Origin of the sequence: Thermocrispum municipale DSM 44069 (genome assembly GCF_000427825.1) — a bacterium.
Taxonomy (GTDB): Bacteria; Actinomycetota; Actinomycetes; order Mycobacteriales; family Pseudonocardiaceae; genus Thermocrispum; species Thermocrispum municipale.
Genome location: NZ_ATYT01000003.1, coordinates 346030 through 403528 on the forward strand (window position 1 = coordinate 346030; position 57499 = coordinate 403528).

At 69.4% G+C, this 57499-nt stretch carries 58 protein-coding genes (2 of these 58 running past the window's edge); 47 read left to right on the top strand and 11 right to left on the bottom strand.

Annotated features, from left to right (window positions below; translation table 11 throughout):
- Positions 1 to 846: the 3' portion of a replication-associated recombination protein A gene (locus tag YWM_RS0101585; RefSeq protein WP_028849228.1), read on the top strand. 501 nt of this gene lie to the left of the window's left edge; the window shows 846 of its 1347 coding nt (coding positions 502-1347); the start codon falls outside the window, past its left edge; it ends in the stop codon at positions 844 to 846.
- 57 nt (positions 847 to 903) lie between these two features.
- On the opposite strand, the gene YWM_RS0101590 is transcribed toward YWM_RS0101585, so the two are convergent.
- Positions 904 to 1620, bottom strand: coding sequence for a PE-PPE domain-containing protein (locus YWM_RS0101590; protein ID WP_028849229.1), 717 nt, complete (start codon positions 1618 to 1620; stop codon positions 904 to 906).
- A 150-nt stretch (positions 1621 to 1770) separates the two neighbouring features.
- Between YWM_RS0101590 and YWM_RS0101595 the strand changes: the two genes are divergently transcribed.
- From YWM_RS0101595 to YWM_RS0101635, 9 genes are all read left to right on the top strand, one after another.
- Complete coding sequence (locus YWM_RS0101595; protein WP_028849230.1) at positions 1771 to 2730, top strand: LLM class F420-dependent oxidoreductase; 960 nt, start codon at positions 1771 to 1773, stop codon at positions 2728 to 2730.
- Between the two features lie 81 nt (positions 2731 to 2811).
- Positions 2812 to 3225, top strand: coding sequence for a DUF948 domain-containing protein (locus YWM_RS0101600; protein WP_028849231.1), 414 nt, complete (start codon positions 2812 to 2814; stop codon positions 3223 to 3225).
- Positions 3222 to 3554: a hypothetical protein gene (locus YWM_RS0101605; protein ID WP_028849232.1), complete on the top strand. Its 333-nt coding sequence runs from the start codon at positions 3222 to 3224 to the stop codon at positions 3552 to 3554. The genes YWM_RS0101600 and YWM_RS0101605 overlap by 4 nt, the downstream gene beginning before the upstream one ends.
- A 74-nt stretch (positions 3555 to 3628) precedes the next feature.
- Complete coding sequence (alaS, locus tag YWM_RS0101610) at positions 3629 to 6298, top strand: alanine--tRNA ligase (protein ID WP_028849233.1); 2670 nt, start codon at positions 3629 to 3631, stop codon at positions 6296 to 6298.
- Complete coding sequence (gene ruvX, locus YWM_RS0101615) at positions 6295 to 6801, top strand: Holliday junction resolvase RuvX (protein WP_028849234.1); 507 nt, start codon at positions 6295 to 6297, stop codon at positions 6799 to 6801. Before alaS ends, ruvX begins: the two co-directional genes overlap by 4 nt.
- 956 nt (positions 6802 to 7757) lie before the next feature.
- Positions 7758 to 9128, top strand: a complete 1371-nt coding sequence (mltG, locus tag YWM_RS25020; RefSeq protein ID WP_084612125.1) for an endolytic transglycosylase MltG — start codon at positions 7758 to 7760, stop codon at positions 9126 to 9128.
- Complete coding sequence (locus YWM_RS0101625) at positions 9094 to 9978, top strand: shikimate dehydrogenase (RefSeq protein WP_052344442.1); 885 nt, start codon at positions 9094 to 9096, stop codon at positions 9976 to 9978. Before mltG ends, YWM_RS0101625 begins: the two co-directional genes overlap by 35 nt.
- Positions 9979 to 10184: 206 nt before the next feature.
- Positions 10185 to 11417, top strand: coding sequence for an endonuclease/exonuclease/phosphatase family protein (locus YWM_RS0101630; RefSeq protein WP_028849236.1), 1233 nt, complete (start codon positions 10185 to 10187; stop codon positions 11415 to 11417).
- A 10-nt stretch (positions 11418 to 11427) separates the two neighbouring features.
- A complete protein-coding gene (locus YWM_RS0101635; protein ID WP_028849237.1) occupies positions 11428 to 12369 on the top strand; it encodes a D-2-hydroxyacid dehydrogenase family protein in 942 nt (313 codons plus the stop codon).
- A gap of 119 nt (positions 12370 to 12488) precedes the next feature.
- Here the strand turns inward: YWM_RS0101635 and YWM_RS0101640 are convergent, their stop codons facing one another.
- From YWM_RS0101640 to YWM_RS25025, 4 genes are all read right to left on the bottom strand, one after another.
- Positions 12489 to 13277: a hypothetical protein gene (locus YWM_RS0101640; RefSeq protein WP_028849238.1), complete on the bottom strand. Its 789-nt coding sequence runs from the start codon at positions 13275 to 13277 to the stop codon at positions 12489 to 12491.
- A 209-nt stretch (positions 13278 to 13486) separates the two neighbouring features.
- Positions 13487 to 14311, bottom strand: coding sequence for a hypothetical protein (locus YWM_RS0101645; RefSeq protein WP_028849239.1), 825 nt, complete (start codon positions 14309 to 14311; stop codon positions 13487 to 13489).
- Positions 14312 to 14326: 15 nt separating this feature from the next.
- On the bottom strand, positions 14327 to 15145 hold the full coding sequence (locus YWM_RS0101650) for a serine hydrolase domain-containing protein (RefSeq protein ID WP_028849240.1): 819 nt from the start codon (positions 15143 to 15145) through the stop codon (positions 14327 to 14329).
- Positions 15142 to 15588 carry a Rieske (2Fe-2S) protein gene (locus YWM_RS25025; protein ID WP_052344443.1) on the bottom strand — a complete coding sequence of 149 codons (447 nt, stop codon included), beginning with the start codon at positions 15586 to 15588 and terminating at the stop codon, positions 15142 to 15144. The genes YWM_RS0101650 and YWM_RS25025 overlap by 4 nt, the downstream gene beginning before the upstream one ends.
- Before the next feature lie 152 nt (positions 15589 to 15740).
- Between YWM_RS25025 and YWM_RS21735 the strand changes: the two genes are divergently transcribed.
- From YWM_RS21735 to YWM_RS0101690, 7 genes are all read left to right on the top strand, one after another.
- Positions 15741 to 16151 (top strand): hypothetical protein, encoded by a 411-nt coding sequence (locus tag YWM_RS21735; protein WP_052344444.1) that lies wholly within the window; start codon positions 15741 to 15743, stop codon positions 16149 to 16151.
- A gap of 264 nt (positions 16152 to 16415) precedes the next feature.
- Positions 16416 to 16973 (top strand): prepilin peptidase, encoded by a 558-nt coding sequence (locus tag YWM_RS0101665; RefSeq protein ID WP_281168784.1) that lies wholly within the window; start codon positions 16416 to 16418, stop codon positions 16971 to 16973.
- A 35-nt stretch (positions 16974 to 17008) separates the two neighbouring features.
- On the top strand, positions 17009 to 18202 hold the full coding sequence (gene aroC / locus YWM_RS0101670; protein WP_028849242.1) for a chorismate synthase: 1194 nt from the start codon (positions 17009 to 17011) through the stop codon (positions 18200 to 18202).
- Positions 18199 to 18714 carry a shikimate kinase gene (locus YWM_RS0101675; protein ID WP_028849243.1) on the top strand — a complete coding sequence of 172 codons (516 nt, stop codon included), beginning with the start codon at positions 18199 to 18201 and terminating at the stop codon, positions 18712 to 18714. The genes aroC and YWM_RS0101675 overlap by 4 nt, the downstream gene beginning before the upstream one ends.
- On the top strand, positions 18711 to 19817 hold the full coding sequence (aroB, locus tag YWM_RS0101680; RefSeq protein WP_028849244.1) for a 3-dehydroquinate synthase: 1107 nt from the start codon (positions 18711 to 18713) through the stop codon (positions 19815 to 19817). The genes YWM_RS0101675 and aroB overlap by 4 nt, the downstream gene beginning before the upstream one ends.
- Positions 19814 to 20254, top strand: coding sequence for a type II 3-dehydroquinate dehydratase (aroQ, locus tag YWM_RS0101685; protein ID WP_028849245.1), 441 nt, complete (start codon positions 19814 to 19816; stop codon positions 20252 to 20254). The genes aroB and aroQ overlap by 4 nt, the downstream gene beginning before the upstream one ends.
- A gap of 47 nt (positions 20255 to 20301) precedes the next feature.
- Positions 20302 to 21846, top strand: coding sequence for a glycoside hydrolase family protein (locus tag YWM_RS0101690; RefSeq protein WP_052344446.1), 1545 nt, complete (start codon positions 20302 to 20304; stop codon positions 21844 to 21846).
- 175 nt (positions 21847 to 22021) lie between these two features.
- On the opposite strand, the gene YWM_RS26545 is transcribed toward YWM_RS0101690, so the two are convergent.
- The gene (locus tag YWM_RS26545) at positions 22022 to 22804 is read right to left on the bottom strand and encodes a hypothetical protein (RefSeq protein WP_211232403.1); all 783 of its coding nucleotides are present in this window, start codon (positions 22802 to 22804) and stop codon (positions 22022 to 22024) included.
- Positions 22805 to 22841: 37 nt separating this feature from the next.
- On the opposite strand from YWM_RS26545, the gene YWM_RS0101700 reads away from it, so the two are divergent.
- Genes YWM_RS0101700 through nusB form a run of 3 tightly spaced genes read left to right on the top strand, consistent with a single transcriptional unit; the run spans position 22842 to position 25021 of the window.
- On the top strand, positions 22842 to 23966 hold the full coding sequence (locus tag YWM_RS0101700; RefSeq protein ID WP_028849247.1) for a M24 family metallopeptidase: 1125 nt from the start codon (positions 22842 to 22844) through the stop codon (positions 23964 to 23966).
- Between the two features lie 51 nt (positions 23967 to 24017).
- Positions 24018 to 24581, top strand: coding sequence for an elongation factor P (gene efp, locus YWM_RS0101705; protein ID WP_028849248.1), 564 nt, complete (start codon positions 24018 to 24020; stop codon positions 24579 to 24581).
- Positions 24582 to 24601: 20 nt separating this feature from the next.
- Positions 24602 to 25021: a transcription antitermination factor NusB gene (gene nusB, locus YWM_RS0101710; protein ID WP_043659081.1), complete on the top strand. Its 420-nt coding sequence runs from the start codon at positions 24602 to 24604 to the stop codon at positions 25019 to 25021.
- A 99-nt stretch (positions 25022 to 25120) separates the two neighbouring features.
- Here the strand turns inward: nusB and bldD are convergent, their stop codons facing one another.
- Positions 25121 to 25612 (bottom strand): transcriptional regulator BldD, encoded by a 492-nt coding sequence (bldD, locus tag YWM_RS0101715; protein ID WP_028849250.1) that lies wholly within the window; start codon positions 25610 to 25612, stop codon positions 25121 to 25123.
- A 264-nt stretch (positions 25613 to 25876) separates the two neighbouring features.
- Between bldD and pyrR the strand changes: the two genes are divergently transcribed.
- The 12 genes from pyrR to metK all read left to right on the top strand — a co-directional run bounded on the left by pyrR (position 25877) and on the right by metK (position 38511).
- On the top strand, positions 25877 to 26473 hold the full coding sequence (pyrR, locus tag YWM_RS0101720; protein ID WP_028849251.1) for a bifunctional pyr operon transcriptional regulator/uracil phosphoribosyltransferase PyrR: 597 nt from the start codon (positions 25877 to 25879) through the stop codon (positions 26471 to 26473).
- Entirely contained in the window at positions 26470 to 27423 is a 954-nt protein-coding gene (locus YWM_RS0101725; RefSeq protein WP_028849252.1) for an aspartate carbamoyltransferase catalytic subunit, read from the top strand. The genes pyrR and YWM_RS0101725 overlap by 4 nt, the downstream gene beginning before the upstream one ends.
- Before the next feature lie 26 nt (positions 27424 to 27449).
- Complete coding sequence (locus YWM_RS0101730; protein WP_028849253.1) at positions 27450 to 28742, top strand: dihydroorotase; 1293 nt, start codon at positions 27450 to 27452, stop codon at positions 28740 to 28742.
- Positions 28742 to 29230, top strand: a complete 489-nt coding sequence (locus tag YWM_RS0101735) for a PH-like domain-containing protein (RefSeq protein ID WP_028849254.1) — start codon at positions 28742 to 28744, stop codon at positions 29228 to 29230. The genes YWM_RS0101730 and YWM_RS0101735 overlap by 1 nt, the downstream gene beginning before the upstream one ends.
- The gene (gene carA, locus YWM_RS0101740) at positions 29227 to 30357 is read left to right on the top strand and encodes a glutamine-hydrolyzing carbamoyl-phosphate synthase small subunit (RefSeq protein WP_028849255.1); all 1131 of its coding nucleotides are present in this window, start codon (positions 29227 to 29229) and stop codon (positions 30355 to 30357) included. Before YWM_RS0101735 ends, carA begins: the two co-directional genes overlap by 4 nt.
- Entirely contained in the window at positions 30350 to 33667 is a 3318-nt protein-coding gene (gene carB, locus YWM_RS0101745) for a carbamoyl-phosphate synthase large subunit (protein WP_028849256.1), read from the top strand. The genes carA and carB overlap by 8 nt, the downstream gene beginning before the upstream one ends.
- Positions 33664 to 34500, top strand: coding sequence for an orotidine-5'-phosphate decarboxylase (gene pyrF / locus YWM_RS0101750; RefSeq protein ID WP_028849257.1), 837 nt, complete (start codon positions 33664 to 33666; stop codon positions 34498 to 34500). The genes carB and pyrF overlap by 4 nt, the downstream gene beginning before the upstream one ends.
- A gap of 195 nt (positions 34501 to 34695) precedes the next feature.
- The gene (mihF, locus tag YWM_RS0101755) at positions 34696 to 35013 is read left to right on the top strand and encodes an integration host factor, actinobacterial type (protein ID WP_028849258.1); all 318 of its coding nucleotides are present in this window, start codon (positions 34696 to 34698) and stop codon (positions 35011 to 35013) included.
- Positions 35010 to 35630: a guanylate kinase gene (gmk, locus tag YWM_RS0101760; protein ID WP_028849259.1), complete on the top strand. Its 621-nt coding sequence runs from the start codon at positions 35010 to 35012 to the stop codon at positions 35628 to 35630. The genes mihF and gmk overlap by 4 nt, the downstream gene beginning before the upstream one ends.
- A 45-nt stretch (positions 35631 to 35675) precedes the next feature.
- A complete protein-coding gene (gene rpoZ, locus YWM_RS0101765; RefSeq protein ID WP_028849260.1) occupies positions 35676 to 35951 on the top strand; it encodes a DNA-directed RNA polymerase subunit omega in 276 nt (91 codons plus the stop codon).
- A 28-nt stretch (positions 35952 to 35979) separates the two neighbouring features.
- Entirely contained in the window at positions 35980 to 37203 is a 1224-nt protein-coding gene (gene coaBC, locus YWM_RS0101770) for a bifunctional phosphopantothenoylcysteine decarboxylase/phosphopantothenate--cysteine ligase CoaBC (RefSeq protein WP_028849261.1), read from the top strand.
- Positions 37204 to 37302: 99 nt separating this feature from the next.
- Entirely contained in the window at positions 37303 to 38511 is a 1209-nt protein-coding gene (gene metK, locus YWM_RS0101775) for a methionine adenosyltransferase (RefSeq protein WP_028849262.1), read from the top strand.
- A 143-nt stretch (positions 38512 to 38654) separates the two neighbouring features.
- Here metK and YWM_RS0101780 read toward each other — a convergent pair whose 3' ends face one another.
- A complete protein-coding gene (locus tag YWM_RS0101780; RefSeq protein WP_028849263.1) occupies positions 38655 to 39269 on the bottom strand; it encodes a PadR family transcriptional regulator in 615 nt (204 codons plus the stop codon).
- A gap of 54 nt (positions 39270 to 39323) precedes the next feature.
- Between YWM_RS0101780 and YWM_RS0101785 the strand changes: the two genes are divergently transcribed.
- The 9 genes from YWM_RS0101785 (at position 39324) to YWM_RS0101825 (ending at position 48717) form a co-directional block, all read left to right on the top strand.
- Positions 39324 to 40514: an FAD-dependent oxidoreductase gene (locus YWM_RS0101785; RefSeq protein WP_028849264.1), complete on the top strand. Its 1191-nt coding sequence runs from the start codon at positions 39324 to 39326 to the stop codon at positions 40512 to 40514.
- 47 nt (positions 40515 to 40561) lie between these two features.
- Positions 40562 to 42547, top strand: coding sequence for a primosomal protein N' (locus tag YWM_RS0101790; protein ID WP_245565880.1), 1986 nt, complete (start codon positions 40562 to 40564; stop codon positions 42545 to 42547).
- 52 nt (positions 42548 to 42599) lie between these two features.
- Positions 42600 to 43532, top strand: coding sequence for a methionyl-tRNA formyltransferase (fmt, locus tag YWM_RS0101795; RefSeq protein WP_028849266.1), 933 nt, complete (start codon positions 42600 to 42602; stop codon positions 43530 to 43532).
- Positions 43529 to 45001: an RsmB/NOP family class I SAM-dependent RNA methyltransferase gene (locus tag YWM_RS0101800; protein WP_084612128.1), complete on the top strand. Its 1473-nt coding sequence runs from the start codon at positions 43529 to 43531 to the stop codon at positions 44999 to 45001. The genes fmt and YWM_RS0101800 overlap by 4 nt, the downstream gene beginning before the upstream one ends.
- A 79-nt stretch (positions 45002 to 45080) precedes the next feature.
- A complete protein-coding gene (rpe, locus tag YWM_RS0101805) occupies positions 45081 to 45743 on the top strand; it encodes a ribulose-phosphate 3-epimerase (protein WP_028849268.1) in 663 nt (220 codons plus the stop codon).
- A gap of 34 nt (positions 45744 to 45777) precedes the next feature.
- Positions 45778 to 46389 carry a riboflavin synthase gene (locus YWM_RS0101810; RefSeq protein WP_028849269.1) on the top strand — a complete coding sequence of 204 codons (612 nt, stop codon included), beginning with the start codon at positions 45778 to 45780 and terminating at the stop codon, positions 46387 to 46389.
- 41 nt (positions 46390 to 46430) lie between these two features.
- Positions 46431 to 47738, top strand: a complete 1308-nt coding sequence (locus tag YWM_RS21745; RefSeq protein WP_043659374.1) for a bifunctional 3,4-dihydroxy-2-butanone-4-phosphate synthase/GTP cyclohydrolase II — start codon at positions 46431 to 46433, stop codon at positions 47736 to 47738.
- Positions 47735 to 48241: a 6,7-dimethyl-8-ribityllumazine synthase gene (gene ribH / locus YWM_RS0101820; protein WP_028849270.1), complete on the top strand. Its 507-nt coding sequence runs from the start codon at positions 47735 to 47737 to the stop codon at positions 48239 to 48241. Before YWM_RS21745 ends, ribH begins: the two co-directional genes overlap by 4 nt.
- Positions 48242 to 48246: 5 nt before the next feature.
- Positions 48247 to 48717 carry a PH domain-containing protein gene (locus tag YWM_RS0101825; RefSeq protein WP_425426457.1) on the top strand — a complete coding sequence of 157 codons (471 nt, stop codon included), beginning with the start codon at positions 48247 to 48249 and terminating at the stop codon, positions 48715 to 48717.
- Between the two features lie 3 nt (positions 48718 to 48720).
- On the opposite strand, the gene YWM_RS0101830 is transcribed toward YWM_RS0101825, so the two are convergent.
- The gene (locus YWM_RS0101830) at positions 48721 to 49530 is read right to left on the bottom strand and encodes an exodeoxyribonuclease III (protein ID WP_028849272.1); all 810 of its coding nucleotides are present in this window, start codon (positions 49528 to 49530) and stop codon (positions 48721 to 48723) included.
- Positions 49531 to 49537: 7 nt separating this feature from the next.
- On the bottom strand, positions 49538 to 50314 hold the full coding sequence (locus tag YWM_RS0101835; RefSeq protein WP_052344448.1) for a maleylpyruvate isomerase family mycothiol-dependent enzyme: 777 nt from the start codon (positions 50312 to 50314) through the stop codon (positions 49538 to 49540).
- Between the two features lie 84 nt (positions 50315 to 50398).
- On the opposite strand from YWM_RS0101835, the gene uvrC reads away from it, so the two are divergent.
- The 4 genes from uvrC (at position 50399) to whiA (ending at position 55268) form a co-directional block, all read left to right on the top strand.
- Positions 50399 to 52345 carry an excinuclease ABC subunit UvrC gene (uvrC, locus tag YWM_RS0101840; protein WP_084612130.1) on the top strand — a complete coding sequence of 649 codons (1947 nt, stop codon included), beginning with the start codon at positions 50399 to 50401 and terminating at the stop codon, positions 52343 to 52345.
- Positions 52346 to 52389: 44 nt separating this feature from the next.
- The gene (gene rapZ / locus YWM_RS0101845; RefSeq protein WP_028849275.1) at positions 52390 to 53250 is read left to right on the top strand and encodes an RNase adapter RapZ; all 861 of its coding nucleotides are present in this window, start codon (positions 52390 to 52392) and stop codon (positions 53248 to 53250) included.
- Positions 53237 to 54220 carry a gluconeogenesis factor YvcK family protein gene (locus YWM_RS0101850; RefSeq protein ID WP_052344449.1) on the top strand — a complete coding sequence of 328 codons (984 nt, stop codon included), beginning with the start codon at positions 53237 to 53239 and terminating at the stop codon, positions 54218 to 54220. Before rapZ ends, YWM_RS0101850 begins: the two co-directional genes overlap by 14 nt.
- Positions 54221 to 54281: 61 nt before the next feature.
- The gene (whiA, locus tag YWM_RS0101855; protein ID WP_028849277.1) at positions 54282 to 55268 is read left to right on the top strand and encodes a DNA-binding protein WhiA; all 987 of its coding nucleotides are present in this window, start codon (positions 54282 to 54284) and stop codon (positions 55266 to 55268) included.
- Between the two features lie 3 nt (positions 55269 to 55271).
- Here the strand turns inward: whiA and YWM_RS0101860 are convergent, their stop codons facing one another.
- A complete protein-coding gene (locus tag YWM_RS0101860) occupies positions 55272 to 55913 on the bottom strand; it encodes a LysE family translocator (protein WP_028849278.1) in 642 nt (213 codons plus the stop codon).
- Positions 55914 to 56000: 87 nt separating this feature from the next.
- Here YWM_RS0101860 and YWM_RS0101865 point away from each other — a divergent pair, with 87 nt between their 5' ends.
- On the top strand, positions 56001 to 57179 hold the full coding sequence (locus YWM_RS0101865; protein ID WP_028849279.1) for a winged helix DNA-binding domain-containing protein: 1179 nt from the start codon (positions 56001 to 56003) through the stop codon (positions 57177 to 57179).
- A gap of 50 nt (positions 57180 to 57229) precedes the next feature.
- Positions 57230 to 57499 carry the beginning of a type I glyceraldehyde-3-phosphate dehydrogenase gene (gap, locus tag YWM_RS0101870; RefSeq protein ID WP_028849280.1) on the top strand. 735 nt of this gene lie beyond the right edge of the window, so the window shows 270 of its 1005 coding nt (coding positions 1-270); it begins with the start codon at positions 57230 to 57232; its stop codon lies beyond the right edge, outside the window.

Consider the following 57499-nt stretch of genomic DNA (forward strand, 5'->3'; position numbering starts at 1 on the left):
CTGTCGCGGTCACTGGTGCTGCAGCTGCGTCCGCTGACCGACGACGACATCCGCGAGGTGCTGGCCCGCGCGCTGGCCGACGAACGTGGCTTGGCGGGCAAGTACGAACTCACCGAAGAAGCCGCCGCTCACCTGGTGCGGCTCGGCGGGGGAGACGCACGCCGCGTGCTGACCGCGCTCGAAGCCGCCGCGGACGCCGCCGAAGAGGGCACGATCGACCTGGCGACGGTGGAGGCCACGGTCGACAAGGCGGCGGTCCGCTACGACCGCGACGGGGACCAGCACTACGACGTCATCAGCGCGTTCATCAAGTCGATCCGCGGCTCGGACGTGGACGCCGCCCTGCACTACCTGGCGCGGATGATCGAAGCGGGTGAGGACCCCCGGTTCATCGCGCGCCGCCTCGTGGTGCACGCCAGTGAGGACATCGGGATGGCGGACCCGACGGCATTGCAGACCGCGGTTGCCGCCGCGCACGCCGTGCAGTTCATCGGGATGCCGGAAGGGCGGTTGGCGCTGGCCCAGGCGACGGTGCATCTGGCGACGGCGCCGAAGTCGAACGCGGTGATCAGCGCGATCGACGGTGCGTTGGCGGACGTCCGGGCGGGCAAAGCGGGCAGCGTGCCGCCGCACTTGCGCGACGGTCATTACGCCGGCGCCGCCAGGCTCGGCCACGCGCAGGGTTACCGGTACCCGCACAACGTTGCCGAAGGTGTGGTGGAGCAGCAGTATCCGCCGGACGGGCTGGTGGGCAAGGACTACTACCACCCGACCGAGCGCGGAGCGGAGCGGCCGATCGCGGAGCGGATTCAACGGCTCCGGAAGATCGTGCGCGGCGAACGCTGACCACGAAGATGCCCGCGGCCGGGTGGGTAGCCGCGGGCATCTCGGGGGCGGGGTCGGTCAGCAGGGGCCGACGCGGGGCCACCAGTGGTTGCCATGCACCACGTGGTCGGCCAGCGTTTCCGGCATGACCTTGGACGGGTAGCACGGGTGCTGGATCACGTAGCCGCCCGGCGCCTCGATGGTGTTGAAGTGGCAGACGCCGTCGGTCTCGATGCAGTAGCGCTCCACCGGGATGCCGCCGAAGTCGGTGCGCCCTGGTCCCGGCGAGGTGAAGCCGAACGCGCTCATCCCCTTGGGCACGATGGCGCCGATCCCGGTGCCCGGGTGCATGGGGTCGCCGTAGAGCGAGCCGGAGACCTGCGACTTCGGCACGCCGATCCGGCCGTCCGCGACGTCCTCGAGCACCAGGTTCGCCACATGCGCACCCTGCGAGAAGCCGACGACGACGAACTCGCCGCCGGGATCGTTGGCGTAGGCCTGCTCCAGCACCGCGCGGGCCGCCCGGTGACCTTCCGCCACGCTCGCGTCGTAGGAGATCCCGAGCTGGCTGCACGCGGGGTTGCCCGCCGCCGGGTAGTGCACCCGCAGCGGGACGCCGCCGCGGAGATCGATGTCGTTGTAGGCATCGGCGTTGGGGTCGCACGTGCCACCGATCAGCACGAAGTACCGCGCACCCTGCTGATTCGCGGGCTCGGCCACCGCCGACGCGCTCGTTCCGACCAACAACGCGACCGCGGCCGCAGCCGCCAGGCCTGCCAGGAGTTTTCTCTTCACCGCTCCATGCCCTTTCCCGTGGATGATCCACGGCGGACATTAGCGAACAATATTGTTCGTAGACATCCTACGATCGGGTAGGTATCGGCATCCGGGTCGACTCGGAGCTGTTGCGCGACTGGTCGCCCGCGGCGTGCAAGACTCGGTCCCATGAGCGTGCGCTTCGGAGTTTTCGTACCCCAGGGCTGGCGGTTGGATCTGACCGAGATCGCCGACCCGGTCGAGCAGTGGGAGGCGATGACCGCGGTGGCCAAGGCGGCCGACGCGGGCCCGTGGGATTCCATCTGGGTCTACGACCACTTCCACACCACGCCCGAGCCGACGCAGAACACCACGTTCGAGGCCTGGACCACCACGGCAGCGCTGACCAGGGACACCAGCAGGGTCAACGTCGGGCAGATGGTGGGCTGCAACGGTTATCGCAACCCCGCGTTGTTCGCGAAGATGGCCTCCACGGTGGACGTGATGAGCCACGGTCGGCTCTACGCGGGTCTCGGTGCGGGCTGGTACGAGCACGAATGGAAGGCCTACGGCTACGAGTGGACGTCGCTGAAGGACCGGATGGCGGCGTTCGCCGAGGCCACCGAGATCGTCTACCGCATGTGGACCGAGGACGAAGTGGTCTTCTCCGGCCGCTACCACTCGGTCGACAAGCCGATCAACGAGCCGAAGGGTGTGCGTAAGCCGCACCCGTCGCTGTGGCTCGGTGGCGGCGGTCCGAAGGTCACACTGCGGTTGGTCGCCCGGTTCGCTGACGCGGCCAACTTCGGCAACGGCGACCCGGAGAAGATCACCGAGAAGGCGGAAATCCTGCGCAGGCACTGCGACGAGGTGGGGCGGGACTACGACGAGATCATCAAGTCGACCAACATCAACATCCTGCCGATCGACCGTGGTGACGACCCGGAGGAAGCGATGGCGCGGGCACACGTGGGCGACCCGCCGAGGTGGCGCTCCGGCTGGGGCCTGATCGGCACGGACGACCAGATCGCCGCCAAGATCGAGTCGGTGCTGGAAGCGGGTGTCGACTACGTCAACTTCTACATTCCCGGTCTTGCCTACGACCTGGACCTGTTGGCCCGCGCGGAGGCGATCATCAAGCGGTTCTGACGCCCGGCCCGCTCCTGCCGGCGCCGATGGTCCACGGTAGCCTGACCTCCATTCTCGGCAGCTGACGTCTCTGGAGGAACCTTGTCCGCTGGCCAACTCGCGGCGTTGATCGCCGCAGGCGCTTTCGTGCTGCTGGTCATCCTGCTGGCGGTACCTCTGCTGAAGCTGGGCCGCACGCTGGACGAGGCGACGATCGCCATTCGCAAGGCCCACGAGAACACCGACCCGATCCTGCACGGCGCCAACGACACGCTGACGCACGTCAACACGCAGCTGGAGCGGGTCGACGGGGTCACGGCCAACATCCAGCAGGCCTCCAGCAACGTTTCCGCCCTGACCTCGGTGTTCACCGCGACGCTCGGTGGGCCGTTGGTGAAGACCGCGGCGCTCACCTACGGTGTGCGCAAGGCCATCAAGGCCCGCAGGGAGGCCAAGGCCGACACCGCGGGCCGTTCCCGGCGGGCCGCCAAGGGACGGAAGCGGGGCCGCCGATGAAGCGCACATTCTGGTTCGGCCTCGGCGTGGTCTCCGGCGTGGCACTGACTCGCAAGGCCAGCAAATCGGCTCGTCAGGTCACGCCCGCAGGGTTAGCCTCGAATGTGGGCGATGCGATCCGCGAACTCGCAGGCGCCCTCGGTTCGTTCGGGGCGGACGTCCGAGCCGGGATGTCCGAGCGTGAGCAGGAGTTGCAGGAGCAGGTGAAGCGCGACACCGGGATCGCCGTGCGGCCGGCCCAGGCGCGTCCGCGCGCGGGCAGGCACGCGTCGGCTGCCCGGGCGAACCCGCGTCCGGCGTCGCGTCGAGCGCCCAAGGCAGACGCCTGACGCCGCGCAGGCGTTTGCCGCCCGAACCCGCTCACCCTCAGCCGTAGCTCGCAGAACCCGTAGGACGAAAAGCCGTGCAGACACATGAGATCCGAGAACGCTTCCTGAAGCATTTCACCGAGCGTGGACACACCGAGGTCCCCAGCGCGTCGCTGATCCTGGACGACCCGAACCTGCTGTTCGTCAATGCAGGCATGGTGCAGTTCAAGCCCTACTTCCTGGGCGAGGCTCCGCCGCCGTACCCGCGCGCGACCAGCGTGCAGAAGTGCGTGCGTACCGGCGACATCGACGAGGTCGGCAAGACCACCCGGCACAACACGTTCTTCCAGATGGCGGGCAACTTCTCGTTCGGCGACTACTTCAAGGAAGGCGCCATCGAGTACGCGTGGGACCTGGTCACCAAGTCGCAGGCCGACGGTGGCTACGGGTTCGACGAGAGCCGGCTGTGGGTGACGGTCTACGAGCACGATGCCGAGGCAGCGGCGCTGTGGCGCAAGGTCACCGGCATCCCGCAGGACCGGATCCAGTACCGCTCCGCCGCGGACAACTACTGGGACATGGGTGTGCCCGGCCCGGGCGGCCCGTGCTCGGAGATCTACTACGACCGCGGCCCGGACTACGGCCGGGAGGGCGGTCCCGTAGTGGACGAGGACCGCTACCTGGAGATCTGGAACCTGGTCTTCATGCAGGAGCTGCGCGGTGAGGTCAGCCCGAAGCAGGGCGGCCCGGTGCTCGGCCCGCTGCCGAAGAAGAACATCGACACCGGGATGGGTATCGAGCGCGTCGCCTACCTGCTGCAAGGCGTCGCCAACGTCTACGAGACGGACCTGGTGCGCCCGGTGATCACCAAGGCGGAGGAGATCTCCGGCCGTCGCTACGGTCAGAACCACACCGATGACGTGCGGTTCCGGGTGATCGCCGACCATGCACGCTCCGGCGTCATGTTGATCGGTGACGGTGTCACGCCCGGCAACGAGGCCCGCGGCTACGTACTGCGTCGGCTGTTGCGGCGCATCGTCCGGTCGGTGCGGCTGCTGGGTGTGCACGAGCCGGTGCTCGGCGAGTTCGCCGCCGTGGTGCGCGACGCGATGGCTCCGTCGTATCCGGAGATCGCTCGCGACTTCGAGCGCATCAACGACGTCATGCGCAACGAGGAAGAGGCCTTCCTGGCCACGCTGACCAGCGGGTCGCGGATCTTCGATCTGGCCGCTGCGGAGACCAAGAAGAGCGGCGGCAACCTGCTGTCCGGCGAGAAGGCCTTCCAGCTGCACGACACGTACGGCTTCCCGATCGACCTGACCCTGGAGATGGCCGCCGAGCAGGGCCTGCAGGTCGACGAAGAAGGCTTCCGGTCGCTGATGGAGCAGCAGCGGCAGCGCGCCAAGGCCGACGCGGCCCGGCAGAAGGTGGGCGTGGCCGACCTGTCGGAGTACCGCAAGCTGCTCGAACAGCACGGCGAGACCGAGTTCCTCGGCTACACCGACCTGCAGGCCACCGCACGCGTGATCGGCCTGCTCAAGGACGGTCAGCCGGTCAAGTCGGTGCGGGCAGGGGACAAGGCCGAGCTGGTGCTGGACCGCACGCCGTTCTACGCCGAGTCCGGTGGTCAGATCGCCGACACCGGTGTGCTGGTCGGCGAGGGCGGCGAGGTCGAGGTCCTCGACGTGCAGAAGGCCGTGCCCGGGCTGTTCGTGCACAAGGTCAAGGTGACGCAGGGCGAGATCGGCCTGGACACCACGCTGACCGGCTCGGTGGACGAGGCCCGCCGGATGGCCATTCAGCGGTCGCACTCGGCCACCCACCTGGTGCACGCCGCCGTGCGCGGCGCCTACGGGCAGCGGGCCGCGCAGGCCGGTTCGCTGAACTCGCCCGGCAGGCTGCGGTTCGACTTCACCTCGCCGAAGTCGGTGTCCACCGACGTGCTGACCGAGGTCGAAGAGGAGGTCAACGACTACCTGCTCACCGACGTCGAGGTGCAGGCGTACGTGACCTCGAAGGACAAGGCGCTGGAGATGGGCGCTGTCGCGCTGTTCGGCGAGAAGTACGGCAACGAGGTCCGCGTCGTCGACATGGGCGACTACTCGCGCGAACTGTGCGGTGGCACCCACGTGGAGCGCATCGGGCAGCTCGGCCTGGTCAAGCTGGTGTCCGACTCGTCGATCGGTTCCGGCGTGCACCGGGTCGAGGCGCTGGTCGGAACCGACGCGCTGCGCTACGTGCGCAAGGAGCAGCTGCTCGTCTCGCACCTGGCAGGCACGTTCAAGGTGCCCGCCGACCAGCTGCCGTCGCGGATCGAGGACGTGCTGACCCGGCTGAAGAACGCCGAGCAGGAGGTCGAACGGCTGCGCACCGAGCAGGTCCTGTCGTCGGCCGGGAGCCTGGCGGAAGAGTCCCGGGACGTCGGCGGGGTCTCGCTGGTGGCCAAGCAGGTGGCCGACGGCGTGGACGCAGGCGGCCTGCGCAAGCTCACCTCCGAGGTGCGGAACCGTCTCGGGGCCCGGCCCGGTGTGGTCGCGCTGTTCTCGGCCAACGACGGCAAGGTCAGCTTCGCGGTGGCCACCACCGAGCAGGCGCGCGACAAGGGCATCGCGGCGGGCAAGCTGATCGGTCAGTTCGCCGAGCAGGTCGGCGGTCGGGGCGGCGGCAAGCCGGACCTGGCCCAAGGTGGCGGCGGCAACCCGGCAGGTGTCGACCAGGCGATCGCGGCGCTCGAGCACGCCGTCCGGTCGGGAGCTGCCGGTTGACGCGGCGGCCCGACACCCCCGGCGCGGACGACCCGGGGCCGGGGCGGCGGCTCGGAGTCGACGTCGGTTCGGTGCGGGTCGGTGTGGCGTTGAGCGATCCGACGCCGGTGTTGGCCACACCACTGGTTACCCTGGCTCGCGATGCCGACGACGACACCGACCTTGCTCAGCTCGCCGAGCTGGTGGCCGAGAACGACGTGGTGGAAGTAGTGGTTGGTCTGCCACGGACCTTGGCCGACCGGCACGGCGCTGCCGCCGATGCCGCTGTTGACTACGCGGAGCGGCTCGCCGAGCGCATCACCGGTGTCCCGGTGCGACTGGCCGACGAACGGCTGAGCACTGTCACGGCGTCGCGCATGCTGTCGCAGCGCGGGGTGAAGGGCCGCAAACAGCGGGCGGTCATCGACCAGGTTGCTGCGGTGGAGATCTTGCAAGGGTGGCTCGATGCCCGCGCGTCGTATCGGGCCCGCCACGTCGACCCACAAGGCGGGATGCCGAGGTGACTGGACGCTTCCCGGACGACGAGCAGAACGGCAGGCCGCGCAGGCAGCCGCCGCGCAGAGTGCCGCCACCGGGTGCTCGTCGCTCCGGACGCCCGCAGCCACCGGACGAGCCGCGCGGGGAGCGGCCGCGGCGGGCATCTGCCGATCCACGGACCCAGGGGAGGCGCCGACCGCCGAGTCAGGCTCCCCGGCCTCAGCAGGACGCCCCACCTCGCCGCCCGCGCGGGCCGCGCGTGGTGGATCCGCGGTCGTTGCCGCCGGGCGGGGTTCCACCGGTCGACGCACGGGAGCCGTTCTCGCCGGGCGACGAGCGGGAGTGGTCCCCGGCGGGCGACGAACGACAGTCGTTGCCGGCGAGCGAGGGACGCGAGTCGTACCCGCGGCGAGGCGCCGGACCGGATTCGCTGCCACCCGGCGGCGTTCCACGACGCCCGGGGGCGGACCCGGGGCCCCCGCGAGCGGTCAGCCCCGATTCCGTGCCGACGCACGTGGTGCGTAGGGGTCGTGGCCCGGGGGCGCGGCGCGGCGCGGATTCGCCGCCGCATGGCGTGCCGGGACCGGATGCTTACGAATCCTTGCCGCCTGGTGGTGTTCGCCCACCCGGTGGTCCGGACTCCCACCGCCCAGGCGGGCCGCCGCACGCCGGTCCGAATTCGCTGCCTCCTGGTGGGGTTCCGCCTGCGGCAGGTCCGGACTCGTTGCCTCGTGGTGGGGTTCCGCCGGCCGCGGGCCCGGACTCGCTGCCTCCCGGTGGGGTTCCGCCGGCGGACGCAGGTTCACTCCCCCCTGGCGGGGTGCGGCCACCCGGTCGAGGGCTGTCGCCGCGACCAGGCGGGCCACCCAGGCCCTACGCCGGCAGGCCGCCGGGCGGACCGAGGCCCACGCCACCGGGGCCACGGTCACCGCAGCACGACCATGTTCGGCAGTATGAGCACGTTCCGTTCGACGGTTCGGACATGGGCAGGAACCCAGCCATGCGTTACGAGGAAGAAGCACGTCACGACGCCGGCTTGGAGGCCGACGATCGCTATGACGAGCGCGCCGATTTCCCAGACGGCGAGGAAGAACGCTACGCGGACGAGTACGACGAGCACTACGACGAGTACGAGGATGCCTACGACGACCATCCCGTCGGTGCTCTGCTCGGTGACGAACCGCCCGACGATCCTCCGCGCAGTCGGCGCGGACGGCGGCCCACGCGGCGTTCCTGGCCTCGTCGCCTCGGTGGATGGGTGCTCGCCGTCGCACTGATCGGTGCCCTGGCCGGCGGCGCATGGTACGGCGCGAAGGAGTTGCTCGGCTTCGGGTACGAGGACTTCGAGGGCGCGGGCAAGGGCGACGTGGTGGTGCAGGTCGTCAACGGGGATTCGACCGCGGCGATCGCCGAGCGGCTGGCCAAGGCCGGGGTGGTCGCCAGTAGCGACGCGTTCCTGGAGGCGGCGGAGAACAACGAGGCGATCCGCGCCATCCAGCCGGGCTACTACCAGCTGAAGAAGCAGATGTCCGGCGCTGCGGCGGTGAAGGCGATCGTGGCCGACGGCGCTCGTGTCGGCCATGTGCAGATTCGCAGCGGAACGCAGCTGGACGACTTGAAGCACCCGAACGGCAAGAAGATCCCGGGCATCTACACGCTGTTGTCCCGGGCGACGTGCGCCAAGATCGACGGCAAGAGCACGTGCGTGTCGACCAAGGAACTACGCAAGGCCGCCGAGACGGTGAACCTGACCGAGATCGGCGTGCCCTCGTGGTTGGCCGAAGGCGCCGAGAAGGCACCGAAGGAGCGTCGCCTGGAGGGCATGGTGCTGCCCGGCGTGTACGACGTCAAGCCGGGCTGGAGCGCTGAGGAAGTGTTGAAGGAAGTGCTGTCGAGCTCGGCGGCGCAGTTCGAAGCGGCCGGATTGCCGGACGCGGCGAAGGCGACCAAGCGCAAGCCCTACGAGATCGTGGTCATCGCGTCCATCGTGGAGCGCGAGGCGGTCACCCACGACTTCGGCAAGGTCTCCCGGGTGATCTACAACCGGCTGGACGAGAACATGCGGCTGGAGATGGACTCCACCATCAACTACGTGCTCGACCGGCCGCACATCCGCACGTCGCCCGAGGACAGGGCCAGGCCGGGGCCGTACAACAGCTACCGCAACACAACGCTGCCGCCGACTCCGATCTCGTCCCCGAGTCCGGAGGCGATCACCGCCGCGTTGAAGCCCCCACAGGGGTCGTGGCTCTACTTCGTCAAGTGCGAGAAGAACGGGCTGTCCTGTTTCGCCTCCGACTTCGACCAACACGAGAAGCATGTCAAGGACGCCAAGAAGCGCGGTGTCTGGTAGCGGAGCCCGGCGGGCGGCGGTGCTGGGCAAGCCGGTGGCGCACTCGCTGTCCCCGGTGCTGCACCTGGCCGCCTACCGGGCGCTGGGCCTGAACGACTGGACCTACGAGCGACTGGAAGCCGACGCGGAGCAGCTGCGCGAGCTGGTAGGCGGCTTCGGCGCGGAGTGGGTAGGCGTGTCGGTCACCATGCCGGGCAAGCACGCCGCCCTGGAGTTCGCTACGGAGTCCACGGCGCGGGCGCAGGCCGTCGGCGCGGCCAACACGCTGGTCAACCTGGGCGAAGGCCGGTGGCGCGCGGATTGCACCGACGTGGACGGTGTTGCGGGCGCCGTGCTCGCGGTGTGCGGGAAACCGCCGACGGATCGGCCCGCCGTGGTGCTGGGCGCCGGTGGAACAGCTTCCGCCGCGGCCGTGGCGTGCGCGGAGCTCGGGTTGTCGGCGGTACGGTTCGTGGTGCGCGAGCCCGCGCGGGCCGCTTCCGCCGTCGCCGCCGCACAGCGCGTGAACCTGTCGGTGGAGGTCGCGCGGTGGGCCGAGGTCGACTGGGGTGAGGTGGCCGCCGAGGCAAGCGTGCTGGTCAACACCACACCGCCGGACGCCGTCCGCCCGCACGCGCGACAGCTGGCCGACGCGGCGAGGGTTCTCGACGTGATCTACCACCCGTGGCCGACGCCGTTGGCCGAAGCGGTGCTGACGGCCGGTGGGCAGCTGGCGACGGGGTTGGACATGCTGCTGCACCAGGCGTTCGGGCAAGTGGAACAGTTCACCGGGCGCCCTGCGCCCCGGGAGGAGATGCGGGCGGCCTTGCGTGAGGCAACGGGGGGAGTGCACGAGCTACCGCTGGGCTGACGCCGCTGGAGGCGAGTGCGCTGGGCTGAGCAGGCTGGAGCCGTGAAAGCCGGCCGTGAGAGGCTGGACGGTCGGCCGCTGGCCGAAGCGCGCCCACCCCACGGTCGCTCACCCCAGGCAAACTCCGCCGCGTATTCCGTTCATTTCTCGTCCACCACGAGCCGGCAGCCACCCGTTAGGGTGGCTGGCGACATGTGGGAGGCGGAATGAAGCGGGGCAATCTGGTGTGGGCCGCCCTGGCAGCGGCGGCCGTCGTGGCGACTGCGGTCGCGGTCCCGGCGGGGGCGGACAAGTCGGCAGGGGAGACCGTCGATCGCGCGGACGCAGCCGCACCGACGGTTCGGTTCGCGACGTTCAACGCGTCGCTCAACCGCGAGGCACCCGGTCAGCTGGTGCGTGACCTGTCCACGACGGACAACCCGCAGGCGCGCAAGGCCGCCGAGGTGCTGCAGCGCGTGCGGCCGGACGTGGTGTTGATCAACGAGTTCGACTACGTGCTGAAGAACAAGGCGGCCGATCTGTTCCGGAAGAACTACCTCGAGGTGGGGCAGGAGGGCGCGAAGCCGATCCGGTACCGCTATGCCTACACCGCGCCGGTCAACACGGGCGTGCCAACGGGGTTCGACCTCGATCGTGACGGCAGCACGACCGGACCTGGGGATGCGCACGGCTTCGGGGACTTCAAGGGCCAGTACGGAATGCTCGTGCTGTCGCGCTACCCGATCGACGCGGCCAAGGCCCGCACGTTCCAGAAGTTCCTCTGGAAGGACATGCCCGGTGCGGTGCTGCCGGACGACCCGGAGACGGATGCGCCCGCCGACTGGTACTCGGCCGAGCAACTGGACGTGCTGCGGTTGTCGTCGAAGTCGCATTGGGACTTGCCGATCAAGGTCGGCAAGTCGACGGTGCATTTCCTGGTGTCGCATCCGACACCGCCGGTGTTCGACGGGCCCGAGGACCGCAACGGCACCAGGAACCACGACGAGATCCGCTTCTGGGCTGACTACTTGACGCCGGGCAAGGACGGCTACATCTACGACGACAAGGGCCGGCGCGGCGGGCTCAAGCCGGGCTCGTGGTTCGTGGTCGCCGGGGACCTGAATGCCGACCCGCTCGACGGGGACAGCGTGGAGGCCGCCGTCCGTCAGGTGCTGGACGCTCCGCGGGTGCAGGATCCGAAGCCGACCAGCGAGGGCGGTGTCGTGGCGGCCGAGGAGCAAGGCGGGATCAACGCCGAGCATCGCGGCGACCCGGCACTCGACACGGGTGACTTCGACGACACCTCGCCGGGGAACTTGCGCTCCGACTACGTGCTGCCGTCGCGTGGGCTGCCGGTGCGTGGGGCAGGGGTTTTCTGGCCGACGCCGCAGGAGGAGCTGTCGCGGCTCAACGACACGAGCGACCATCACCTCGTTTGGGTTGACGTCAAACGACGCTAGCCTGCCGGGTGTGCGTATCGCGATCCTGGACGACTATCAGAACGCCGCTCGTCGCTTCGCCGACTGGGACAGCCTCGATGCCGAGGTCACTGTCTTCGGTTGGCCGATCGGTGACCGTTCGGAGATAGCGCGAGCCTTGGCGGGCTACGACGTGGTCGTGGCGATGCGGGAACGGACCAAGTTCGACGCCGAACAGCTACGCCTCCTACCCGATCTTCGGCTGCTGGTCAGTACCGGGACGCGGAACGCAGCCATCGATCTTGCCGCGGCCCAGGCTCAGGGCGTGATCGTGACGCACACCCGGTACGTCTCGCACCCGACGAGTGAGCTCACGTGGGCGTTGATCCTGGCTGCCGCGCGGAACCTTCCCGCGGAGGAGCGGGCGGTACGTACCGGTGGCTGGCAGCAAAGCGTCGGGATGAGTCTGCACGGAAAGACGCTCGGCGTCATCGGCCTCGGCAGGCTCGGGAGCGCGGTGGCCAAGATCGGGCAGGCGTTCGGCATGAACGTCGTCGCCTGGAGCCAGAACCTGACGGCCGAGCGGGCCGGCGAACACGGTGTGACGGCAGTGTCGAAGGAGGAGCTGCTGAGCACGTCCGACGTGGTGACGATCCACGTGCTGTTGTCCAAGCGCACCCGCGGTCTCCTCGGCGCGGAGGAACTGGCGTTGATGAAGCCCGGCGCGCTGCTGGTCAACACGTCTCGTGGCCCGATCGTCGACGAAAAGGCGCTGCTGGAAGCGCTCCACGCAGGGGCGATCCGCGCGGCGCTGGATGTGTACGACATCGAACCGCTACCGGCCGATCACCCGCTCAGGGCCGCACCGAACACGGTCCTGACCCCGCACATCGGCTTCGTCACCGACGACGAGTACCGGATCTTCTACGGCGATGCTGTCGAGAACATCGCGGCGTATGCGGCCGGGGCGCCGATTCGCGTCATGACACCGTAGGCCGCGGCTCCGGCCGACGGCATAGGGGAGCGCCTGGTTTCCGTCGCGGCAGCAAGGACGCTGCCGGTCCCGCTCCCTCCCGACACGCCGTCACGCTGGGCCACCACCGCGGCCGGGAATCACGCCGGGGGTGGTCCCCAGAGCTGGTCGGCGGGCAGTTGGTCCAGCAGGTCGTTGAGGTAGTTGGCTTTGACCTTGCCGATTGCGGTGTCGGTGCCGGTACCCCAGGTGACGATCTCGTCGCCGGTACAACGCACGGTGTATTTCTTCGCCTTGTCCGATTTCAGCAGCCACGTCCGTACAGTTGGCGTGAGCAACTCACGTATCCGCTCTGGGTTGGGCGACCAGATCTCGAACGCTTTGTCGAATACTTCATCACCGGTTTCCACCGTGGCGGTGTGGACGCTGTCGTTCACCATTCCGCCCACCGCGCCGATCACGTTCCTGAGCAACCGTTGCGGCCGAGAAGGTTTCGCGGATGCTTTTTTCGCCTGGAGGTCGAAATCCGGCAGCGGTGCCGGAAGACCGACCGCGACGACACCGTAGCGGTGCTTGACCCGGTGGGTGTCCCGGTTGCCGTCGTTGTCGAGGTCGTCATCGCCGGACCGTCCGCGATCGACGTACTCCTCTGTGCTGAATTGCAGGGTGAACATCGTGAGGGGACGTCCGCGGTATTCGCCGCGCATGACGTGTGTCGCCCTCAGTGAACCACCGTCGACGAACGGCAGATAGCGGTACTTGCGGTGCAGCTTCCTGTCGAATCGCCGGTAGGTCCAGCCGTTCTTCGCGGCTTCGCGCTTCTTCTTGTCGTAGGTCTTTTTCTCTTTGGCCCACGTGGCCCACAGCCCGAGCACCACCAGCAACGGCAAGGCGACGTAGGAGAAGATCGCTTGCAGGTCCACCGTCACCCCCTGCTTCCGGCCACCTGGCTATCTTCGATCGCGCCAGAGTGGCGCAACGGATCCTGCTGACAGCGCGCCATGAGAGTAGTCCACTTGCCGACTACTAGCGCGGACTTCGCGTTGTTTGGCTTACGTGGGAAAACCAGGCGTCCTCCCCGCCGGTCCGCGGTGGTTCTGCGCGCGTGTGTTGACCCAGCAATCTCGCATCGGGCTTCTCACGCAGGCGGAGGACCCCAGAGTTGACCCGCAGGCAGCTTGTCCAGCAGGTCGTTGAGGTAGTTGGCCTTGACCTTGCCGATCGCGGTGTCGGTGCCGGTGCCCCAGGTAATGATCTCCTCGCCGTCGCACCACACGACGTACTTCTTGGCGTTGTCCGATTTCAACATCCACGACCGCGCCTCGGGCGTCAGCAGTGCACGCATCTGATCGGGTTCGGTCGAGCGGACGGTGAAGACCTCGTCGAACGCCTGGTCCCCGGTCTCCACCTTCGAGCCCGTGTAATCCTTGCCGAACAGCATCCGTCCGGCCGAGCCCACCACGTCGCCCACCAGATCGCCGGCGACCGTGTCGAGTCGTGTCCTCTCCTCGATGGCGCGCTTGCGCCGCCGCGCGGTGGCACTGATCTCGAACTTCGGCAACGTGGTCGGCAGGCCCACGACGACGACCCCGTAAAGGCGCTTGACCTCACGCTTGTCTGCTCGGCCGTCGTTGTTGCTGTCCCGGGTTCGGCCGGTCAACCGCGACCGGACGTACTCCTCCTCCCGGAACTGGAACGTGAACATGGTGATCGGCCGTCCGCGGAACTCGCCGCGCATGACGTGCTTGGCCGACGCCTGTTTGCCGTCGTAGAAGGGAAGATGGCGGTACTTGCGATGCAAGTTCCCGCCGCGAGGCGTGTAGGTCCAGCCGTTCGCCTCGGCTTCGCGCTTCTTCTTGTCCCTGGTCTTCTTCTCCTGCTGCCACCAGAGCCAGAGTCCGGCACCGACGAGCAGCGCCCCACCGACGGCTGCGAGGATTTGCCCGACGTCGATCTCGATCACCTCCCCGTTGCCCGGTCAGCGCCGGGAGAATTCGGCCAGCACCGCGTCGGTGAACCGCGGCCAGACTTCTTTCGCCCACGGCCCGAAATCACGGTCGGTCAAGGCTACACATCCCAGCCCGGCATCCGGGTCCACCCACAAAAACGTTCCGGATTGCCCGAAATGACCGAACGTCCGGGGTGAACTGTTGCTTCCGGTCCAATGCGGATCCTTGTGATCACGCAATTCGAAACCGAGGCCCCAATCATTGGGGCGCTGGTGTCCGAACCCGGGCAGCACACCGTTGAGACCGGGGAATTGCACCGTGGTCGCCTCAGCCATGGTTTGCGGGTTCACCAGCGTCGGCCGTTGCAGCTCCTTGGTGAAGCGGACGAGATCGGCGGCGGTGGAGTAGCCATCGGCACCGGGCGAGCCGGCCAGCTTCGTGCTGGTCATGCCCAGGGGTGTCAGGAGCGCCTCCTGGTGATAGCGCTCGTAATCGATGTCCGCGTGCTCCGCCAGCGCCTCGGCGAGCATGTCGAAGCCCGCGCTGGAGTACAACCGCCGCGTCCGCGGCTGTGCCATCACCTTGCGCTGGCTGAACGCTACGCCCGCGGTGTGCGCCAGCAGGTCACGCACCGTCGCGCCCTCGGGGCCCGCGGGCGTGTCCAGCTCGAACACGCCCTCCTCGACCGCGATGAGCACCGTGTAGGCGGTGAGCAGCTTGGTCACCGACGCGAGGTGATACTCCCGCTGGTCGTCACCGACAGTCGCCAGCACCTGACCGTCCTCGGCCACCACGGCAGCAGCGGCATTGGCCACCGGCCACTGTGCGACCTGGTCCAGCGCGCTCACGCGGTCCCCGTCATGACCCAGCCGTCGGCGATGTGCACGTCGACCTTGGCCAGCGGCTTCGGCGGTGGGCCGGTGATGACCTCGCCCGTCGTCGGCTCGTAGTCGGCCTCGTGGCACGGACAGTGCAGCGTCTTGCCCTTCGGCTTGACCAGGCAGTCGGCGTGCGTGCACAAGTTGCTGTACGCCTTGATGGTCTTGTCGTCGACCCGCACCAGGATGATCTGCTCGAACTCCCTGCCCGGCAGCATCCTTCCGTGCGGGCGTTTGACCAGCTTGGGCTTACCGACTTGCACCTCGTCGGCCTTGATCAACCGCTCGGGCTTCTCCTTCGGCTGTTGCGGTTCGTCCTCACCGCAACCGGCGATCGTCGCGGCGCCGACGGCGCCCACGGCGGCTGCGCCGAGGGACAAGGCATCGCGGCGGGTGTGACGTTCGGGGCTCATGGGTCGTCATGCTAGGAGCAGATGACCCACGTGGCCCGACGGGGGCGCGCAGCAGAGCGGAACGCCGCGGCCACGCCACGCGATCAACCGGGTGAACCAGCCACGTGTGCCATGTCGTTGTGGTGGTATGGGTCGGTAGGAAGGGACACGTGATGGCCAGAGTTCTGATGCTCGTACTTCTGGTGTTCGGCCTCCTCGGGTCTGCTGTGGTGCATTTGCTCGAGTGGGACAACTGGGCGTACACGAACGAGGTGATCGGCCCGCTGTTCCTCGTCAATGTGGGCGCGGGGATCGTCATCACTGCCGCGGTCCTGCTCTGGCGTTACTGGCTGCCGTTGCTCGCCGCGGTGGGTTACGGTGCCGCCACATTGGGTGCTTACCTCCTTTCCCTCACGGTCGGGTTGTTCGGTGTCGAGCAGCAGTTGAGCAGCTCGGCCGAGGTGTGGGGCTTGGTGACTGACATCGCGTGCATCGTCTTCGGTGGACTGCTGCTGCTGCGCAGGGACTGGCGCTCCGCGGAATCCGACCGAACGGCTACCCCGGGAGCTACCACCGCCGGCTAGCCGCGCTCCCGATCGCTTGCGACCTTACGCGGCTGCGATCAGGGAGTCACCCGGTTGCGGTGCGAGTGGATCCATTGGTGCGCAGGACAGCCGGAATGGCGCGCGAGTGGCGCCAGACGTGCCTGACGATGTTGCCGGTCCCGCCTTGACGCGATCAGGATTGGCGGCATGTCCTGGGGATTTGTCGTGATGTTCGCCGCTGCCGGTGCCGCACTAGGCGCCGCGGGTCGGCGTGTACTTGCCGTGTTGCCACGGGGGACGTGCATGCGAGCTGGGCCGCTCGAGGCGGTGTCGGCCGCACTGTTCGCTGTTATCGCCGTGCGCGCAGGTCATGCTTGGCCGTTGCTGTGGCTACCGGTTCCGGCGCTGCTGACGTTGTTCGCCGTGCCGTTGGCCGCGGTGGATCTCAAACACCGGCGACTGCCGGATGCGCTGACGCTGTCCGCGGCGGCGACACTCGGATTGGCTGTTGCCGTGATCGGCATGACGACGCGGAACTTGTGGCTGGTCGGCTCGGCCGGGCTGGGAGCGATCGCGTTCTTCTCCTGTCACTGGTGCGTTCACCGCGTGCGGCCGGGGTCGCTGGGGGCTGGAGACGTGAAGCTCGCCGTCGGGCTCGGCGGTGTGCTCGGATCGGTCGGGTGGCCAGCGGTGATTGTCGGCTCAGTGTTGGCAGGGGTCACGACTGCCGCGTTGGCAATGCTCGGGCGAATCGCCGGCATTCGTGCGTGGCGCGCCGGCGTGCCGCACGGACCAGGCCTCCTGGCCGGCACATGGCTGCTCGCGGTGTTTCCCGGCGAAGGATTGGGGGTGGGCCCGTAAGAACCCTTGAGTACGCGACATGAAACGATTCATGGGTGTTGCGCTGGATCACCGCTGGAGAATCCCACGGCCCGAGCTTGACGGCCGTGCTGGAAGGCATGATCGCCGGAGTGCGGATCACCACGACCGAGATCAGCGAGCAGCTCGCCCGCCGCAGGCTCGGTTTCGGTCGCAGTCCGCGCATGGGCTTCGAGAAGGACACCGTCGAGATCACCGGAGGCGTACGCCACGGGGTGACGCAGGGCGGGCCGATCGCCATCCAGATCGCCAACACCGAGTGGCCGAAGTGGGAGAAGGTGATGGCGGCCGACCCGGTGGACCCCGACGAGCTGGAAGGCCTGGCGCGGAATGCGCCGCTGACCCGGCCGCGACCCGGTCACGCCGATCTTCCCGGCATGCTCAAGTACGGGTTCGACGAGGCGCGGCCGGTTCTCGAGCGGGCCAGTGCGCGCGAGACCGCCTCTCGGACGGCGTTGGGAACCGTGGCGCGGGCTTATCTGCGTCAGCTGCTCGGTGTGGAGATCATCAGCCACGTGGTGTCGATCGGTGGGGCGTCGGCACCCGAGGGGCCGCTGCCGCGACCGGAGGACCTGCCCGCGATCGACGAGAGCCCGGTCCGCGCCTTCGACCCGGCGGCCACCGAGGCCATGGTGGCCGAGGTCGATGCCGTGCGGAAAGCAGGCGACACGGTCGGTGGGGTGATCGAGGTGATCGCCTACGGAGTCCCGCCGGGGCTCGGATCCCACGTGCACTGGGATCGTCGGTTGGACGCGCGACTCGCCGGGGCGCTCATGGGTGTGCAGGCGATGAAAGGCGTCGAGGTAGGCGATGGCTTCACCACGGCCCGCCGGTGGGGATCGCAGGCGCACGACGAGATCGACCTCGGCTCCGGCCCGGCCGGCGTCACGCGGCGCTCGAACCGGGCCGGTGGCCTGGAGGGCGGCATGACCAACGGTGAACCGCTGCGGGTGCGTGTGGCGATGAAGCCGATCTCCACCGTCCCGCGTGCACTCGCCACGGTGGACACCGCGACGAAGGAGCCTGCTGTCGCGATCCACCAGCGTTCCGACGTCTGCGCGGTTCCGCGCGCGGGCGTGGTACTCGAATCGGTCGTCGCCCTCGTCCTGGCCGATGCAGCGTCCGAGAAATTCGGGGGTGACTCGTTGGCGGAGAGCAAGCGCAACGCCGAGTCGTACCTGGCCGAGTTGGAGAAGTGGTGGGCACAGTGAGCCCGAGTGCCGTGATCATCGGCCCGCCTGGGTCGGGCAAGAGCACCGTCGGACCCCTGCTGGCCGAGCGCCTGGGGGTGGAGTTCGTCGACGCCGACGCCGAAGTGGAAGAGCTGGCGGGCAAGACGATCTCGGATATCTTCGCCGAGGACGGTGAGCCCCGCTTCCGCGAGCTGGAGGAGCAGGTGATCGCCGACGGCCTGACGAAGCACACCGGGGTCTACTCCCTCGGCGGCGGAGCAGTGCTGTCGGAAGCGACGCGCAAGCGGCTGACCGACCACCCGGTGGTGTTCCTCAACGTGGGAATGGCCGTCGGGGTTCAGCGAGTCGGTCTGTCGTCGGCACGGCCGCTGCTGGTCGGGGTCAATCCGCGCGCGACCTTCAAGCAGCTACTCGACGCGCGGCTGCCGCTCTACCAGCAGGTGGCGAAAGTGCAGGTCGACACCGATCGACTGACCCCGGACGAAGTGGTCGACGCGGTGGTGACCGAACTGGAGAAGGTGTCGCACTGATGGAGCCGACGCGCATCGAAGTGAAAACGGCGCACCCCTACCACGTCATCATCGGGCGGGGACTGCTCGGCGAACTGGCCGAGTCCGTGGCAGGGGCGTCCAAGGTCGCCATCATCCACCCGCCGACGCTGGCGACGACCGCCGAGGCGGTGCGTGACGATCTCACCAAGGCGGGACTCGACGCGCACCGGATCGAAATCCCCGATGCCGAGGACGGCAAGGCTCTCGCGGTGGCGGACTTCTGCTGGAGCGTGCTGGGCACCATCGGCCTCGATCGACAAGGTGTCGTGGTGGGCCTCGGTGGGGGAGCGGTCACCGACCTCGCCGGGTTCGTGGCGGCGACGTGGATGCGCGGAGTGCGCCTGGTCAACGTGCCGACCACGCTGCTGGGCATGGTCGACGCGGCGATCGGCGGTAAGACCGGAATCAACACCGATGCGGGCAAGAACCTGGTCGGCGCGTTCCACGAGCCGAGCGCCGTGCTGGTCGACCTGGCGACGCTGGAAACGCTACCGCGCAACGAACTCGTCGCCGGCATGGCCGAGGTCGTCAAAGGCGGGTTCATCGCCGACCCGGTGATCCTGGACCGCATCGAAGCGGATCCGCAGGCGGCCCTGGATCCCACGGGAGAGGTCCTGCCCGAGCTGATCCAGCGCAAGATCCAGGTCAAAGCGGACGTGGTCGCGGCGGACCTGACCGAGTCCAACCTGCGCGAGGTGCTCAACTACGGCCACACGCTGGGGCACGCCATCGAACGTCGCGAGCGGTACCGCTGGCGGCACGGAGCAGCCGTGAGCGTGGGGCTGGTGTTCGCCGCCGAGCTGGCCCGCCTGGCAGGGCGACTGGATGACGAGACGGCAGCCCGCCACGCTCGCGTACTGACCGCGCTCGGGTTGCCGGTCAGCTACGACCCGGCAGCCCTGCCGGACCTGATCGAGTCGATGACCCGGGACAAGAAGACCCGATCCGGCGTTCTTCGCTTCGTCGTGCTGGACGCGCTCGGCAAACCGGGCAGGCTGGAAGGTCCGGACCCGGCGCTGCTCGCGGCCGCGTACTCGGCGGTGTCGGGTGAGCCCGGCGACACGGGGAAGGTGCTGCTGTGAACGTGCTGATCCTCAACGGGCCGAACCTCAACCGTCTCGGCACCCGTGAACCGCACATCTACGGTGAGACGACCTACGACGACCTGGTCGACTACTGCCGGTCGACCGCGGCCGAGGTCGGGCTCGAGGTCGAGGTGCGCCAGACCAACCACGAAGGCGACATGGTCGAGTGGTTGCACGAAGCCGCCGAGGAGCACCGGCCCGTGATCCTCAACGGAGCCGCATGGACGCACTACTCGATCGCCCTGCGTGACGCGTGCGCTCAGCTGACCGCGCCGCTGGTGGAGGTGCACATCTCCAACATTCACGCGCGGGAGGAGTTCCGGCGGCACAGCCTCACCGCTCCTGTGGCGGACGGGGTCATCACGGGCTTGGGCATCACCGGGTACGGTCTGGCGCTGCGATGGTTAGCCGAACGGGTGAAGGCGGCCGACTAAACTGCACCCAGCAGGGTGACGGAGGCAGGGGTGGGAGGCTCGGAGCGATGCGTGCCGCGCAGCGTCGACGGGTACCTGCCGTCCTCCACGTGATCCTGTTGCTGGGCCTGGCCGTACTAGCTGGTTGTGACGGCGACGTCTCCGAAGCACAGACGTCGCAGACGAACCCCGTCAAGGTGCCGGGTCAGCAGCCGCGACAGCACCCGACACAGCGTCAGGTCGAGCCCAAGATCAAGCTGCGCGCGACGAACCACCGGCAAAGCCGCGACGTCGTCGCGGCAGGGTGGGCGGACGCGCCGTACAACTACGGCCCGACCGTGATGATCGAGGGCGACCGCAAGCGGATGTGGTGGTGCAGCCAGTACGGCGCGGCGAAACCGGCGGGCGACGACATCCTTTACGGTGCAGCGAAGACCCTCGACGGCCCGTTCCGCAATGCGCAGGGCAGGAGCGGTCCACGGGCGGTCTTCAGCGGCAGCCGCAAGGGGTTCGACGCCAAACACACCTGCGATCCGTCGGTGATCAAGGTCAAGGGGATCTACTACCTGTATTACACCGGCGCGCGCAGTGACAATCACAACTTCGGCAACGCGATCGGTGTCGCCACCAGCCGCGACGGGCTGACCTGGCGGCGCGCCAACCAAGGCAAGCCGATCGTGACGCCCTCGCACAGCCGTAAGCGAGCCAATGCCTACGGCGTCGGGCAGCCCGCAGCGGTCTACCTCGACGGCTGGTTCTACCTGATGTTCACCGACACCACGGCCGATGCGGCCGGGTGGAACGGGGCCGGTCAGTTCCTGCTCCGTTCACGCGATCCCCGGTTCAACTCCGGTGTCGAGGCGCTCACCCCGGACGGCTTCAAAAGCGTGCCGCACACCGCGGCGCCGCGCGAGAGCTCGCTGGTCGACGCGTTCAGCGCCGACTTGATGTGGGTGGACGTGCTGGACGCCTTCGCCATCGCGCACCAGACGAAAGCCGGTACGACGTTGACCTTCTGGGACCGTGACTTCACCGTGAACCCGTTCCCGCCGGTGTCCATTCGCGGACCGTGGCGAGAGGGGCCGGGCCTGGTGCGCACGCAGCACGGTCACGCCCCGCTGTCCGAGCATGATCCGTGCGGCACCGTGCCGCTGGACGTCATCAGGGCAACCGAGAACTCCGACGCTCCGACGGACATGCGTCACTTCGGCATGGACCTGCAGGGTGCGCAAGGGTGTGTGGACCCGGAGCGAGCCCTGCGGGTGCTGGACGGTTACACGTTCCCGTCTCCCGAGCGGACCATGGATTTGATCACCGATGGCAAGGTGATCAGGGTCGACCGGCGGTCGGTCGCCGAAGTGCTGGCCAAGCGCGTGCTGGAACAGCGGCCCGAGCAGCTACCCGAGTTGCCGGTGGCGGCACGGCTGCGCGCGGCCGCGCCGATCTTCCATTCACCCAACAACTCGGCGGGCGTGGTGCTCGACGACAAGCGACTGTGGTTGCTCGGCAACCCCGGGATGGCTGCGGCGCTCAAGCGCTTGAACAACTCCAAGTCCCGCACGGTCAGCGACAGTTCCTGGGATTCGATACCGCGCGGCGGATCGTTGGGCTGACCGCAGGTCTCGTGCCCGGACTGCTAGTAGTGCCCGGTCAGCGCGCGATGGCCCCCCTCACCGTTCGAGCCGCGGCAGGCACGCTCCAGGTCGCGGTGAACAGGGAAGGGGAGGCTGGGCGTGAACAGTCGAGGGCCGGACCAGAAAAGGACAGGCCGGCAACGGCTCGGGCGAACTAGTCCTCCTCCAGACCCTGGCGGCGCGGCCGAGGTGACGGCTTCCGGTCGCGGGAGCCGGAAGGCCGGATTCCGGCGGCACTCCGAGAGCCGTGGGCCTGAGGGCTCGACCCCTTCGTGGAGTCCGCCGATGCCCCGGCCGAGCTTCCAGAGCGCTGTGCGGCTCGTCTCGGCGCGCGGCGCGAGCGGGCTTCCGCCGATGACTGCGCTCGGGTTTCCGCCGACGACCGCGAGCGGGTTTCCGCCGACGACGGCGAGCGAGCTTCTGCCGACGACCGCGAGCGAATGGACCGGGACGCACGCGCCGATCCGCCGCGCACAGCCGAGTCGTTGCGGCCGGTCGTGCCTGCGCGCGGTCGCGTTTCCTCAGTAGCCGCCGCCTGCTCGGCCTCCGGCGCCTCCAGCCGCGACCCCACAGCGAACCCGATCCACGCGGGCACCATGATCAACAGCGCGGTGAAGGCAGCCCCGCTTGTCAGCTGCGACGGCAGCTGCGACACCCCGGTCTGGTCGACGAACAATGCGCGCCCTGCCACGTTGAGCACGCCGCCGAGCAGGCCGCCCACCACACCGGCGATCAGCCACGTGATCACCGCGCCGTCCAGCCTGCGCCAGCCGTCGATCGAACCCCACAGCAACGCCACACCGATCAGCAGCGCGATCGTGATCCACGTCAGCATCGTCGGGGGTAGCACCGCGGCGAGCTTGACCTTGACCAGCACGAGTGCCCCCGCGGCGTGCACCACCGCCATCATCAGGCCTCGAACCGCCCAAGCAGCCATGCATGCACCCTAGCCGGTGCCACTAGGCTTGGGCCCCGTGCCGGGAACACAGACCGAGAACGTTCATCCCCGCCGCAGGGCAGCACTACGTCAACTGCTGGCTGAGCGGGACGTCGACGCCATCCTGATCACCGATCTGCGCAACATCAGATACCTGACCGGATTCACCGGGTCGAACGCCGCGCTACTCGTGCACGCAGGCGACGAGCCGGACAGCGAACAGCACACCGTCTTCTGCACCGACGGGCGCTACACCACGCAGGCCAAAGTCGAGGTGCCCGACCTGCAAACCGTGCTGGAGCGCGCCAGCGCCGCCGCCTTGATGCGTCATGCGGCCGAGACGGCGGAGGTCTACCGCCGCCTCGGGTTCGAAAGCCAGCACGTCAGCGTGGAATCCTTCGACGCGTTCACCGACATTGCCGAAGGTGTCGACCTGGTGCGCACACCCGGGCTGGTCGAGAAGCTCCGCATGGTCAAGGACCCCGGCGAGATCGACGCGCTCCGCATGGCGTGCGCCGCCGCCGACCGTGCCCTGGCCGATCTGATCGAGCACGGCGGCGTGCGCGCCGGCTGGACCGAGCGGCAGGTTGCGCGTGAGCTGGAGAACCTCATGCTCGACCACGGCGCGGACGGCATCGCGTTCGCCACCATCGTGGCCGCCGGACCGAACTCCGCGATTCCGCACCACCGGCCGACCGACGCCGTGCTCGCCGACGGTGACTTCGTCAAACTCGACTTCGGCGCCCAGGTGGGCGGCTACCACTCCGACATGACCAGGACGCTGGTCATCGGGCAGCCTGCCGCGTGGCAGCGGGACCTCTACAACTTGGTCAGCAGTGCCCAGGCAACCGGGCGCGAAGCCGCCGTCGCGGGCGCTGACGTGGCGGAGGTCGACGCCGCGGCCCGCGGAGTCATCGACCGCGCAGGCTACGGCGACGAGTTCCCGCACGGCCTCGGGCACGGCGTGGGGCTCGAGGTGCACGAGGCGCCGAGTCTGTCCAAGACCGGCGTCGGTAAACTTTCCGCCGGTATGACGGTCACCGTCGAGCCCGGCGTCTATCTCGCCGGCCGCGGAGGCGTACGGATCGAGGACACCATCGTCGTCACCGAGGGCGGCAGCGAGGTTCTCACCCTGTCGACCAAGGAATTGGTGACCGTATAGCACGGCATGGCGCGCCAGACGCGCACGACAAACACGGGAGAACGGCAACCAGTGGCCACCACCAACGACCTGAAGAACGGCATGGTGCTCGACCTGGACGGGGAGCTGTGGTCCGTCCAGTCATTCCAGCACGTCAAGCCCGGCAAGGGTGGCGCGTTCGTGCGCACCACGCTCAAGCACGTGCTCAGCGGCAAGGTGCTGGACAAGACCTTCAACGCCGGCGTGAAGGTGGACACCGCCACAGTCGACCGGCGTGCCATGACCTACCTGTACAAGGACGGCGACGACTACGTCTTCATGGACGCCCAGACCTACGACCAGGTCCCGGTCTCCGCGGAGATCGTCGGTGACGCCGCCCAGTTCATGCTGGAGAACACCGAGGCGACGGTGTCCTTCCACGAGGACACCCCGCTGTTCGTCGAGCTGCCCACCTCGGTGGAGCTGGTCGTCGAGCACACCGACCCGGGCCTGCAGGGCGACCGTTCGACCGGTGGCACCAAGCCGGCCAAGCTGGAGACCGGCGCGGAGATCCAGGTGCCGCTGTTCATCAACACCGGCGACAAGGTCAAGGTCGACACCCGTGACGGCCGCTACCTCGGCCGTGCATCCAGTTGACCGGGAAATCGGCCCGGCCGATGACCGGGCGTCGCGCGGCCCGGCAGCGGGCCGTGGAACTGCTCTATGAGGCGCACCTACGCGCCGAGGAGCCGACCGAGGTCCTGTCCGCGCGGGTGGGGTCGCCGGACGCCGACCCGGTCCCGGACTATGCGATCACGCTGGTCGAAGGCGTGGCGGCGCACCGCAAGCACATCGACGAACTGCTGGCGGAGTACGCCAGAGGCTGGACCGTCGAGCGCATGCCGCCGGTCGATCTCGCGGTGCTGAGGGTCGGCGTCTACGAGCTGCTCTGGGCGTCGGACGTGCCGGACCCGGTGGCGATCGACGAGGCGGTGGGGATCGCGAAGAAGCTGTCCACCGACGACTCGCCGCGGTTCGTCAACGGGGTGCTCGGGCGCATGGCCACGGTCGCGGACCGGTTGCGCTCCGTGCTCTGACGCACCCCTTCCCGGCGACATCTCACCGGTTCTGGTGGCCGTCCGCGTCGGGCAGGCGTGCGCCTGCCCGCGGACGAGCCGGAGAGCCGTCAGGGGCTCTCAGTTGTCGTCCTTGGCCGGCCTGGCCTCCGGAGGCAGCACGCCCCACTCGATCAACTGCTCGGTGAGCTCGCCCGGGGTCATGTCGTAGATGATCGCCAGCGAGCGCAGGTCCTCGGTACGGATGGACAGCACCTTGCCGTTGTAGTCGCCGCGCTGGCTCTGGATGGTCGCCGCGTAGCGGGCCAGGGGACCGACCTTCTCGGCGGGAAGCTGCTGCAAGCGCTCCAAGTTGATCACGATCTTGGTGGCTGGCTCCGCCCCGGACGGCACACGACCCTCCGGCAGCAGCTCGACCACCGGCACCCCGTAGAAGTCGGCGAGTTCGGCGAGCTTCTGGACGGTTACTGCCCGGTCGCCCCGCTCGTAGGAGCCGACCACGACCGCTTTCCACCGGCCACCGGACTTCTGCTCGACGCCGTGCAGCGACAGCCCCTGCTGCTGCCGGATGCCGCGGAGCTTGGCGCCCAGCGCCTTGGCGTAATCGCCCATGTGCTCATCTCTCCGTTCCCTGTGCCCCGCCACTGTTGTCGGACGGGCGAGCTTCGTGAGGTGAATACTCAGCGTAATGGTTACCGCTCGTGGTCACCAGGTCAACCCGATCATCCGGGGGAATCGCACCAAAACGGCTACACCACCCGGTTGGTTGAGAACAAGTCCCTGCTACTGTCGGTGCGAACGCTGCCGCGCGTACGCGGGGTAGTCGAACCGAAATCCTTTAACGACCCGTCCCGTGAGGCGGGGAAGGAGCTGCACGTGGCGCCGCGCACCCGCGGCGCGACGGGCCCGGCCGAGCGCGAATTGCTCTCCGCCGGTGACGTCGCGCGCACCGTTGCCCGCATCGCGCATCAGATCATCGAGAAGACCGCAGTCGGGTCCAGCGAACCGACCCCGGTGCTGCTGGGCATTCCGACCCGCGGAGCACCGCTGGCGGCGCGCCTTGCCGAGCGCATCACCGAATTCTCCGGCACCCAGGTTCCCTACGGCAGTATCGACGTCACCCTTTACCGCGACGACCTGCGGCGTCGTCCGCCTCGGCCGCTGGAGCTGACCCAGCTGCCCGAAGGCGGGATCGAGGACCGCATCGTGATCCTGGTCGACGACGTGCTGTTCTCCGGCCGCACCATCAGATCCGCGCTCGACGCGCTGCGGGACATCGGCAGACCGCGCGCGGTGCAGCTGGCCGTGCTGGTCGACCGCGGCCACCGTGAGCTGCCCATCCGGGCCGACTACGTGGGCAAGAACGTGCCGACCTCGCGGCGCGAGGAGGTCGCGGTGCTGCTGTCCGAGGTCGACGACCGGGACGCCGTGCTGCTGCGCGCCGCGGCCGACGAAAGCGGGGGAGAGCGGTGAAACACCTGCTGAGCACCGAAGGTCTGGACCGGGACACCGCGACGGCGCTGCTGGACACCGCGGACGAGCTCAAACGCACCCTGCTCGGCCGGGAGGTGCGCAAACTGCCGACGCTGCGCGGCCGCACCGTGATCACCATGTTCTACGAGAACTCCACTCGGACCAGGGTGTCGTTCGAGCTGGCGGGCAAGTGGATGAGCGCCGACGTGGTCAACGTCTCCGCGGGCGGCTCGTCGGTCGGCAAGGGCGAGAGCCTGCGCGACACGGTGCTGACGCTGTCGGCGGCGGGCGCGGACTGCGTCATCGTGCGGCACCCCGCGTCCGGGGCGGCTCAGCGCCTCGCCGCGTGGCTGGCGGACACACCCACTTCGGTGGTCAACGCCGGTGACGGAATGCACGAACACCCGACGCAGGCGTTGCTCGACGCCGCCACTCTCCGCGAGCGCCTTGGGCCGTTGGAGGGACGGCGAGTGGTCATCGTGGGTGATGTGCTGCACAGCCGGGTCGCCCGTTCGAATGTCCACCTGTTGACCACGCTCGGTGCCGAGGTGGTGCTGGTCGGCCCGCCGACTCTGGTGCCGACCGCGCTGACCAGCTGGCTGGAGTCGAACCGGGTCCGGGTGAGCTTCGACCTGGACGCCGAACTGCCGACCGCGGACGCGGTGATGATGCTCCGGGTGCAGGCCGAGCGGATGCACGGAGCGTTCTTCCCGTCCGCTCGCGAGTACTCGATCAGCTACGGCCTCAACGCCGCGCGGGCCGCGTTGCTCCCCGAACACGCCGTGGTGATGCACCCCGGACCGATGCTGCGCGGTATGGAGATCGCCGACAGCGTGGCGGACGCGGCGAACTCGGCGATCGTCGAGCAGGTGCGCAACGGCGTGCACGTCCGCATGGCAGTCCTCTACCACTTGCTGGCCGCGCAGTCCCCGGCAGGCGAAGTCGCATGACCAGCACTCCTACGAGCGGAGACGCGATGACCGATGTTCTGATCAGCGGCGCCAAGCTCTACGGCGAGGGCGACCCGGTCGACGTGCTGCTCTCCGGCGGGGTGATCGCCGCGATCGAGCCGCGCATCACGCCCCCGGACGGCGCCGAGGTGATCGAGGCGGACGGCCAGGTGTTGCTGCCCGGTTTCGTCGACCTGCACACCCACCTGCGGGAGCCGGGCAGGGAGGACGCCGAGACCGTGGCCACCGGAAGCGAAGCGGCCGCGCTCGGCGGGTACACCGCCGTGTTCGCCATGGCCAACACCGATCCGGTGGCCGACAACGCCGTCGTGGTCGAACACGTCCGGCGGGCGGGCGAGGCGGTGGGCCTGGTGGACGTCCACCCGGTGGGCGCGGTGACCGTCGGGCTGAAAGGTGAGCAGCTCGCCGAGCTCGGCACGATGGCCAACTCGCGCGCCCAGGTGCGGATGTTCTCCGACGACGGGCATTGCGTGCACGACCCGTTGATCATGCGCCGCGCACTCGAGTACACCCGTGCGCTGGACGCGGTGGTGGCTCAGCACGCGGAGGAGCCGCGGCTGACCGTCGGAGCCCAGGCGCACGAGGGAGAACTGGCCGCGCGGCTCGGGCTCGCCGGATGGCCTGCCGCGGCGGAAGAAGCCATCGTCGCCCGCGACTGCATCCTCGCCCGGCACGTCGACGCCAAGCTGCACGTCTGCCATGTCTCCACGAAGGGCACGGTGGACGTACTGCGCTGGGCCAAGGAACGCGGAACGCAGGTCTCCGCCGAGGTGACCCCGCACCACCTGATGCTCACCGACGAGCGGTTGACCAGCTACGACCCGGTGAACAAGGTCAATCCGCCGCTGCGCACCGATGCAGACACCGAAGCGTTGCGCGCGGCGTTGGCCGAGGGGGTGGTCGACTGCGTGGCCACCGACCATGCGCCACACGCTCCGCAGGACAAGGACGTCGAGTGGCAAGCCGCCCGCCCCGGGATGCTCGGCCTGCAGACGGCGCTGTCGGTGGTCGTGGCGACCATGGTGCGTCCGGGCCTGCTGACGTGGCGCGACGTCGCCCGCGTGATGAGTGAACGCCCGGCGGAGATCGGGCGGCTGGCCGACCACGGCAGGCCGCTGGAGGTCGGCGAGCCGGCGACGTTGGCACTGGTCGACCCGGACCGCGAGTGGACGGTGCGCGGCGAGGAGCTGGCCAGCATCGCGGCGAACACGCCGTACGAAGGGATGACGCTGCCCGGCACCGTGACGGCGACCATGTTGCGTGGGCGGATCACCCAGCTTGATGGGAAGGTTCGTTAGTGGAACGTCTTGCGCTGACGCTGCTGGTCCTCGCGGTCTTCCTGCTCGGGGTCTGGGGGATGTGGCTGGGCTGGCGACGCAAAGCTCGCGAACAGAGCGCCCGGTACGCGCCGTTCCCCCAGGTCCCGGAGGCCGACGACCTCGGGCAGGAGCTGGCGGCGACCGACGGCGTCTACGTGGCGACCACGCCGCACGGCCGCTGGCAGGACCGCATCGTCACCCGAGGTGTGGGGATGCGCGGGCCGGCCACCCTGCGGCGGTACGACAGCGGTGTCGTGGTCGAGCGGCACGGCGCGCGCAGCTTCTTCATCCCCGCGTCGGCCATCACCGAGGTCACCACGGCACGCAAGATGGCCGGGAAGGTGATGGGCACCGACGGCCTGCTGGTGATCACCTGGCGGCTGGGCGACGAGCTGCTGGACACCGGCTTCCGTGGTGACGACATGGACGTGTATCCCGAATGGACGAGCAGGAAAGGTGCGGCATGAACAGCACCATGACCCCCTCGGCCGCGCTGGTGTTGGAGGACGGCCGCATCTTCCGCGGTGAACCGTTCGGCGCCCGCGGGACGACGTTGGGGGAGGCGGTGTTCTGCACCGGCATGACCGGTTATCAGGAGACACTGACCGACCCGTCGTACTACCGCCAGATCGTGGTGCAGACCGCGCCGCACATCGGCAACACCGGGTGGAACGACGAGGACGACGAGTCGGCGCGGATCTGGGTGGCCGGCTATGTGGTGCGTGATCCCGCGCGGATCCCGTCGAACTGGCGCTCCAGGCGCAGCTTGGCGGAGGAGTTCGAGCGCCAGGGCGTCATCGGTATCGCGGGTGTCGACACCCGGACCCTGACCCGGCACATCCGGGAGCGCGGCGCGATGCGCGCCGGGGTGTTCTCCGGCGAGAAGTTGCCGACCGAGCAGGAGATGGTCCAGCAGGTGCTGGACTCGCCGCCGATGGCGGGCGCCGACCTGGCCAAGCACGTCACCACACCGCAGCCGTACGTGGTGCCCGCGCAAGGGGAGAAGCGCTTCCGGGTGGCCGCGCTGGACCTGGGCATCAAGTCGAACACCCCGCGGATGATGTCCGAGCGCGGGATCGAGGTGCACGTGCTTCCCGCGTCCAGCTCGTTCGACGAGGTCATGAATGTCGAGCCGGACGGCGTCTTCCTGTCCAACGGGCCGGGTGACCCGGCGACGATGGACCACGCGACCGAACTGACGCGCGAGGTCATGCGCCGCGAAGTGCCGTTGTTCGGCATCTGCTTCGGCAACCAGATCCTCGGCCGCGCGCTGGGCATGTCCACCTACAAGCTGCGCTACGGCCACCGCGGCATCAACATCCCGGTGGTCGACGTGCGCACCCGGTCGGTGGCGATCACCGCGCAGAACCACGGGTTCGCTCTCGAGGGTGAGCCGGGTCAGCGGTTCGAGACCGAGTTCGGTGCGGCGGAAGTCAGCCACTACTGCCCGAACGACGGGTGTGTGGAAGGTGTGCGGGCGCTCGACGTGCCCGCCTTCAGCGTGCAGTACCACCCGGAAGCGGCGGCCGGACCCCATGACGCCGCACCGTTGTTCGACCAGTTCGTTGGTCTGATGGAGGCCCACGGTGCCTAAGCGCGACGACATCGAGCATGTCCTGGTGGTCGGGTCCGGCCCGATCGTCATCGGCCAGGCCGCCGAGTTCGACTACTCGGGTACCCAGGCCTGCCGGGTGCTGCGCGAGGAGGGCCTGCGGGTCAGCCTGGTCAACTCCAACCCGGCGACGATCATGACCGACCCGGAGTTCGCCGACGCGACCTACATCGAGCCGGTCACCCCGGAGTACCTGGAGAAGGTCATCGAGCGTGAGCGCCCGGACGCGCTGCTGGCCACGCTGGGCGGGCAGACCGCGCTGAACGCCGCCGTCGCGCTGCACGAACGCGGAGTGTTGGACGCCTACGGTGTCGAGCTGATCGGCGCGAACATCGACGCGATCCAGCGCGGCGAGGACCGGCAGAAGTTCAAGGACATCGTCCGCGCGATCGGCTCCGACGTGCCGCGTAGCCGGGTGTGCCACTCGATGGAGGAGGTCCGCGAGACGGTCGCCGAGCTCGGCCTGCCGGTGGTCATCCGGCCGTCGTTCACCATGGGCGGGCTGGGCTCCGGCATGGCGCACACGCACGAGGATCTGGAGCGGATGGCCGCCGTCGGCCTCGAGGAGTCCCCGGTCACCGAGGTGCTGATCGAGGAGAGCGTCCTCGGCTGGAAGGAATACGAGCTCGAGCTGATGCGCGACAAGCACGACAACGTGGTCGTGGTCTGCTCGATCGAGAACGTCGACGCGATGGGCGTGCACACCGGCGACTCGGTGACCGTGGCCCCGGCGATGACGCTGACCGACCGGGAATTCCAGCAGATGCGCGACGTCGGCATCAAGGTGATCCGTGCGGTCGGGGTGGACACCGGCGGCTGCAACATCCAGTTCGCCTTCCACCCGGAGACCGGCCGCATGGTGGTCATCGAGATGAACCCGCGGGTGTCCCGGTCCTCCGCGCTGGCGTCGAAGGCCACCGGGTTCCCGATCGCCAAGATCGCCGCGAAGCTGGCCATCGGCTACACGCTGGACGAGATCCGCAACGACATCACCGGCGAGACGCCGGCGTCGTTCGAGCCGACCCTGGACTACGTCGTGGTCAAGGTGCCGCGGTTCGCGTTCGAGAAGTTCCCGGGCGCCGACCCGACGCTGACCACCACGATGAAGTCCGTCGGCGAAGCCATGGCGCTGGGCCGCAGCTTCCCCGAGGCGCTGGGCAAGGCCCTGCGGTCGATGGAGACCAAGGCCGCCGGTTTCTGGACCCGGCCGGATCCGGAAGGCGCGACGCTCGAGTCGACGCTCGAGGAGTTGCGCACGCCGCGGGACGGCAGGCTCTACGCGGTGGAGCGGGCGTTGCGGCTCGGCGGGACCGTGCACCAGGTGTCGGAAGCCTCCGGGATCGACCCGTGGTTCGTCGATCAGATCCTGGCGCTGGTGGAGCTGCGCAAGCAGATCGTGGACGCGCCGGTGCTGGACGAGTCGCTGCTGCGCAAGGCCAAGCGGTACGGCATCTCCGACCGGCAGATCGCCGCGCTGCGGCCCGAACTGGCCGGCGAGGACGGCGTGCGGGCGCTGCGGCACAGGCTGGGTGTCCGGCCGGTGTTCAAGACGGTCGACACCTGTGCCGCCGAGTTCGCCGCGCGGACGCCGTACCACTACAGCGCCTACGAGCTCGACCCCGCCGCGGAGTCCGAGGTCGCCGAACAGCGCGAACGGCCCAAGGTGCTCATCCTGGGCAGCGGGCCGAACCGGATCGGCCAGGGCATCGAGTTCGACTACTCGTGCGTGCACGCCGCACTGGCGTTGCGCGACGCCGGCTACGAGTCGGTGATGATCAACTGCAACCCGGAGACGGTCTCCACCGACTACGACACCTCGGACCGGTTGTACTTCGAGCCGCTGACGTTCGAGGACGTGCTCGAGGTGGTGCACGCCGAGCAGGAGAGTGGCACCGTCGCGGGCGTCATCGTGCAGCTCGGTGGTCAGACGCCGCTCGGGCTCGCGCAGCGGCTGGCGGACGCCGGAGTGCCGATCGTCGGCACCTCGCCCGAGGCGATCCACCTGGCCGAGGACCGCGGTTCGTTCGGTGAGGTGCTGCGCGCCGCCGGGCTGCCCGCGCCGAAGTACGGCACCGCCACGTCGTTCGAAGGGGCCAAGCGGATCGCCGACGAGATCGGCTACCCGGTGCTGGTGCGCCCGTCCTACGTGCTGGGCGGCCGCGGCATGGAGATCGTCTACGACGAGCAGCACCTGGCCGGCTACATCGAGCGGGCCACCGAGGTCACACCGGAACACCCGGTGCTGGTGGACAACTTCCTCGACGACGCCATCGAGATCGACGTGGACGCGTTGTTCGACGGCGAGGAGCTCTACCTCGGCGGCGTGATGGAGCACATCGAGGAAGCCGGCGTGCACAGCGGTGACTCGTCGTGCGCGTTGCCGCCGATCACCATCGGCGTGACGGACCTGGAGGCCGTGCGAGCGTCCACCGAGGCCATCGCCCGCGGCGTCGGCGTGCGCGGGCTGCTCAACGTGCAGTACGCGTTGAAGGACGACGTGCTCTATGTGCTGGAGGCGAATCCTCGGGCCTCGCGCACCGCGCCGTTCGTGTCCAAGGCGACCGGTGTGCCGCTGGCCAAGGCGTGCGCGTTGCTGATGATGGGGCAGTCGATCAAACAGCTGCGCGCCAGCGGCGTGCTCCCGGCCTCCGGCGACGGTGGCACGCTCCCGCCGGAGGCCCCGGTTGCGGTGAAGGAGGCCGTCCTGCCGTTCCACCGGTTCCGCACGCCGGAGGGCCAGGGCGTCGACTCGCTGCTCGGGCCGGAGATGAAGTCCACCGGCGAGGTCATGGGTGTGGACTCCTCGTTCGGCATGGCCTTCGCCAAGTCCCAGGCGGGCGCCTACGGGTCGCTGCCGACGTCGGGCCGGGTGTTCGTCTCGGTGGCCAACCGGGACAAGCGCTCGATGATCTTCCCGGTCAAGCGGCTGGCCGACCTCGGCTTCGAGGTGCTGGCCACCGCGGGCACGGCGGCGGTCCTGCGGCGCAACGGCGTCCCGTGCACAGTGGTGCGCAAGCACTACGAGAGCACCGACGACGGCGAGCCGAACATCGTCGAGATGATCCTGGACGGCAGGGTGGACATGGTGATCAACACCCCGTACGGCAACAGCGGGCCCCGCATCGACGGCTACGAGATCCGTACTGCGGCGGTGTCCCGGGACATCCCGTGCGTCACCACCATCCAGGGCCTGTCGGCGGCCGTGCACGGCATCGAGGCGGCGATCCGCGGCGACATCGGCGTGCGCTCGCTGCAAGAGCTGCAGGCGGCGTTGCGGGCGAGGCAGTCATGACCTTCGGCGCGCGGTTGCTGACCGCGATCCGGCAACGCGGCCCGCTGTGTGTCGGTGTCGACCCGCACCCGGAGCTGCTGGCGGCCTGGGGGCTGCCGGACGACCCGTTCGGCCTGGCCAGGTTCGCGCAGACCTGTGTCGACGCGTTCGGCAAGGAAGCAGCGGTGGTCAAGCCGCAGTCGGCGTTCTTCGAAAGCTACGGAGCCGCGGGGATCGCGGTCCTGGAGCGCCTGATCGAAGGACTGCGCGCGGCCGGCGCACTGGTGCTGCTGGACGTCAAACGCGGCGACATCGGCTCGACCATGGCTGCGTACGCGCGCGCCTACCTGTCGGACAAGGCGCCCCTGGCCGCCGACGCCATCACGGTGTCGCCGTATCTGGGGTTCGGCTCGCTGCGGCCCGCCGTGGAGATGGCGACCGAGACCGGGCGTGGCTTGTTCGTGCTCGCCAGGACCTCCAACCCCGACGGCCACGAGCTGCAGCGGCGCGTGGCGCAGGACATCGTCGACGCGGCGGCCGAGCACAACGCGGGCCGCGAGCCGCTGGGCAACGTCGGCCTGGTCGTGGGCGCCACGCTGCCCGAACTGGACATCGACCTGAGCCGCTTGCACGGGCCGGTCCTGGCGCCCGGATTCGGCGCTCAGGGTGCCACAGCGGACGATTTGCGGCGGTTGTTCGGGGCTGCCTCCGCAGAGCGCGTCAGCGGCGCTCAGAGCGCCTCAGACGGCCGCAACGTGGTGCTGCCGACCTCGTCCCGGGACATCCTGCGGCACGGGCCCGACCCGGAGGCGTTGCGCGCGGCGTTCCGCCGCGTGGCGGCCGACGTGAAGTAACTCATCAGTTGCCGCCAATGATCACGGAATCGTTGTTACACGAGGCGATTTGTGTTGGTATAGACGCCATCCGCGACAGATCCGACCAGCACGTCGGAGCCGGAAACCGAAGATGCTGACCCCGCGTTGTGGTGGTCGGTCGCGGGTAGGTAACGTCGCGGCGACGAAGCGACCATAATCAATTCGGAGGACATCGTGGCACTTCCCCAGCTGACCGAGGAACAGCGCGCCGCTGCCTTGGAGAAGGCTGCTGCGGCTCGCCGGGCTCGGGCGGAGCTCAAGGAGCGGCTGAAGCGAGGTGGCACCACCCTGGCCGACGTGCTCAAGCAGGCCGACAACGACGAGGTTCTCGGCAAGATGAAGGTCTCGGCGCTGCTCGAGGCCCTGCCGGGTGTCGGTAAGGTCCGCGCCCAGGCGACCATGGAGAAGCTCGAGATCGCCGCCAGCCGTCGGCTGCGCGGGCTCGGTGAGCGGCAGCGCAAGGCTCTGCTCGCCGAGTTCAGCGGGGAGTGAAGCGCACCGGTGAGCCGGTGTCGGGTCAGGCCCGGCACCGGCTCACTGTCGTCTCCGGTCCGTCCGGGGTCGGCAAGTCCAGCGTCATCTCCGTCCTGCGTGAACTGGCGCCGGAGATCTTCTTCAGCATCTCGGTGACCACCCGCGCCCCGCGGCAGGGCGAGGTCGACGGGGAGCACTACCACTTCGTCGACCGCGAGACGTTCGCGAAGATGGTCGACAACGGCGAGCTGCTCGAACACGCGGAATTCGCCGGCAACTGCTACGGCACCCCGCGCGCGCCGGTGATGGAGGCGCTGGCCTCCGGCCGGGACGCGGTGCTGGAGATCGAGTTGCAAGGCGCCCGCCAGGTACGAGCGGCGATGCCGGAGTGCCAGCTGGTGATGTTGGTGCCGCCGTCGTGGGAGGAGCTGGTCGACCGGCTCACCGGCAGGGGCACCGAGCACGACGCCGCGGTTGCGGCCCGGCTCGAGGCGGCCAAGCGAGAACTGGCCGCTGCGGGCGAGTTCGACGCGTGCGTGGTGAATGCCGATGTGCAGCGGGCGGCACGCGAGTTGCTAACCTTGGTTGTCACAGATCGTGAGTCAACGGCAGGGCAGCGCGGGGACAGCTCGTGAGCGCGTGCCCGGATCGCCGGCCAATGAAGCAAGGAGACTAAGCGAGTGACCACCACCGCGCAGGGCACGACGGGCGAGAAGCTCGAGGGCATCACCAACCCGCCGATCGACGACCTGCTGGAAAAGGTCAGCTCGAAGTACGCCCTGGTCATCTACGCGGCCAAGCGTGCGCGGCAGATCAACGACTACTACGCGCAGCTCGGCGAGGGGCTGCTGGAGTACGTCGGTCCGCTGGTCGAGCCCGGCCCGCGCGAGAAGCCGCTGTCGATCGCGCTGCGCGAGATCCACGCCGGCCTGCTCGAGCACACCGAGGGCGAGTAACCAACTCGGCTGCACGAAAGGTCCGGCGATGACCGACCGTAAGCCGAGTGTGGTACTCGGCGTGGGCGGCGGGATTGCTGCCTACAAGGTGTGTGAGGTGCTGCGCGGGCTCACCGAGTCGGGCCACCAAGTACGCGTCGTTCCCACGGCGGCCGCGCTGCGGTTCGTCGGCGCCGCTACGTGGGAGGCCCTGTCCGGCCAACCGGTAGCCACCGACGTGTTCTCCAATGTCCCGTCGGTGGAACACGTCCGCATCGGGCAGCAGGCCGATCTGGTGCTGGTCGCCCCGGCGACCGCGGACCTGCTCGCCAAGGCCGCGCACGGTGTGGCGGACGACCTGCTGACCGGCACGTTGCTGACCGCGCGCTGCCCGACGATCTTCTTCCCCGCGATGCACACCGAGATGTGGGAGCATCCGGCGACCCGGGACAACGTCGCCACGCTCCGCAGGCGCGGGGTCGTGGTCCCGGATCCGGACTCGGGCAGGTTGACCGGTGTCGACACCGGCAAGGGCCGCTTGGCGCATCCCGCCGAGATCGTGGACCTGGCCAGGCTGCTGCTGGCTGACGGAGACGCGCTCAAGCGTGACCTGGAGGGGCTGACCGTCGTCGTCTCCGCGGGCGGCACCCGTGAACCACTGGACCCGGTTCGCTATCTGGGCAACCGCTCGTCCGGCAAGCAGGGTTACGCGCTGGCGCGCGTCGCGGCGGCGCGCGGTGCGAACGTCACGCTGGTCGCCGGGCACACCGTGACGTTGCCCACGCCGGCAGGTGTCGACCTGGTCCCGGTGTCGACGGCGCGCGACATGCGCGAAGCGATGCTGGACGCCGCCAAGGAAGCCGACGTGGTCGTCATGGCCGCCGCGGTGGCGGATTTCCGTCCGGCCGAGTTCGTCCACCACAAGATCAAGAAAACCGGCGACCGGCCCGCCCCGATCGAGCTGGAGACCAATCCGGACGTGCTGGCCGAGCTGGTCAGCACGCGCCGGCCGGAGCAGATCATCGTCGGTTTCGCCGCCGAGACCGGGGACGACACCGCGGACGTGCTGGAGCACGCGCGGGCCAAGCTGCGCCGCAAGGGCAGCGACCTGCTGGTGGTCAACGCGGTCGGCGACGGCCGGGCGTTCGAGGTCGAACACAACGCGGGCTGGTTGCTGGCGGCCGACGGGAATGAAACGCCTATCCCGTTCGGTTCGAAGTCGCAACTGGCGGCCGCAGTGTGGGACGCGGTGGCTGCCATCGGCCGCGCTTGAGGGGATAGTGACCGGTGAACCCGGGTATTTCTGCGGCAGTAGGCTTGGAAACCGCGCGCGAAGAGGGAGCGGGCGGATCGCAACGGAAGGTTAAATGTCGTGACCGGATCGCAGAACAGGCTGTTCACCTCGGAATCGGTGACGGAAGGGCATCCGGACAAGATCTGTGACGCCATCAGTGACGCGATCCTGGACGCGCTGCTGGCCAAGGACCCGCGCTCCCGGGTGGCGGTGGAGACGCTGATCACCACCGGCCAGGTGCATGTCGCGGGCGAGGTCACCACCGAGGCCTACGCCGACATCCCGACGATCGTGCGGGACACCATCCTCAACATCGGCTACGACTCGTCGGCGAAGGGCTTCGACGGCAACTCGTGCGGTGTGAACGTCGCGATCGGCTCGCAGTCCCCGGACATCGCGCAGGGTGTCGACGAGGCCTACGAAGCCCGGGTCGGCGCCGAGATCCGCGGTGACGAGCTGGACCGGCAGGGCGCGGGCGACCAGGGCTTGATGTTCGGCTACGCGTGCAGCGACACGCCGGAGCTGATGCCGCTGCCGATCGCGCTGGCACACCGGCTGGCCCGTCGGCTCGCCACCGTCCGCAAGACCGGCGTGCTGCCGTACCTGCGGCCGGACGGCAAGACGCAGGTGACCATCGAGTACGCGGGTGACCAGGCCGTGCGGCTGGACACCGTGGTGGTCTCCACGCAGCACGCCGAGGGCATCGACTTGGACAAGATGCTGGGCGTGGACGTGCGCGAGCACGTGATCATGCCCGAGGTGGTGGACCTGCCGATCGACACGACGGACTTCCGTCTGCTGGTCAACCCGACCGGCCGGTTCGTCATCGGCGGCCCGATGGGTGATGCCGGCCTGACCGGTCGCAAGATCATCGTGGACACCTACGGCGGCATGGCCCGGCACGGTGGCGGCGCGTTCTCGGGCAAGGACCCGTCGAAGGTGGACCGCTCGGCGGCCTACGCGATGCGCTGGGTGGCCAAGAACGTCGTGGCGGCCGGGCTGGCCGGCCGTATCGAAGTGCAGGTCGCCTACGCGATCGGCAAGGCGGCTCCGGTCGGCCTGTTCGTGGAGACCTTCGGCACCGAGACGGTCGACCCGGCGAAGATCCAGCAGGCCATCACCGAGGTGTTCGACCTGCGGCCGGGCGCCATCATCCGGGACCTGAACCTGCTGCGGCCGATGTACGCGCCGACCGCGGCGTACGGGCACTTCGGGCGCACCGACCTGGACCTGCCGTGGGAGCGGACGGACCGGGCCGAGGCGCTCAAGTCGGCCGCGGGGGCCTGACAGGTCGGCCGCCGGGCCTGGCCATCACGTCGGCCGGTCGCCGGGGTCGGCGCTTCCCGCTGCCCCGCAGCCGAAACCCGGCGGTCACTCCTGCCGCATCCCGGACCTGACGGTCCTCGAGCGGGGCCGCCCCCACCGGCTTGTCAGCCTGCGCTGCCTTCCATCCGGGCGGCCACTTCCTTGATCCATTCCTCGGACCAGGTGAGTTCTCCGGACCGCAGCTGCGCGATGACCTGCTCGACCCAGCGCAGTTCGGCGCGCTTCATGGTGAGCACGTAGTCGTCGTCGAGCGTGAACAGTCGCGGCAGGTCGCCCACCGCCGCCAGCTCCGCGCTGCGTTCGTCGATCTCCGCCTGAAGTTTCTCCGCGCGCGTCGTGAGTTGCTCCACCACGTCCTCGGGCGGCAGCACCATCAACGACGCCAGTGCTGCGGGGAACTCGGGGAACTCCCTGGCCACCGTCGACAGCATGGTGCGGGTCCAGCGCCGTAGCGTCTCGCGCCCGGCGTCGGTGAGCTCGTAAACCGTGCGTTCCGGGCGACGCTCGTCCTGCGCGGTCTCCCGCACGGTGATCAACGACGCGCGCTGCAACCGGTCGATCGTCTGATAGACGCTGTTGCGCGCCGCGACGTTGGCGATCTTGTCCTTTCCCCGCGCCTTGATCATCTCGCGCATCCGGTACGGGTGCATCGGTTCCTCGGCGAGCAGCGACAGCAGCACCAGCGCGAGCGGCGAACGACGGTCCGTGTTGTTGGCCACGTCGTCACCTTAAAGCACATGACACGGAATAGTCATTCCATGTATAGTCATACTATGACTAAGGCGAGGAACGTGCTGATCATCGGGGGCGGTGTCGCCGGCCCGGCCACGGCGATGGCGCTGCAGCAGGCAGGTATCGACTCGACCGTCTACGAGGCCTACGACCGCACGGCCGACGGCGTCGGGGCGTTCTTGACGCTGGCGGTCAACGGCATGGACGTGCTGCGCACCCTCGGGCTGTCCGAGCAAGTACGCGAGCGCGGCTTCGACACTCCGACGATGGTCATGGAGATGGACGGCAAACGGCTGGCCGAGTTCCGGTTCGGCAGCCCACTGCCGGACGGTGCGCAGAACCAGACGATCACCCGCGCGGACCTGTACACGGTGCTGCGGGACGAGGCCGTCCGCCGCGGCATCCGGATCGAGTACGGCAAACGACTCGTCGGAGCTCAGCGATCCGACGGCCGAGTACTGGCGCGATTCGCCGACGGCACCACGGCGGAGGGTGACGCGCTGGTCGGCGCGGACGGACTCCGGTCGGCCACCAGGAGGATCATCGACCCGGCCGCGCCGGCGCCACGTTACGTGCCGCTGCTGAACGCGGGCGGCTACGCCCGGGACGTCGACGTGCCGGGGGAGCCGGGCGTCATGCACATGTTCTTCGGCAGGCGGTGCTTCTTCAGCTACGTGAAGCGACCGGACGGCGAGGTGTGGTGGTTCGCCAACCCGCCGCAGAAGCGGGAGCTGTCGCAGCAGGAGGTCGCCGCCATCACGCCGGAGCAGTGGCGAGCCAAGCTGCACGAGCTGTTCGCCGACGACAACCTGCCCGCGCTGCCCGTCATCGACGCCACCGACCACATCTTTGCGGGCTGGAACACCTACGACTTCCCGCGCGTGCCCACCTGGCACCGCGACGGGATGATCATCATCGGGGATGCGGCGCATGCCACGTCCCCGGCGTCCGGGCAGGGTGCCTCGATGGCGCTGGAAGACGCTGTGACGCTGGCGAAGTGCCTGCGTGACGTGCCGGATGTGGCGCGAGCGTTCGCCGCCTACGAAGGCCTGCGACGCAAGCGGGTCGAGCGGATCGTCGCGATGGGCAAGCGCAACGGCGACGGCAAGGCGGTCGGACGGATCGGCCGGATGGTGCTCCCGCTGGTGATGAAGTTCGCGGCCAGGGCGGCGGCGAGACAGAACTGGCTGTACGACCACCGGATCGACTGGGAGCAGCCGGTCGCGGCGTAACCGGGTGTGGGGCGCTCGTGATCTCCCCAGCGATTACCGTGATCGGAGTGAACGAGCGTCGTCCGGCCGAGCAGCGCCCCATCGCCCGGGTGCTGGTCGACGTTCCGCTGCCGCACCTCGACCGTCCGTTCGACTACCGGGTGCAGGCGGCACACGCGGCCGATGCGGTGCCGGGCTGCCGGGTGAAGGTGCGGTTCGCCGGACAGCTGGTGCAGGGCTACCTGCTCGATCGGGTCGACACCACCGAGCACGTTGGACGGCTGGCCTATCTCGAGCGGGTGATCTCTCCGGAGCCTGTGCTGTCGCCCGAACTGGCTGCGGTGGCGCGAGCGGTGGCCGACCGCTACGCCGGAACGGTCGCCGACGTCCTGCGCTTGGCCGTGCCGCCGCGCCACGCCCGAGTCGAGGCCGAGGCGTCCGAGCCGGCTGCGCGGCCGCAAGCCCCGGGTGTCCCTACGCAATGGCAGCGCTACGAGCGCGGCGCGGCCTTGGTGAAGGCGCTGTCCTCCGGCGTACAGGCCAAGGCCGTGTGGCAGGCGCTGCCCAACGAGGACTGGCCGCGCAGGCTGGCCGAGCTGGCCGCCACGGTTGCCGCCGCGGGGCGGTCCGCAGTGATCGTGGTGCCGGACCATCGGGACGTTGCCCGCGTGCACGCCGCCTGCGTCGCCTTGATGTCGGACGACGCGGTGGTGGCGCTCTCGGCGGACCTGGGGCCGGCTCGGCGCTACCGGCGGTGGCTCCGCGTGCGCCGGGGGGCCGCCCACGTCGTGGTCGGAACCCGGGCGGCGATGTTCGCGCCGGTGCACCGGCCGGGCTTGTTCGTCGTGTGGGACGACGGCGACGACCTGCACGCCGAGCCACGCGCGCCGTATCCACACGTCCGCGATGTCCTCGTGCTGAGAGCACACCAAGACGGCGCGAGCTTCGTGGCAGGCGGGTTCGCCCGGACCGCGGAGGCGCAGCTGCTCGTGGAAAGTGGTTGGGCGCACGAGGTGATCGCGCGACGTTCGGTCGTCCGTGAACATGCACCGCGCGTGTCGGGTACCGGGGACGACTTCGAACAGGCCAGGGACCCGGCGGCGAACACCGCACGCCTGCCTGCCGTGGCCTTCGAAGCCGCCCGTGCCGCGCTGGACGCCGAAGCTCCGGTGCTGGTGCAGGTTCCCCGGCGGGGGTACGTGCCCGCGCTGGCCTGCGCGCAATGCCGCACGCCCGCCCGCTGCCGGCGGTGCGCGGGGCCGCTCGGTCTGCCGGCCAAAGGTTCGCACGAGGCTCGACCACCGGCGTGCCGCTGGTGCGGCGCGGTCGAACCGACGTTCCGCTGCGCGGCCTGTGGATCCGCGCGTTTACGCGCCCAGGTCGTCGGAGCCGGGCGGACCGCCGAAGAACTGGGCCGAGCATTCCCCGGCACGACGGTTCGCACCTCCGGCGGCGACGAGGTGCTGGCCACCGTGCCGTCCGGTCCGCAGCTCGTGGTGGCAACACCGGGCGCAGAACCCGTGGTCGAAGGCGGCTACGGCGCGGCCTTGTTGCTCGACGGATGGGCCCTGCTCGGGCGGCCGGATCTGCGGGCGGCCGAGGAGACCCTGCGGAGGTGGATGACGGCCGCTGCCATGGTGCGACCCGCGGATCAAGGCGGCCGAGTCGTCGTCGGCGCCGACACTGCGTTGCGCACGGTTCAGGCGCTCATCCGGTGGGATCCGGCCGGCCACGCGCAGCGCGAGCTCGCCGAACGTGAAGAGCTCGGCTTCCCGCCCGCGCGCCGGATGGCGTCGGTGCAAGGAGTGGCGCACGCGGTGGCGAAGACCGTGGCCGAGATCGACCTGCCCGCGTCGGCCGAAGTGCTCGGACCGGTACCGGTGCACGTGCCGCGAGCCACCGGAGACGAAGAGCACGAGCGGGCCCTGATCCGGGTTCCACGCGGCGACGGCAAGGCGCTGGCAGCCGCGCTGGCGCGGGTGCAAGCTCAGCGCACGGCACGCAAAGAACCGGACTCGATCCGGGTACAACTCGACCCGCTCGAGGTGATCTGACCGGGCTGCGGTGCACGTCACCCCGGCCCTCGCCCGTAGACTTCGGCGCACTATGCGTGTGGTGTTCGCCGGTACTCCCGAGGTCGCGGTTCCCTCCCTGAAGCTGCTGATCGACTCGCCCCGTCACGACGTGGTCGCGGTGCTTGCGCGCCCGGACGCGCGGGCGGGCCGTGGGCGCAAGGTGAAGCGGTCGCCGGTCGGCAGCCTGGCCGACGAGCACGGCATCGAGGTGCTCACTCCGGAACGTCCCAGCGACCCCGAGTTCCTCGACCGCTTGCGCGAGTTGGCCCCGGACATCTGCCCGGTCGTCGCCTACGGTGGTCTGCTCGGCCAGAAAGCACTGGACATCCCGCGGCACGGCTGGGTCAACCTGCACTTCTCGCTGCTGCCCGCATGGCGCGGCGCGGCTCCCGTGCAGGCCGCCATCCGGGCAGGCGACGAGATCACCGGCGCCTCGGTCTTCCAGATCGTGCGCGAATTGGACGCGGGACCGGTCTACGGCGTGATGACCGAGACCATCCGCCCCGACGACACCGCGGGGTCGCTGCTGGACCGGCTGTCCGTCTCGGGCGCCGAACTGCTGCTCAGGACGCTGGACGGTATCGAGGCGGGTGTGTTGCGGGCCGAGCCGCAGCCGGCCGACGGCGTGAGCTACGCACCCAAGGTCACCGTCGAGGACGCCAAGATCGACTTCACCGCACCCGCCGTGGCCGTGGAGCGGATGATCCGGGCGATGACGCCCGACCCTGGTGCCTGGGCCGAGTTCCGGGGCGAGCGCCTCAAGATCGCGCCGGTGCAGATCGTCGACCAGCCGGACCCCGCGCTGCCGCCGGGGGAGTTGCGGGTCGAGCGCAAACGCGTGCTGGTCGGCACCGCCACCGCCGCGCTGAGCTTGGGTGAGGTGCAGGCGCAGGGACGCAAGCGCATGAGCGCCACCGACTGGGCACGAGGCGCCCGCATCGAGGCAGGGGAGCGGTTGTCATGAGCGCCCAGCAAGGCAGGCCCGACCGACCCAAACCCCGGGCAGGCAGGCAGCGCCCTGGCCGGCCGGACCGGCGCAGGCCCGCTCCGCGCAGGCCGAGCCCACGCAGGCTGAGCGACGTCGATCCGGTACGGCAGGCCGCCTTCGACGTGCTGCGCGCCGTCCGTGAGCGCGACGCCTACGCGAACCTCGTGCTGCCCCAGCTGCTGCGCGAGCGGAAGATCACCGGCCGCGACGCCGCCCTGGCCACCGAGCTCGCCTACGGTGCCGCGCGGGCCCGCGGTCTGCTGGACGCGATCATCGACGCCTGCGTCGACCGCGGTCTGTCCAGCGTGGACGGCCCGGTGCTGGACGCCCTCCGGCTCGGCACCTACCAGTTGCTGCGCACCCGCATCCCGGAACACGCGGCGGTGACGTCGACGGTCGACCTGGCGCGGGAAGCCGCCGGGTCCTACGTCGCCGGGTTCGTCAACGCCGTGATGCGCAAGGTTGCCGACAAGGACGAGGCCGCCTGGATCGAGCAGCTGGCGCCCTCGGTCGAGGACGACCCGATCGGGCACCACGCGCTGCGGACCGCGCACCCCCGCTGGATCGCCCGCGCCTTCGCCGAGGCGCTGGGCGACAAGGGAGCCGAACTGGCCGCCGCGCTCGAGGCCGATGACGAACGGCCGGACGTGCACCTGGTGGCGCGACCAGGGGAGATCAGTGCGGACGAGCTGGCCGCCGTCTCCGGCGGTGACGTGGCGCCTTACTCGCCGTACGGCGTGCGGCTGGCCGCCGGCGCAGGCGACCCGGGCGAACTCGAACCGGTACGCGAGCGGTTGGCAGCCGTTCAGGACGAGGGCAGCCAGTTGTGTGCGCTCGCCCTGGCATCCGCGCCCATCGAAGGGTCCGACACCAGGTGGCTGGACCTGTGTGCGGGGCCGGGCGGCAAGGCGGCGCTGCTCGGCGCGCTGGCCGACACCGTGGGAGCCACCCTCGACGCGGTGGAGAAAGCCCCACACCGCGCCAAGCTGATCGAGACCGCCACCGAAGGGCTTCCGGTCACCGTGCACGTCGCCGACGGCAGGGACAGCGGGCTGGAACCGGGTTACGACCGGGTGCTGGTCGACGCACCGTGCACCGGGCTGGGCGCGCTGCGCAGGAGACCGGAGGCGCGCTGGCGGCGTCAACCGAACGACGTGTCGGACCTGGTGGCGCTGCAGACCGAGCTGCTCACCGCCGCGATGGATCTGGCACGACCTGGCGGTGTCGTGGCGTACGTGGTGTGCTCGCCACACCTGGCGGAGACCGAAGGCGTGGTCGGTGACGTCGTGCGCACGACCGGCGCCGAGGTCCTCGACACCCGCGAACAATTCGCCGGGGTCGATCAACTGGGTGACGGACCGTACGTGCAACTGTGGCCGCACCGGCATGGCACCGACGCGATGTTCTGTGCGCTGCTACGCAAAACGCGAGGAGAGCAGGGGTGACGAAGGCGTGACGGGCGCGATGCGCAGGACCGCAGGTGACTCAGGGGTAACTAGAATTCCTCACGTGAGTAACCGTCCGATGATCGCACCCAGCATCTTGTCCGCCGACTTCTCGCGCCTCGGGGACGAGATTCGTGCGGTTTCCGGCGAGGGAGATCAGCGCGCGGACTGGGTGCACGTGGACGTCATGGACGGTCACTTCGTGCCCAACCTGACGCTGGGCCTTCCGGTGGTGGAGTCGCTGATCGGCGTCAGCGAGGTGCCGATCGACTGCCATCTGATGATCGAGGACCCGGACCGATGGGCGCCCGCGTACGCCGAAGCCGGCGCGTACAACGTCACGGTGCACGCCGAGGCCGCCACCGACCCGGTGATGCTGGCCAAGAACTTGCGGGCGGCCGGGGCCAAAGCGGGCCTGTCCATCAAGCCGCAGACCGCGCTGGACGACTTCGTCGACGTGCTCAAGCACTACGACACGCTGCTCGTCATGTCGGTCGAGCCCGGTTTCGGTGGTCAGTCGTTCATCCCGCACGTGCTGGAAAAGGTGCGCAGGGCGCGCAACCTGGTCGACACCGGCCACTTGAAGTTGCTGGTGGAGATCGACGGCGGCATCAACGCCGACACGATCGAGCAGGCGGCCGAGGCGGGGGTGGACTGCTTCGTGGCGGGCACGGCGGTGTACAACGCCGACGACCCCGGCAAAGCCATCGCCGCGCTGCGTCGCAAGGCAGCGGAAGTCTGACGAGCCCGCGCGCGGGCCGGGGAAGGGAGATGCCGTGTTTACCGGACTGGTCGAGGAAGTCGGCGAGGTCGTCGGCATCGACGAGGTGCCCAATGCCGCGCGACTGACCATCTCCGGTCCGGAGGTGACCACCGACGCCGAGCACGGCGATTCGATCGCGGTCAACGGCGTGTGCCTGACGGTGGTCGACGTCGCCGGGACGTCGTTCACCGTGGACGTGGTGCACGAAACGCTCGCGCGCACCAGCCTGGCGAAAGCCCGGGTCGGGCACCGGGTGAACCTGGAACGAGCGGCCGCGGTCGGTGACCGGCTGGGCGGCCACATCGTGCAGGGTCACGTGGACGGCACCGGCACGTTCGTCGACCGGGACGAGGTGGGGGTGACCCGATTCACCTTGCCTGCGCGACTGGCGCGGTATGTGGTGGAGAAAGGCTCCATCGCCGTCGACGGGGTGTCGCTCACCGTGGCGTCGGTGACCGATCCCGGCGACGGTGAGCAGGCCGAGTTCAGCGTGGCGCTGATCCCGACCACCTTGGAGATGACCATCCTCGGCGGTCTGGTTCCCGGCGACCCGGTGAACATCGAGGTCGACGTGCTGGCGAAGTACGTCGAGAGGCTGATCGGACGAACGGGTGATGTGCAGTGACCGGCGCACGGGGTGCTGAGGTCAACGGGCAGGCCGCGGGGATACCGGGGACGGAACGCTTCGCGGCCATCGAGCAGGCGATCGCCGACATCGCCGACGGCAAGGCCGTCATCGTCGTCGACGACGAGGACCGGGAGAACGAAGGCGACCTGATCTTCGCGGCCGAGAAGGCCACGCCCGAGCTGCTGGCCTTCATGGTCCGCTACACCTCCGGCTACATCTGCGTGCCGTTGACCGAGTCGGACGCCGATCGGCTCAATCTGCCGCCGATGTTCTACACCAACCAGGACGCTCGCGGCACCGCTTACACCGTGACCGTGGATGCGCGGGAAGGCGTGACCACGGGCATCTCCGCCGCCGACCGCGCGCACACCATCCGGCTGCTGGCCGACCCGAACGCCACCGCGGACGACTTCAACCGCCCCGGCCACGTGGTGCCGCTGCGCGCCAGGGAAGGTGGCGTGCTGCGCCGCCCAGGGCACACCGAGGCGGCGGTCGACCTGGCCAGGATGGCCGGGCTGCGGCCGGCGGGCGTGCTGTGCGAGATCGTCTCGCAGAAGGACGAGGGCGACATGGCGCGCTACGACGAGCTGCGCGTCTTCGCCGAGGACCACGGGTTGACGCTGATCACCATCGCGGACCTGATCGCCTACCGGCGGCGGACCGAGAAGCAGGTGGTGAAGGCGGCAGAGGCGCGCATCCCGCTGCGCCACGGCACGTTCCGCGCCATCGGATACGAGAGCCTGCTGGACGGCAACGAGCACGTCGCGTTCGTCTACGGCGACATCGGTGACGGCGAGGACGTCCTGGTGCGGGTGCACTCCGAGTGCCTGACCGGTGATGTCTTCGGCTCGCTGCGCTGCGACTGCGGCCCGCAGCTGAACGCCGCGTTGCGGGCGGTGGCCGACGAGGGCAGGGGAGTGGTGCTCTACATTCGCGGTCACGAAGGCAGGGGCATCGGGTTGCTGCACAAGCTGCAGGCCTACCAGCTGCAGGACCTCGGCGCCGACACCGTGGACGCCAATCTCCAGCTGGGCGTGCCCGCCGACGCGCGGGACTACGGCACCGGCGCGCAGATCCTGGTCGATCTGGGCATCAAGTCGATGCGGTTGCTGACGAACAACCCGGCGAAGCGGGTCGGCCTGGAGGGCTACGGGCTGCGTATCACCGGCCGGGTGCCGCTGCCGGTGTCGGTCAACCCGGAGAACTTGCGTTACTTGAAGACCAAGCGTGACCGGATGGGCCACGACCTGGCCGAGCTGGACGAGCTGGACGGCGTGGACCCCCGGTGGCTGGACCTTGGTGTGGACGAGCCGGACGGTTCTCAGGACGGAGGCGTGCGGGCATGAGCGGCGAAGGGCGCCCTGATCTGCGCCCGGAGTTGGACGGCTGCCAGAACCTCAAGCTGGCCGTGGTGGCCACCAAGTGGCACAAGAAGATCACCGACAGCCTGGTGGAACGCGCGCTGGCCGCCGCGGAGGACGCGGGCTTGGAGGAGAAGCCGACGCTGGTGCGCGTCGCGGGCGCGATCGAACTTCCGGTGATGGCCCAGGCGCTGGCGCGCGATCACGACGCGGTCGTCGCGCTCGGCGTGGTCATCCGCGGCGGGACGCCGCATTTCGAGTACGTCTGTGACGCGGTGACCGCCGGATTGACGCGGGTGGCGTTGGACGAGTCGACCCCGGTGGGCAACGGCGTGCTGACCTGCGACACCGAGGAGCAGGCGTTGGACAGAGCGGGTTTGCCGGATTCGGCTGAGGACAAGGGCTACGAAGCGACGGTCGCCGCGCTGGACACCGCGCACCAGCTGCGCGCCGTGCGGCAGCCGTGGACCGAGCGAGGGTTCGCGTGAGTGCAGTGGCCGACAAGCGGAAGGTAGGACGGCAGAGCGAGACGCGGGTGGTGTACCGGCCGCGTCGGTTGATCTGGATGGCGGGCTCGTGCGCCGTCGTGGTCATCGCGGTGTTCAGCGTGGTCGCGGTGTTCTTGCGCGAGTCGAACACCGGCGTGGTGTTCCGCACCTCCGACCAGGTCGCGATGATCGTGCTCGGGATCCTGATCGCCGCGGGCATCATGCTGTGGGCGACCCCGCGCGTGGTGGCCGACGCCGACGGCGTCGAAGTGCGTAACGTGCTGGTCAAGCGCTATTACGCCTGGTCGGACGTGCTGGCGATCAGCTTCCCGGACGGTGCGTCGTTCGCGCGGCTGGAGCTGCCCTACGACGAGTACTACGCGATGATGGCGATCCAAGCCGTTGACCGGGAGTACGCGGTGCAGGCGGTCCGAGCCCTGCGCAAGCTGCACCGGGCGGCGCATGCCGACAAGTAGGGCTCACTCGCCGAAGGCGAGGTCGACCACGACGGGAGCGTGGTCGGACGGCGGACCCGTGGTGCTGTCCTTGCGGGCGTTGCGGTCGACGTAGGCGTCGCGCACGGCTGCGGTGAACGCCTCGTTGCCGTAGACGAGGTCGATGCGCATTCCGTTGTTCTTGGGAAACGCCAGCTGGCGGTAGTCCCAGTAGGTGTACGGCCGGTCGCCCTTCAATGCGCGCGGCATCACCTCGGCCAGTCCGGACGAGCGCAAGTCAGCGAGGGCCCGGCGTTCCGGTTCGGTGACGTGTGTGGACTCGGCGAAGTCGGCGATGTCGTAGACGTCCTCGTCGGTCGGCGCCACGTTGAAGTCACCGAGCAGCGCGAACGGTTCATCGGTCAGTTCGGCCGCGACCGTGCGCTGCACGGCCGCCAGCCACTCGAGCTTGTAATCGAAATGGGGGTGGTCGGGTGCCCGGCCGTTCGGCACGTACAGCGACCACACCCGGACGCCGCCGCAGGTGGCACCGATGGCACGGCGCTGCGGCGCCCCGAACAGCGCGCCTTCGTCGACGAAGTCCGGCTCTCCGACCAGACCGCGCGTGACATCGGCCAGGCCGACCCGCGAGAGGATGGCCACGCCGTTCCAGCGGCCCGCGCAATAGGTGGCTGCCTGGTAGCCGAGTTCGCCGACTTCGTCGTGCGGAAACGCCGCATCGGAGCACTTCAGTTCCTGCAGGCACAGCACGTCGGGTTCGGCGACGCCCAGCCAGTCGAGCAGCCGCGGGGTCCGGGCGACGACGGAGTTGACGTTCCAGGTGGCGATCCGCACGCGTGCGCTAGCTCCAGTTGATCCGCACGGTCTGCGCCCAGCTGTTCAGCAACTCGGCGTCCCCGCTGGCGTTGAGGTCGCCGAACGTGATCCGGTTCCACAGCGCCAGGTACAGCTGGGTCGCCGGGCCGCGCACGGTCGCGTCCGCGTCACCCGCGTCGCTCACCCGCTCGGTGACGACCGGATCGGAGCTGATCGTCATGCGCCACGCGGCGGGCCGGTCGGTGGCCTGCACGACCATGGTCTTGGGCTCCTCGCTGCGCAGCTTGTGCCGCCTGCGCGGCAGGAACGCGGTCAGCAGCTCGTCGATGCCGTCCACCGCGACGTCCGGCTTCACCGGGGTCAGCGCGCCCGCGGCCTGCTCGGCGTCCACCCGGTGCACGGTCGTCTCGTGAGTCTGCCTGCGCACCCAGAACAGCAACGGCGACTCAGCGGGCAGGAAGTGCCAGCATTCCAGGTCTTCCGGAGCGGCCTCGAGCGTGCGGACGAGCTCCGCATGGCCTTCGGAGAACCAGCTCAGCAACTCGTCGTCCGGCGGGCGGAACTCGGCGTCCTTGATCGGGTCGCCGCCGCGGACCGGACGGTACTTGTCGCTGGCTTCACCGACGATCAGGGTCGCCCACCGGTGCACGGTCCCGGTGTGGAACAGCAAGTCGCGGACCGTCCAGCCGGGACAGCTGGGCACGTCGGCGGACAGTCCAGCCTTCCCGGAAGCCTCGGCCATGCGCTCGCCCGCCTCACGCAGCGCGGGTAGGAGTTCGGAAGTCTGCACGGTTGGCAGCATGCCACGGATGATCAGTCACGGGCAGTCCCGCCGCCGGTGGGCGGTAGCTCGATCGATGTCGGACACCGGTCGTAGGCTGGGGGCGTGCCCCGAGTCGACTACCGCCCGTCCCCGGGCACGATCCCCGACGCACCTGGCGTGTACAAGTTCCGGGACGCAGGCAACCGGGTCATCTACGTCGGCAAGGCCAAGAGCCTGCGCAGTAGGTTGAGTTCCTACTTCGCCGACCCGGCCCAGCTGCACCCGCGCACCCGGCAGATGGTGACCAGCGCGGCAGGCGTCGAGTGGACCGTGGTCTCCACCGAGGTCGAGGCGCTGCAGCTGGAATACAACTGGATCAAGGAGTTCGACCCGCGGTTCAACGTCCGTTACCGCGACGACAAGTCGTATCCGGTGCTGGCGGTGACGTTGAACGAGGAGTACCCGCGGCCGCACGTCTATCGCGGCCCGCGGCGCAAAGGGGTGCGCTACTTCGGGCCGTACGCCCATGCCTGGGCGATCCGCGAGACGTTGGACCTGCTGCTGCGGGTGTTCCCGGCGCGTACGTGCTCCAACGGGGTGTTCAAGCGGCACCAGCAGATCGGCAGGCCGTGCCTGCTCGGCTACATCGACAAGTGCTCCGCCCCCTGCGTCGGCAGGGTTTCCGCCGAGGAGCACCGGCAGATCGTGGACGACCTGTGCGAGTTCCTCGCCGGCCGCACGGACGCGATGCAGAAGCGGCTGGAGCGGGAGATGAACGAGGCCGCCGAGCAGCTGGAGTTCGAGCGGGCCGCCCGGTTGCGCGACGACCTGGGCGCGCTGCGGCGGGCGAACGAGAAGCAGGCGGTGGTGTTCGGCGACGGCACGGACGCCGACGTGGTGGCCTTCGCCTATGACGACCTGGAGGCCGCGGTGCAGGTCTTCCACGTGCGCGGCGGACGGGTGCGCGGTCAGCGTGGCTGGGTGGTCGACATCGACGAGATCCCCGGCGACTCCGAACAGGTGCAAGCACGGTTGACCGGCCAGTTCCTCGCGCAGTTCTACGGCGAGGAGGTCGACGTCGCCGAGCGCACGGCGGGCGAGGGCTCACCGGTGCCGAAGCAGGTTCTGGTGCCCGCGCTGCCGGAGGACGTGGACGCGATCACGGAGTGGCTGTCGTCGCTGCGTGGGTCCAAGGTGCACATCCGCGTGCCGCAGCGCGGTGACAAGCGGGCGCTGGCCGAGACGGTGGAGCGCAACGCCAAGGAAGCGCTGACCCAGCACAAGATGCGTCGCGCCGGTGACCTGACGGCGCGCTCGGCCGCGTTGAACGAGCTGCAGGAGGCGTTGGGGCTGGACACCGCGCCGCTGCGGATCGAGTGCGTGGACGTCAGCCACATCCAGGGTGCGGACGTGGTGGCTTCGCTGGTGGTGTTCGAGGACGCGCTGCCGCGCAAGTCCGAGTACCGCCGCTTCGCCATTCGCGATGCGGCGGACAAGGGCGACGTCGCCGCGATCGCCGAAGTGGTGCGGCGCCGCTTCGCCCGCTACAAGTCCGAGACGCAGCAGGCCGAGGGTGAGCGCCCGGGCATCGACCCGGAGACCGGGCGTCCGAAGAAGTTCGCCTACCCGCCGAACCTGCTGGTCGTCGACGGCGCGGGTCCGCAGGCGACGGCCGCCGCGGAGGTGCTCTCCGACATGGGCATCACCGATGTGGCGGTGATCGGCCTGGCCAAGCGGCTGGAAGAGGTGTGGCAGCCCGCCGAGCCGTACCCGGTGATCCTGCCGCGCTCGTCCGAGTCGCTGTACCTGCTGCAGCGTGTGCGGGACGAGGCGCATCGCTTCGCCATCACCTACCACCGGGACAAGCGGGCCCGGCGCGTGCGAGCATCGGAACTGGACAAGGTGCCTGGGCTGGGGCAGGCACGCAAACAAGCCTTGATCAAGCATTTCGGGTCGGTCAAGCGACTCAAAGAGGCTTCCGTGGAGGACATCGCCCAGGTGAAGGGCTTCGGCAAGACGACGGCGGCGAAGATCTACGCCGCACTGCACGAGGAACAGGGGACGACATGAGCCAGCCGCACGATCCGCAGCAGCCTCCACGCGGCACATCGGGCATGCAGGTAGCGGTGGTGACCGGGTTGTCCGGCGCCGGGCGGAGTACGGCCGCCAAGTGCCTGGAGGACCTCGGCTGGTTCGTGGTGGACAACCTGCCGCCCGAGCTGATCGCCACGATGGTCGAACTGGGCGCGCAGGCCCGCGGCGCGGTCACCAAGATCGCCGTGGTGATGGACGTGCGCTCCCGCGCGTTCACCGACGACCTGGCGTCGGTGATCAAGGAGCTGGACGCGCAGGGCTACAAGCCGCGCGTGGTGTTTTTGGAGGCGACCGACGAAGTGCTCATCCGCCGGTTCGACCAGGTCCGGCGCGGCCACCCGCTGCAGGGCGACGGCAGGCTGGTGGACGGGATCGCCGCCGAGCGCGCGCTGCTGGCGCCGTTGCGTAACGAGGCCGACCTGGTGATCGAAACCTCCACGCTGTCGGTGCACGACCTGCGTGCCAAGATCGAGGAGGCCTTCGGCAGCGAGGCGTCGCTGCGCACCCGCATCACGGTGCTGTCCTTCGGATACAAGTACGGCCTGCCGATGGACGCCGACCTGGTGATGGACGTGCGGTTCCTGCCCAACCCGTTCTGGATCCCGGAGCTGCGCGACTTCACCGGCAAGGACACCGAGGTGCGCAACTACGTGCTCTCGCAGGAGGGCGCGGAGGATTTCCTGGACCGCTACCAGGAGCTGTTGCGGCTGATCGGTGCGGGCTACCGCCGCGAGGGCAAGCGCTATCTGACCTTGGCCGTGGGGTGCACCGGTGGTAAGCACCGCAGTGTGGCGATGGCGGAGGAACTGGCCCGCAGGCTGTCGGCCGAGGACGACACGGCGGTGGTGAAGGTGGTGCATCGAGACCTTGGGCGGGAATGACCGTGGCGCGCTCCGCGCGGTGGCGTTGGGCGGCGGCCACGGTCTGCACGTGACGCTGCGAGCGTTGCGCTTATTGACGCCCGAGGTCACGGCGGTGGTGACGGTCGCGGACGACGGCGGCTCGTCCGGCAGGCTGCGCAACGAGCTCGGCGTGCTGCCGCCGGGGGATCTGCGGCAGGCGCTGTCGGCGCTGGCCACGGCGGACGTCGGGGCGGACGGGGACAACCTGTGGTCCCGGGTGTTCCAGCGCCGCTTCGGCGGGACCGGGGCATTGGCCGGGCATGCGGTCGGCAATCTGCTGCTCGCCGGATTGTTCGAGGAGGTCGGCGACCCGGTGGTGGCCCTGGACGAGGCGTGCAAGCTGCTCGGGCTGAGCGGGCGGGTGCTGCCGATGTCGCCGGAGCCGCTCTACATCGAGGCGGACGTGACCGGGATCGACGAGTCGGGCGATCCGGACGTGGTGAGCGTGATCCGCGGCCAGGTGGCGGTGGCTGCCACACCCGGCCGCGTGCGGCAGATCAGGCTGCACAACGCCGACGGCAAACCGCCGCGCGCGTGCGAGGCCGCGGTGCAGGCGGTGTTGGACGCCGACCTGGTGTTGCTCGGTCCCGGATCGTGGTTCACCAGCGTGCTGGTCCACTTGCTGGTCCCGGATCTGCACGAGGCGCTGATCCGGACGAATGCGCGTAAGGTAATCGTGCTGAACCTGGTTCCGCAGCCGGGGGAGACGGCGGGGTTCTCGCCGGAGCAGCATCTGGATGTGCTCTGCCAGCACGCGCCACAACTGACGGTCGACGCGGTGATCGCCGACCGGAAGTCGGTGCCTGCTCCGTCTCGGTTGCGGGCGGCGGCCAAGGGCCTCGGTGCCCGCGCGGTGCTGGCCGACGTAGCCGACGGCAACGGTCGCAGGCATGCTCCGGATGCGCTGGCGGCGACCGTGGGCGAGGCTCTGGGGATGGAAAGGGAGTAGGTCTGATGGGCAACGACGCGGCGCGGTGCGCCCGGGACGCGGGGCGGGGGTGCGATCAGCGGTGGCGATGACCGCAGCGGTGAAGGACGAGCTGAGCAGGTTGGAGATCACCAAGATCGGGCCGCGCAGGTCCGAGGTGGCCTCCATGTTGCGGTTCGCGGGTGGACTGCACATCGTCGGTGGCCGGGTGATCATCGAGGCGGAGCTGGACACCGGGTCGGTGGCGCGGCGGCTCCGCAAGGAGATCCACGAGTTGTACGGGCACCAGTCCGACGTGCACGTGATCACTTCCAGCGGCCTGCGCCGGGGCACCAAGTACGTGGTGCGCGTGGTCAAGGACGGCGAGAGCCTGGCGAGGCAGACGGGGCTCATCGATCAGCGTGGCCGTCCCGTGCGGGGGTTGCCCGCCGCGGTCGTGTCCGGGGGTATCGCGGACGCCGAAGCGGCCTGGCGAGGCGCGTTCCTGGCCCACGGGTCGCTCACCGAGCCCGGCCGGTCGTCCTCGCTGGAGATCACCTGCCCCGGTCCCGAAGCCGCGCTCGCGCTGGTCGGTGCCGCGCGCCGGCTGGGTATTCAGGCGAAGTCGCGTGAGGTTCGAGGGGCGGACCGGGTCGTGGTCCGCGACGGTGACGCCATCGGTGCGTTGCTGACCAGGCTGGGCGCGCACAGCAGCGTGCTGCAGTGGGAAGAGCACCGGATGCGTCGCGAGGTGCGCGCCACGGCGAATCGGCTGGCGAACTTCGACGACGCCAACCTGCGCCGGTCCGCGCGAGCCGCGGTCGCGGCGGCGGCTCGCGTGCAGCGGGCCATCGAGATCCTGGGTGATTCCGCGCCCGATCACTTGCTGGCCGCGGGCAAGCTGCGGCTGAACAACCGCCAGGCGTCGCTCGAGGAGCTCGGGCAGCTGGCCGACCCACCGATGACCAAGGACGCCGTGGCGGGCCGCATCCGCAGACTGCTGGCGATGGCCGACAAACGCGCAGCGGAGCTCGGCATCCCGGACACCGAGTCGGCGGTGACCGAGGAAATGCTCGAGGAGCACACGTAAGGGTCAGTGGCGCGCGGTCACCAGCAGGCTGGTGCCCAGGCCGATCATCACCGCGCCACCCGAGCCACTGACCGCGGCCAGTCGCCGCGGCGAGCGGGCCAACCACTGTCGGGCCGTGCCCGCCGCGAGCGCCCACGTGCTGTCCAGCACCAGGGCGATGGCGGGCACGGCGAGGCCGAGCACCAGGATCTGCTGCGCGACGTCGCCCGCGGTGTGGTCGACGAACTGCGGCATGACCGCGGCGAAGAAGACGATGGACTTCGGGTTGCAGAAGCCGAAGACGACTCCGTCGCGGAGTGCGCCGAGGGCTCGGCGCCGTGTCATCGCCGGGCGTTCGATCGCGGCTGCGGCCAAGGCGCGCCGGTGCCGGATCGCTTGCACGCCGAGGTGGACCAGGTAGGCGGCGCCGGCAATCTTGATCACCGTGAAGGCGACCACCGAGCGTTCGACCAGCGCACCGAGCCCGAACGCCACACCGACCACTTGCAGATAGACACCGGCGGAATTGCCTACGACGGTCAGCAGGGCCTGTCGACGGCCGGCCGTCAGCGCGCGGCTGACCACGAACATCACGCTCGGTCCTGGCGTGGCGACCATGACGAACGCCAGCGCAGAGAACGCCGCTGCCTGCTCGAAGCTCACCATCGTCGCAGGGTAGAGCTCCTGCCGCGGCTCGCCCAGCGATTTGTTCGCGGCCGCCGAGTTGTCGGTCTCGCCTGGTAGGAACGGCACATGCGGATCGACGACGCGCAGCGCCGGGCACGCCTGGCCCAGCGGCACATGCTGGCCGCCGAACATAGAGCCGCCGAGCCCACGCAAGTGGCCGACGGGATCGTGGCGCTGCATGCCACCAATCCGTCATCGGTGTTCCTGTCGGCCGTCGCCCGCATGCATCAGCCCACCGTCACCGAGGTCGAGCACGCGCTCTACGACGATCGCTCGCTGGTGCGCATGCTCGGGATGCGGCGGACGGTGTTCGTCGTGCCCACGGAGCTGGCGCCGGTGGTGCAGGCAGCCTGTACCGACGACGTGGCCGTTCGGGAACGCCGCAGGCTGGTGCGGCAGCTCGCGGAGAACGGCCATCCGGAGCCCGTACCCGACCCTGAGGCATGGCTGGCCAAGGTCGCGGAGGACACCGAGCGGGCGCTGCGGGCTCGTGGATCGGCGACCACCCAGCAGCTCGCAGACGACGTCCCGGCGCTGCGACAGAAACTTCTGCTGTCGCCCGGCAAGAAGTACGAGTCGGTGTCGAACGTGGCCAGCCGGGTGGTCGCGTTGCTGGCCGCCGAGGGTCGCATCGTGCGAGGCCGTCCCCGCGGCAGCTGGTTGTCCTCGCAATACACGTGGGAGCCGAGCGACAGCTGGCTGGGCGACCTGAAACGGTGGAGCGCCGATGCCGCCCGGGTCGAGCTGGCCAGGCGTTGGTTGCGCGCATTCGGGCCCGCGCGGGTGGCGGACCTGAAGTGGTGGACCGGCTGGACCATGGCACAGACCCGCAAGGCGCTGGCCGAAGTGGGCCCGGTCGAGGTCGAACTGGACTGCGGCCCCGGCATCGTACTGCCGGACGACCTGGAGCCGGTGCCGCAACCCGAGCCGTGGGTCGCGCTGCTGCCCGAGCTCGATCCCACCGTGATGGGCTGGCACGAACGCGCCTTTTATCTGGGTGAACATCGCGACGTCGTTTTCGACAGTGCAGGCAACGCCTGCCCGACCGTGTGGGCGGACGGACGCATCGTCGGGATCTGGGGACAGCGGCCCGACGGCGAAATCGTCCACCGGCTGTTGACCGACGTCGGAGCAGAGACATTGGCCCAGGTGGACGCGTCGATTGCCCGCATGGGCGCGTGGTTGGGTGACGTCCGGGTCGTCGCGAAGTTTCGTGACCCTCTCGGACGTGGGCCGGCCGACTGACCCGCTATGGTGGAGGGGCAGAGCCGATTCGATTCAGAGGAGATTCACTAGTGACGGTGCGCGTAGGTGTGAACGGCTTCGGCAGGATCGGCCGCAACTTCTTCCGGGCCGTCCAGGCGTCCGCTTCCGACATCGAGATCGTGGCGGTCAACGACCTGGTGGACAACGCGACGTTGGCGCACCTGCTCAAGTACGACAGCGTGCTGGGCAGGCTGAACGCCGAGATCAGTTCCGACGACGAAGGCATCACCGTCGACGGCAAGCAGGTGAAGGTGTTCGCCGAGCGCGACCCGGCGAACCTGCCGTGGGGTGACCTCGGG

Coding starts and splice junctions, on each gene's coding strand:
- YWM_RS0101595 (WP_028849230.1), top strand. CDS start 1,771: ATGAGCGTGCGCTTCGGAGTTTTCGTACCCCAGGGCTGGCGGTTGGAT.
- YWM_RS0101605 (WP_028849232.1), top strand. CDS start 3,222: ATGAAGCGCACATTCTGGTTCGGCCTCGGCGTGGTCTCCGGCGTGGCA.
- mltG (WP_084612125.1), top strand. CDS start 7,758: ATGGGCAGGAACCCAGCCATGCGTTACGAGGAAGAAGCACGTCACGAC.
- YWM_RS0101625 (WP_052344442.1), top strand. CDS start 9,094: ATGTCAAGGACGCCAAGAAGCGCGGTGTCTGGTAGCGGAGCCCGGCGG.
- YWM_RS0101630 (WP_028849236.1), top strand. CDS start 10,185: ATGAAGCGGGGCAATCTGGTGTGGGCCGCCCTGGCAGCGGCGGCCGTC.
- YWM_RS25025 (WP_052344443.1), bottom strand. CDS start 15,588: ATGAGCCCCGAACGTCACACCCGCCGCGATGCCTTGTCCCTCGGCGCA.
- YWM_RS21735 (WP_052344444.1), top strand. CDS start 15,741: ATGGCCAGAGTTCTGATGCTCGTACTTCTGGTGTTCGGCCTCCTCGGG.
- YWM_RS0101665 (WP_281168784.1), top strand. CDS start 16,416: ATGCGAGCTGGGCCGCTCGAGGCGGTGTCGGCCGCACTGTTCGCTGTT.
- YWM_RS0101690 (WP_052344446.1), top strand. CDS start 20,302: ATGCGTGCCGCGCAGCGTCGACGGGTACCTGCCGTCCTCCACGTGATC.
- YWM_RS26545 (WP_211232403.1), bottom strand. CDS start 22,804: ATGGCTGCTTGGGCGGTTCGAGGCCTGATGATGGCGGTGGTGCACGCC.
- nusB (WP_043659081.1), top strand. CDS start 24,602: ATGACCGGGCGTCGCGCGGCCCGGCAGCGGGCCGTGGAACTGCTCTAT.
- bldD (WP_028849250.1), bottom strand. CDS start 25,612: ATGGGCGATTACGCCAAGGCGCTGGGCGCCAAGCTCCGCGGCATCCGG.
- YWM_RS0101730 (WP_028849253.1), top strand. CDS start 27,450: ATGACCGATGTTCTGATCAGCGGCGCCAAGCTCTACGGCGAGGGCGAC.
- carA (WP_028849255.1), top strand. CDS start 29,227: ATGAACAGCACCATGACCCCCTCGGCCGCGCTGGTGTTGGAGGACGGC.
- pyrF (WP_028849257.1), top strand. CDS start 33,664: ATGACCTTCGGCGCGCGGTTGCTGACCGCGATCCGGCAACGCGGCCCG.
- coaBC (WP_028849261.1), top strand. CDS start 35,980: ATGACCGACCGTAAGCCGAGTGTGGTACTCGGCGTGGGCGGCGGGATT.
- YWM_RS0101785 (WP_028849264.1), top strand. CDS start 39,324: ATGACTAAGGCGAGGAACGTGCTGATCATCGGGGGCGGTGTCGCCGGC.
- fmt (WP_028849266.1), top strand. CDS start 42,600: ATGCGTGTGGTGTTCGCCGGTACTCCCGAGGTCGCGGTTCCCTCCCTG.
- YWM_RS0101800 (WP_084612128.1), top strand. CDS start 43,529: ATGAGCGCCCAGCAAGGCAGGCCCGACCGACCCAAACCCCGGGCAGGC.
- rpe (WP_028849268.1), top strand. CDS start 45,081: ATGATCGCACCCAGCATCTTGTCCGCCGACTTCTCGCGCCTCGGGGAC.
- ribH (WP_028849270.1), top strand. CDS start 47,735: ATGAGCGGCGAAGGGCGCCCTGATCTGCGCCCGGAGTTGGACGGCTGC.
- YWM_RS0101835 (WP_052344448.1), bottom strand. CDS start 50,314: ATGCTGCCAACCGTGCAGACTTCCGAACTCCTACCCGCGCTGCGTGAG.
- rapZ (WP_028849275.1), top strand. CDS start 52,390: ATGCAGGTAGCGGTGGTGACCGGGTTGTCCGGCGCCGGGCGGAGTACG.
- YWM_RS0101860 (WP_028849278.1), bottom strand. CDS start 55,913: ATGGTGAGCTTCGAGCAGGCAGCGGCGTTCTCTGCGCTGGCGTTCGTC.
- YWM_RS0101865 (WP_028849279.1), top strand. CDS start 56,001: ATGCGGATCGACGACGCGCAGCGCCGGGCACGCCTGGCCCAGCGGCAC.